The 57,671-nt window shown below is 46.0% G+C and carries 55 protein-coding genes and 1 pseudogene (1 of these 56 running past the window's edge); 39 read left to right on the top strand and 17 right to left on the bottom strand.

The annotated features are described in order from the left end of the window. Positions 1 to 97, top strand: the end of a protein-coding gene (locus tag LQV63_RS25865) for a hypothetical protein (RefSeq protein ID WP_233698829.1). 236 nt of this gene lie to the left of the window's left edge; the window shows 97 of its 333 coding nt (coding positions 237-333); its start codon lies off the left edge, out of view; its stop codon occupies positions 95 to 97. A gap of 82 nt (positions 98 to 179) precedes the next feature. Next, positions 180 to 404, top strand: a complete 225-nt coding sequence (locus tag LQV63_RS25860) for an alpha/beta hydrolase family protein (protein WP_233698828.1) — start codon at positions 180 to 182, stop codon at positions 402 to 404. 150 nt (positions 405 to 554) lie between these two features. Here the strand turns inward: LQV63_RS25860 and LQV63_RS25855 are convergent, their stop codons facing one another. Continuing rightward, a complete protein-coding gene (locus LQV63_RS25855; RefSeq protein ID WP_233698827.1) occupies positions 555 to 1,760 on the bottom strand; it encodes an MFS transporter in 1,206 nt (401 codons plus the stop codon). A gap of 253 nt (positions 1,761 to 2,013) precedes the next feature. Here LQV63_RS25855 and LQV63_RS25850 point away from each other — a divergent pair, with 253 nt between their 5' ends. The 4 genes from LQV63_RS25850 (at position 2,014) to LQV63_RS25835 (ending at position 5,817) form a co-directional block, all read left to right on the top strand. Further along, positions 2,014 to 2,595, top strand: coding sequence for a TetR/AcrR family transcriptional regulator (locus LQV63_RS25850; RefSeq protein WP_233698826.1), 582 nt, complete (start codon positions 2,014 to 2,016; stop codon positions 2,593 to 2,595). A gap of 79 nt (positions 2,596 to 2,674) precedes the next feature. Next, positions 2,675 to 3,223, top strand: coding sequence for an RNA 2'-phosphotransferase (locus LQV63_RS25845; protein ID WP_019419911.1), 549 nt, complete (start codon positions 2,675 to 2,677; stop codon positions 3,221 to 3,223). A 192-nt stretch (positions 3,224 to 3,415) separates the two neighbouring features. Further along, on the top strand, positions 3,416 to 4,243 hold the full coding sequence (locus LQV63_RS25840) for an AraC family transcriptional regulator (RefSeq protein WP_233698825.1): 828 nt from the start codon (positions 3,416 to 3,418) through the stop codon (positions 4,241 to 4,243). A gap of 269 nt (positions 4,244 to 4,512) precedes the next feature. Then, positions 4,513 to 5,817, top strand: coding sequence for an NtaA/DmoA family FMN-dependent monooxygenase (locus LQV63_RS25835; protein ID WP_233698824.1), 1,305 nt, complete (start codon positions 4,513 to 4,515; stop codon positions 5,815 to 5,817). An 849-nt stretch (positions 5,818 to 6,666) separates the two neighbouring features. On the opposite strand, the gene LQV63_RS25830 is transcribed toward LQV63_RS25835, so the two are convergent. The 3 genes from LQV63_RS25830 to LQV63_RS25820 all read right to left on the bottom strand — a co-directional run bounded on the left by LQV63_RS25830 (position 6,667) and on the right by LQV63_RS25820 (position 8,597). Next, positions 6,667 to 7,680, bottom strand: a complete 1,014-nt coding sequence (locus LQV63_RS25830) for a phosphotransferase enzyme family protein (protein WP_233698823.1) — start codon at positions 7,678 to 7,680, stop codon at positions 6,667 to 6,669. 154 nt (positions 7,681 to 7,834) lie between these two features. Further along, positions 7,835 to 8,350 carry a GyrI-like domain-containing protein gene (locus LQV63_RS25825; RefSeq protein ID WP_233698822.1) on the bottom strand — a complete coding sequence of 172 codons (516 nt, stop codon included), beginning with the start codon at positions 8,348 to 8,350 and terminating at the stop codon, positions 7,835 to 7,837. Beyond that, positions 8,277 to 8,597: a helix-turn-helix domain-containing protein gene (locus tag LQV63_RS25820; protein ID WP_233698821.1), complete on the bottom strand. Its 321-nt coding sequence runs from the start codon at positions 8,595 to 8,597 to the stop codon at positions 8,277 to 8,279. The genes LQV63_RS25825 and LQV63_RS25820 overlap by 74 nt, the downstream gene beginning before the upstream one ends. A gap of 772 nt (positions 8,598 to 9,369) precedes the next feature. Here LQV63_RS25820 and LQV63_RS25815 point away from each other — a divergent pair. Together LQV63_RS25815 and LQV63_RS25810 are read left to right on the top strand one after the other, a co-directional pair. Next, positions 9,370 to 9,891 carry a TetR/AcrR family transcriptional regulator gene (locus LQV63_RS25815; RefSeq protein WP_019418936.1) on the top strand — a complete coding sequence of 174 codons (522 nt, stop codon included), beginning with the start codon at positions 9,370 to 9,372 and terminating at the stop codon, positions 9,889 to 9,891. Positions 9,892 to 9,996: 105 nt separating this feature from the next. Next, the gene (locus tag LQV63_RS25810) at positions 9,997 to 11,169 is read left to right on the top strand and encodes a YhgE/Pip domain-containing protein (protein ID WP_233698820.1); all 1,173 of its coding nucleotides are present in this window, start codon (positions 9,997 to 9,999) and stop codon (positions 11,167 to 11,169) included. Positions 11,170 to 12,416: 1,247 nt separating this feature from the next. On the opposite strand, the gene LQV63_RS25805 is transcribed toward LQV63_RS25810, so the two are convergent. Beyond that, positions 12,417 to 12,827: a VOC family protein gene (locus tag LQV63_RS25805; RefSeq protein ID WP_019418919.1), complete on the bottom strand. Its 411-nt coding sequence runs from the start codon at positions 12,825 to 12,827 to the stop codon at positions 12,417 to 12,419. 379 nt (positions 12,828 to 13,206) lie between these two features. Here LQV63_RS25805 and LQV63_RS25800 point away from each other — a divergent pair, with 379 nt between their 5' ends. The 10 genes and pseudogenes from LQV63_RS25800 (at position 13,207) to LQV63_RS25755 (ending at position 22,554) form a co-directional block, all read left to right on the top strand. Next, entirely contained in the window at positions 13,207 to 13,815 is a 609-nt protein-coding gene (locus tag LQV63_RS25800; protein WP_233698819.1) for a hypothetical protein, read from the top strand. After that, on the top strand, positions 13,808 to 14,008 hold the full coding sequence (locus LQV63_RS25795) for a hypothetical protein (RefSeq protein WP_233698818.1): 201 nt from the start codon (positions 13,808 to 13,810) through the stop codon (positions 14,006 to 14,008). Before LQV63_RS25800 ends, LQV63_RS25795 begins: the two co-directional genes overlap by 8 nt. Before the next feature lie 14 nt (positions 14,009 to 14,022). Further along, positions 14,023 to 14,583, top strand: coding sequence for a hypothetical protein (locus tag LQV63_RS25790; protein WP_233698817.1), 561 nt, complete (start codon positions 14,023 to 14,025; stop codon positions 14,581 to 14,583). 75 nt (positions 14,584 to 14,658) lie between these two features. After that, positions 14,659 to 14,877, top strand: a pseudogene (locus tag LQV63_RS25785) (SMI1/KNR4 family protein); the annotation flags it as partial. 114 nt (positions 14,878 to 14,991) lie between these two features. After that, complete coding sequence (locus tag LQV63_RS25780) at positions 14,992 to 15,474, top strand: helix-turn-helix transcriptional regulator (RefSeq protein ID WP_233698816.1); 483 nt, start codon at positions 14,992 to 14,994, stop codon at positions 15,472 to 15,474. 490 nt (positions 15,475 to 15,964) lie between these two features. Then, complete coding sequence (locus LQV63_RS25775) at positions 15,965 to 18,403, top strand: penicillin acylase family protein (protein ID WP_233698815.1); 2,439 nt, start codon at positions 15,965 to 15,967, stop codon at positions 18,401 to 18,403. A gap of 304 nt (positions 18,404 to 18,707) precedes the next feature. Further along, positions 18,708 to 19,013 carry a hypothetical protein gene (locus LQV63_RS25770; RefSeq protein ID WP_233698814.1) on the top strand — a complete coding sequence of 102 codons (306 nt, stop codon included), beginning with the start codon at positions 18,708 to 18,710 and terminating at the stop codon, positions 19,011 to 19,013. After that, complete coding sequence (locus LQV63_RS25765) at positions 19,013 to 20,098, top strand: FecCD family ABC transporter permease (protein WP_233698813.1); 1,086 nt, start codon at positions 19,013 to 19,015, stop codon at positions 20,096 to 20,098. Before LQV63_RS25770 ends, LQV63_RS25765 begins: the two co-directional genes overlap by 1 nt. Position 20,099: 1 nt before the next feature. After that, positions 20,100 to 20,972, top strand: coding sequence for an ABC transporter ATP-binding protein (locus LQV63_RS25760; protein WP_233698812.1), 873 nt, complete (start codon positions 20,100 to 20,102; stop codon positions 20,970 to 20,972). Between the two features lie 112 nt (positions 20,973 to 21,084). Beyond that, complete coding sequence (locus tag LQV63_RS25755) at positions 21,085 to 22,554, top strand: MFS transporter (RefSeq protein ID WP_233698811.1); 1,470 nt, start codon at positions 21,085 to 21,087, stop codon at positions 22,552 to 22,554. 230 nt (positions 22,555 to 22,784) lie between these two features. Here LQV63_RS25755 and LQV63_RS25750 read toward each other — a convergent pair whose 3' ends face one another. Continuing rightward, positions 22,785 to 24,002, bottom strand: a complete 1,218-nt coding sequence (locus tag LQV63_RS25750; protein WP_233698810.1) for a cytochrome P450 family protein — start codon at positions 24,000 to 24,002, stop codon at positions 22,785 to 22,787. A gap of 148 nt (positions 24,003 to 24,150) precedes the next feature. Between LQV63_RS25750 and LQV63_RS25745 the strand changes: the two genes are divergently transcribed. From LQV63_RS25745 to LQV63_RS25730, 4 genes are all read left to right on the top strand, one after another. Further along, complete coding sequence (locus LQV63_RS25745) at positions 24,151 to 24,366, top strand: hypothetical protein (RefSeq protein WP_233698809.1); 216 nt, start codon at positions 24,151 to 24,153, stop codon at positions 24,364 to 24,366. Continuing rightward, entirely contained in the window at positions 24,363 to 24,869 is a 507-nt protein-coding gene (locus LQV63_RS25740) for a hypothetical protein (RefSeq protein WP_233698808.1), read from the top strand. Before LQV63_RS25745 ends, LQV63_RS25740 begins: the two co-directional genes overlap by 4 nt. A 432-nt stretch (positions 24,870 to 25,301) precedes the next feature. Continuing rightward, entirely contained in the window at positions 25,302 to 25,883 is a 582-nt protein-coding gene (locus LQV63_RS25735; RefSeq protein ID WP_233698807.1) for a hypothetical protein, read from the top strand. A 39-nt stretch (positions 25,884 to 25,922) separates the two neighbouring features. After that, complete coding sequence (locus tag LQV63_RS25730; protein WP_233698806.1) at positions 25,923 to 26,537, top strand: hypothetical protein; 615 nt, start codon at positions 25,923 to 25,925, stop codon at positions 26,535 to 26,537. Between the two features lie 93 nt (positions 26,538 to 26,630). Here LQV63_RS25730 and LQV63_RS25725 read toward each other — a convergent pair whose 3' ends face one another. Both LQV63_RS25725 and LQV63_RS25720 read right to left on the bottom strand, forming a co-directional pair. Then, positions 26,631 to 27,215 (bottom strand): RNA polymerase sigma factor, encoded by a 585-nt coding sequence (locus LQV63_RS25725; RefSeq protein ID WP_233698805.1) that lies wholly within the window; start codon positions 27,213 to 27,215, stop codon positions 26,631 to 26,633. A 484-nt stretch (positions 27,216 to 27,699) separates the two neighbouring features. Further along, entirely contained in the window at positions 27,700 to 28,062 is a 363-nt protein-coding gene (locus tag LQV63_RS25720) for a hypothetical protein (RefSeq protein WP_233698804.1), read from the bottom strand. 241 nt (positions 28,063 to 28,303) lie between these two features. On the opposite strand from LQV63_RS25720, the gene LQV63_RS25715 reads away from it, so the two are divergent. After that, a complete protein-coding gene (locus LQV63_RS25715; protein ID WP_019419859.1) occupies positions 28,304 to 29,278 on the top strand; it encodes a sugar phosphate nucleotidyltransferase in 975 nt (324 codons plus the stop codon). Next, positions 29,275 to 30,567, top strand: coding sequence for a UDP-glucose dehydrogenase family protein (locus LQV63_RS25710; protein WP_233698803.1), 1,293 nt, complete (start codon positions 29,275 to 29,277; stop codon positions 30,565 to 30,567). The genes LQV63_RS25715 and LQV63_RS25710 overlap by 4 nt, the downstream gene beginning before the upstream one ends. Positions 30,568 to 30,809: 242 nt before the next feature. Here LQV63_RS25710 and LQV63_RS25705 read toward each other — a convergent pair whose 3' ends face one another. Beyond that, complete coding sequence (locus LQV63_RS25705; RefSeq protein ID WP_233698802.1) at positions 30,810 to 31,946, bottom strand: glycosyltransferase family 4 protein; 1,137 nt, start codon at positions 31,944 to 31,946, stop codon at positions 30,810 to 30,812. Positions 31,947 to 31,967: 21 nt separating this feature from the next. Beyond that, positions 31,968 to 33,911, bottom strand: a complete 1,944-nt coding sequence (locus LQV63_RS25700) for a CotS family spore coat protein (RefSeq protein WP_233698801.1) — start codon at positions 33,909 to 33,911, stop codon at positions 31,968 to 31,970. A 694-nt stretch (positions 33,912 to 34,605) separates the two neighbouring features. Between LQV63_RS25700 and LQV63_RS25695 the strand changes: the two genes are divergently transcribed. The 6 genes from LQV63_RS25695 (at position 34,606) to LQV63_RS25670 (ending at position 40,245) form a co-directional block, all read left to right on the top strand. Then, positions 34,606 to 35,208 (top strand): nitroreductase family protein, encoded by a 603-nt coding sequence (locus LQV63_RS25695; RefSeq protein WP_233698800.1) that lies wholly within the window; start codon positions 34,606 to 34,608, stop codon positions 35,206 to 35,208. 41 nt (positions 35,209 to 35,249) lie between these two features. Continuing rightward, on the top strand, positions 35,250 to 35,654 hold the full coding sequence (locus tag LQV63_RS25690; RefSeq protein ID WP_233698799.1) for a nuclear transport factor 2 family protein: 405 nt from the start codon (positions 35,250 to 35,252) through the stop codon (positions 35,652 to 35,654). A 247-nt stretch (positions 35,655 to 35,901) separates the two neighbouring features. Further along, positions 35,902 to 36,321: a GNAT family N-acetyltransferase gene (locus LQV63_RS25685; RefSeq protein ID WP_233698798.1), complete on the top strand. Its 420-nt coding sequence runs from the start codon at positions 35,902 to 35,904 to the stop codon at positions 36,319 to 36,321. A gap of 571 nt (positions 36,322 to 36,892) precedes the next feature. Further along, positions 36,893 to 37,342 carry a hypothetical protein gene (locus LQV63_RS25680; RefSeq protein WP_233698797.1) on the top strand — a complete coding sequence of 150 codons (450 nt, stop codon included), beginning with the start codon at positions 36,893 to 36,895 and terminating at the stop codon, positions 37,340 to 37,342. After that, positions 37,342 to 38,364, top strand: a complete 1,023-nt coding sequence (locus LQV63_RS25675; RefSeq protein WP_233698796.1) for an alpha/beta hydrolase family protein — start codon at positions 37,342 to 37,344, stop codon at positions 38,362 to 38,364. Before LQV63_RS25680 ends, LQV63_RS25675 begins: the two co-directional genes overlap by 1 nt. A gap of 426 nt (positions 38,365 to 38,790) precedes the next feature. Then, positions 38,791 to 40,245 (top strand): alpha/beta hydrolase family protein, encoded by a 1,455-nt coding sequence (locus tag LQV63_RS25670; RefSeq protein ID WP_233698795.1) that lies wholly within the window; start codon positions 38,791 to 38,793, stop codon positions 40,243 to 40,245. Between the two features lie 68 nt (positions 40,246 to 40,313). On the opposite strand, the gene LQV63_RS25665 is transcribed toward LQV63_RS25670, so the two are convergent. Further along, entirely contained in the window at positions 40,314 to 41,315 is a 1,002-nt protein-coding gene (locus LQV63_RS25665) for a MerR family transcriptional regulator (protein WP_233698794.1), read from the bottom strand. 313 nt (positions 41,316 to 41,628) lie between these two features. On the opposite strand from LQV63_RS25665, the gene LQV63_RS25660 reads away from it, so the two are divergent. Continuing rightward, on the top strand, positions 41,629 to 43,875 hold the full coding sequence (locus tag LQV63_RS25660) for an alpha/beta hydrolase (RefSeq protein WP_233698793.1): 2,247 nt from the start codon (positions 41,629 to 41,631) through the stop codon (positions 43,873 to 43,875). Positions 43,876 to 43,950: 75 nt separating this feature from the next. Here LQV63_RS25660 and LQV63_RS25655 read toward each other — a convergent pair whose 3' ends face one another. Together LQV63_RS25655 and LQV63_RS25650 are read right to left on the bottom strand one after the other, a co-directional pair. Next, the gene (locus LQV63_RS25655) at positions 43,951 to 45,351 is read right to left on the bottom strand and encodes a sensor histidine kinase (protein ID WP_233698792.1); all 1,401 of its coding nucleotides are present in this window, start codon (positions 45,349 to 45,351) and stop codon (positions 43,951 to 43,953) included. Continuing rightward, complete coding sequence (locus LQV63_RS25650) at positions 45,341 to 46,057, bottom strand: response regulator transcription factor (RefSeq protein WP_019419841.1); 717 nt, start codon at positions 46,055 to 46,057, stop codon at positions 45,341 to 45,343. Before LQV63_RS25650 ends, LQV63_RS25655 begins: the two co-directional genes overlap by 11 nt. A gap of 175 nt (positions 46,058 to 46,232) precedes the next feature. Between LQV63_RS25650 and LQV63_RS25645 the strand changes: the two genes are divergently transcribed. Beyond that, positions 46,233 to 48,266, top strand: a complete 2,034-nt coding sequence (locus LQV63_RS25645; protein WP_233698791.1) for a serine hydrolase — start codon at positions 46,233 to 46,235, stop codon at positions 48,264 to 48,266. 36 nt (positions 48,267 to 48,302) lie between these two features. Further along, on the top strand, positions 48,303 to 48,767 hold the full coding sequence (locus LQV63_RS25640) for a hypothetical protein (protein WP_233698790.1): 465 nt from the start codon (positions 48,303 to 48,305) through the stop codon (positions 48,765 to 48,767). Positions 48,768 to 48,937: 170 nt separating this feature from the next. Here the strand turns inward: LQV63_RS25640 and LQV63_RS25635 are convergent, their stop codons facing one another. Both LQV63_RS25635 and trhO read right to left on the bottom strand, forming a co-directional pair. Beyond that, positions 48,938 to 49,579 carry a helix-turn-helix transcriptional regulator gene (locus LQV63_RS25635; protein WP_233698789.1) on the bottom strand — a complete coding sequence of 214 codons (642 nt, stop codon included), beginning with the start codon at positions 49,577 to 49,579 and terminating at the stop codon, positions 48,938 to 48,940. Between the two features lie 45 nt (positions 49,580 to 49,624). Next, entirely contained in the window at positions 49,625 to 50,509 is an 885-nt protein-coding gene (gene trhO, locus LQV63_RS25630; RefSeq protein WP_233698788.1) for an oxygen-dependent tRNA uridine(34) hydroxylase TrhO, read from the bottom strand. A 107-nt stretch (positions 50,510 to 50,616) separates the two neighbouring features. Here trhO and LQV63_RS25625 point away from each other — a divergent pair, with 107 nt between their 5' ends. The 5 genes from LQV63_RS25625 (at position 50,617) to LQV63_RS25605 (ending at position 54,917) form a co-directional block, all read left to right on the top strand. Continuing rightward, positions 50,617 to 50,931 carry a HesB/IscA family protein gene (locus tag LQV63_RS25625; RefSeq protein WP_233698787.1) on the top strand — a complete coding sequence of 105 codons (315 nt, stop codon included), beginning with the start codon at positions 50,617 to 50,619 and terminating at the stop codon, positions 50,929 to 50,931. Positions 50,932 to 51,421: 490 nt separating this feature from the next. Beyond that, positions 51,422 to 52,192, top strand: coding sequence for a 5-oxoprolinase subunit PxpB (gene pxpB / locus LQV63_RS25620; RefSeq protein WP_233698786.1), 771 nt, complete (start codon positions 51,422 to 51,424; stop codon positions 52,190 to 52,192). Further along, positions 52,189 to 53,208, top strand: coding sequence for a 5-oxoprolinase subunit C family protein (locus LQV63_RS25615; protein ID WP_325175923.1), 1,020 nt, complete (start codon positions 52,189 to 52,191; stop codon positions 53,206 to 53,208). The genes pxpB and LQV63_RS25615 overlap by 4 nt, the downstream gene beginning before the upstream one ends. Next, entirely contained in the window at positions 53,209 to 53,994 is a 786-nt protein-coding gene (locus LQV63_RS25610) for a LamB/YcsF family protein (protein ID WP_019419832.1), read from the top strand. A 32-nt stretch (positions 53,995 to 54,026) separates the two neighbouring features. Next, on the top strand, positions 54,027 to 54,917 hold the full coding sequence (locus tag LQV63_RS25605) for an RNA polymerase sigma-70 factor (RefSeq protein ID WP_233698785.1): 891 nt from the start codon (positions 54,027 to 54,029) through the stop codon (positions 54,915 to 54,917). Here the strand turns inward: LQV63_RS25605 and map are convergent. Both map and LQV63_RS25595 read right to left on the bottom strand, forming a co-directional pair. Continuing rightward, positions 54,904 to 55,650 carry a type I methionyl aminopeptidase gene (map, locus tag LQV63_RS25600; RefSeq protein WP_233698784.1) on the bottom strand — a complete coding sequence of 249 codons (747 nt, stop codon included), beginning with the start codon at positions 55,648 to 55,650 and terminating at the stop codon, positions 54,904 to 54,906. The genes LQV63_RS25605 and map overlap by 14 nt on opposite strands. Beyond that, on the bottom strand, positions 55,647 to 56,183 hold the full coding sequence (locus tag LQV63_RS25595; RefSeq protein ID WP_233698783.1) for a hypothetical protein: 537 nt from the start codon (positions 56,181 to 56,183) through the stop codon (positions 55,647 to 55,649). Before LQV63_RS25595 ends, map begins: the two co-directional genes overlap by 4 nt. 533 nt (positions 56,184 to 56,716) lie before the next feature. Here LQV63_RS25595 and LQV63_RS25590 point away from each other — a divergent pair. Further along, on the top strand, positions 56,717 to 57,160 hold the full coding sequence (locus tag LQV63_RS25590) for a carboxymuconolactone decarboxylase family protein (RefSeq protein WP_019419828.1): 444 nt from the start codon (positions 56,717 to 56,719) through the stop codon (positions 57,158 to 57,160). Positions 57,161 to 57,671 lie beyond the last annotated feature (511 nt).

The following is a 57,671-nucleotide window of genomic DNA, read 5'->3' as shown; positions in this document are numbered from 1 at the left end:
GGCCGATACCCCTTCCGGGGAACAAGGAAAAAAGAAGGCCTTGGATATTCTCGTCCATTCCATTGCCGGTTACATGGCGGGAGGAGCAAAGCAATGAGAGATCGCAATTATTCGGTACACTCAGGGACGTGAGATGCTTTTTCCGCACTGGAATTGCCAGCGAAGGTCAGCGTCAAATTATGGAATTTCTGATGGAATCGTTCGATCTGCCATCACTGGGCACAGAATATGAAATACCTGTATTTTATATCCAGGGTGAACGAGACTGGCAAACACCCTATCCATTAGCAAAACAATTTTTTCCGAAAATAGCAGCGCCGCTCAAGCTATTTTATTCGATTCCAGATGCGGGACACATTCCGATGATAGATTCAGAAGGAGAGATTCAACGAGACGTTATTTGATATTTTGGAGCAGATAAATAATTAGGTTAACTTCAAACCATATTCGTAGTCTGCTCTGTATCGTATGGAAAAGGAAGCGCCCTAGATAATTCTGTCTCTAGGGTGCTTCATTGGTTCACATTACAATATGTGTTACCTATGGACCTTGATTTATTTCGATGTTGAAGACGGCAGCCAGCGGGTTAATGCCCAGAACAGGAGCGCGAAGGCACTGACCGCGGCACCCAACAGGCACACTCCGCTCCAGCCGGCAAATGCGTACATGTTGGTCGATGCGATCGAGCCGGCGGCACTGCCGATGGAATAGAAGATCATGTAACCTGCGGTAAGGCGGCTCTGTGCCTCAGGCCGTACCGCATAGATCATACTCTGGTTAGTCACATGCACAGCTTGCACTGCTAGGTCAAGGATAATGACACCAATAATCAAAGCGGATAGCGATTGTTCGGTATAACCGATGAGCAGCCATGATGCCAGCAGCAGCGTCAGGGCAACGCCGGTGGTCCGCTGTCCTAATCCTCGATCGGCGAGGCGGCCTGCCCGGGCCGCCGCCAATGCTCCGGCAACGCCTGCGAGACCAAACGCTCCGATCTCGGTATGCGATAGCGATAGCGGCGGCGAGCTGAGAGGCAGCACCAGCGAAGTCCACAATATGCTGAATGCGGTAAAAATCAGCAGAGCGAGCACGGCGCGGATGCGCAGGATTCGCTCTTGCGCAAATAGCATAAGAACTGAGCGCAGCAGTTGTGGATAGGACAGAGACGTTCGATCAGGTTCATGATGCGGAAGCACACGGAACAACGCGCTGGCCATTATAAGAGTCAACACCGCAGAGACGAGATAGACCGAACGCCAACCCGCGAGATCGGTCAATATGCCGGCAACGGTTCGCGCCAGCAGGATGCCGATTACCACTCCGCTTGTCACCACCCCGACTATCCGCCCCCGCTCGGCCGGAGCCGCTAAAGATGCCGCGAACGCTACAAGCGTCTGCGTCACTACTGCAAGCAGTCCGACCGCAGCCATGCCTATGAGCAGCATCGTGCTGTTGGCGGCGGTGCCAACCACAATAAGAGCCAACACAGACAGCAGCATTTGACCGGCGATGAGCCGCCGCCGATTCAGAAGATCGCCGAGCGGCACCAGCAGCAGCAGTCCCAGCGCATAACATATCTGCGTGATGGTAATGACAATGCCAACGGATGAATGGCCGATACCGAACTCACTTGCTAAAGTGTCGAGCAGCGGTTGCGCGAAGTAGATGTTGGCGACAGCCAGCCCGCAGGCGGTTGCAAACAACAGTGCCACATAACGCGGCATTGAAGAGACGGTTGCCTTTTCTTCAAGCTTCCCCATTTTTACACACTCCCCCCTATCAATTCGTTATTTATATACCGATAAGTATAATATACTGAACGGTACATAATGTTTGTAGGTAAATTTAACTTGAAAAACCGGTCATGTCAAGAAGTTATTTGCAAGTCAGTATAGGGAAATACCGTTTTCTATAAGAGGATTAATAAACGAAAAGGAATACCCATAAGTTGACAACTCATCCTTTAAAGAATAAAATCATAACATACTGAACGATATGAAAAGAGGGGTTGTCATGGTTCGGCCAAGGGAATTTGATGAGGAAAAGGCATTAGACGCAGCTATGCAAATTTTTTGGAAGAAGGGGTTCGATGCGACTTCACTAACCGATCTGACGACCGCAATGGGCATTCAGCGGCCAAGCATTTATTCAGCCTTCGGAGACAAAAAAGAATTATTCGAAGCCGCGCTGCGAAAATATACGCGCTTCCACGCTTCTTATGTTCGAGCTAAACTTCAAACCAGTCCATCTGTAAAAGAATCATTCCGCGCTTTTTTTGAAGGTATGGTGTCAGAGCAATATGAAGTAGGTTGCAACCGGGGATGCTTTTGCCTCAATACGATGGTGGAGCTTGCACCCCATGATGAGAAATTTGAAATCCTTACAAGGGAACATCAGATGTATCTTGCGGCCATATTTCAAGAGACGATTGAAAGAGGTATCCGATCAGGTGAGCTTGAAGAGGGGAAGAATGCAAAAACGTTAGCGCAGACACTAGTCGTGTCATTAATCGGACTTACCGTGATGATGAAATCCCGTCCAGAACGATCATTTGTCGATAATTCTGTGGCGGTCATACTTACATTGCTTGAGTAGTCATCACCATTAAGTATACTGAGGGGTACGATGGTTTATAAGTGTGTCCGAGAAGTTAAACCTTAAAGGTGGGGATTTTATGCTGTCAAGAAAAGAAGAACAGAGCCTAAGCAAGTTTATGAGTAAAATACTTCGTCACACCCCTCACGAATTCGGCTTATCCTTAGATCATCACGGATATTGCAGGATTGAAGATTTGCTCCATGCGATCCGAAGTGAACAGAGATGGATCAGCGTGGAACAAGAGGATATTAAATTAGTCGTGAACCATTGCGATAAACAACGTTACGAGATTATGGGCGAACATATTCGCGCTAAATACGGTCATAGCTCTGAGCGTTTGAACTATAAAGCTTTGCAGCCTCCCGAAGTTTTATATCATGGGACGAATAGTAAAGCAGCGGACCGTATATTTACCGAAGGGATCAAACCTATGGGCAGAAAGTATGTTCATTTATCAGAAAAGCTGGACTTCGCTATCATTGCCGGTAAAAGAAGAGGCGAGTTAGTGATCATTCAGGTTGATACGAGCAAGGCGTTGTTGGATGGAGTCGAATTTTATTTTGCTGAAAATGGGGTGTGGTTAGCTGATTATGTAGCGCCCCAATATTTGGCGTTATATGAGTAGTTTTTCACTTCACTCCATTCTCCCTATCATTCAGAATGGGAGGGTGAGCGGAAACGCCGACAGATTTCAGCCTTTGATGTTCAAGAAAAATGAAGAATTAGACTGAGATAGCGGCGAGACTGACACCCCGAGGAGTAGATGTATCGTTTGGCATTATTGAAAGTAACCCAGATAGGAAGCAGGTGTAGTACAATGATAGATTTGGATAAATTAGCCGAGATATTTGCTAGTGGTTCCTGTGATATAGAAGGTACCTACCGTTTAGTCATCCAGCCGAAAAGTATATTGCGTGACTTTAGGACCGTAAAGCATGGATTTCTTTTTATCATTCGTGGAGAAGCTAAAATGTGTGTGAACGGAACTGCCTACGAATTACTTCCAGGATCAGTATTTCATGCGGCTCCAGGCATGCAAATGGACTCCCAAGTTATAGGACAATCAGAGTTCGAGTACTATTCACTTTTTTATCGATTGGACAAGTTAGGTGATGAAAATAGAGGTCATGAATGCGACTCTCATTTCAAGCTTGAACCGGGAGCAAATCCGAGAGTGATAGAATTACTGATCATGCTCCATCAGAATGCCCATACACTTGGAGGGATTGGGAAACTTCGCGTCAAGGAATTATTCTTAAGCATCGTGCATCAAGTTCTGGTGGGTTGCAGGTATCGGGAGAGTGGCAGTTTTCCAAGTAAAAGGGTGATAGAGGAGGCCATTGCATACATTAACGGGCATTATATGAATCCGTTGACACTCGACGAGTTAGCTGAGTTGCATGCAATGAGTCCCAAACGCTTCTCATACTTCTTTCACAAATATACGGGGTTCCGTCCCATCGACTATGTCATTAATTATCGTATGGAAAGAGCGAGTGAATTACTTAAAGCAGGCCATTTTCCCATCCGCGATATTGCTGTCAGTGTCGGTTATGCCAATCAGCTATATTTCAGTAGAGTATTTAAAAAGAAATTCGGTGTGTCTCCCTCCGCATACACACATAAAATAGATAATCATAAATAACCACACAGCAAGCCTGGATTAGATAATCATACATATAGCATTCGCGATTTGTGTATTTTCATTTTTTTTAGTCCTTGCTACACTTATATTGATAATGAGAATCATTACTAATATTTCTGGGGTCGCATTATGATCACTGGGGCGTTTGATGCCGTGGAGAGGCGTGAGTCTTTGATGACCAATCGGTCTGTTTCGTCTTTTTGAACATGCACGGATCGGAGTATCTCCTAGGCGCAAAATTATTATTATATATAGAAAGGTTGATAGAATTGACTACAAATAGACAATTATGTATTGGATTATCCTTATCCGCAACTTGGATGAAAGGAGTCGGCTGGCGGCACCCAGACAGCAATGTGGAAAAAATGGAGTCAATTGACTATTACATTGATTTGGCAAAAATGGCGGAGAAGGCAAAGCTCGATTTTCTTTTCAAGGCGGATTATCTTTATGTTAGCCCGCAGATGCTGGGCGATTCCGCTAATTTTGGCAGCCCAGACCCTACAATGATGTTTGCGGCGATTGCTCGTGAAACCGAGCGGATTGGACTGGTTACAACTGTTTCCACTACTTTTAATCCACCGTATGTTGTTGCAAGGCAGCTTCAGTCGTTGCATTGGCTCAGCAACGGACGTGCTGGCTGGAATATCGTAACTTCAATAGAAGGCGCAGAAAATTTCGGTGATTCACCTATGCCTTCACCGCAAGAAAGATATGCGAAAGCAATGGAATTTACGGATGTCGTACGCAAGCTATGGGATAGCTTCCCGAATGAAGCAATTGTGATTGACCGTGAGTCAGGTATCTTTTCTGATACGGATAAGGTTTCCTCCATTAATCATTCAGGTGAGTTTTTCAGTGTCCGGGGACCGCTTACTTTGCCTGCCCATAAATCGGGATCCATCCCGTTATTTCAAGCAGGCGCTTCAGATATAGGACGAAATTTCGCCTCTTCAGTAGCGGATGCTATTTTTGCAGCGATGCCGGACCTTGAGTCGGGAGTGGAATTACGAAATGATCTGAGAAGAAGGGCCAAGGAACATGGACGCAATCCGGACGCAATCAGAGTTTTGCCTGGATTATATTTTTTCTTGGCTGAAACTCGCGAGGAAGCGCATGAATTACATAAGGCTGCACACGCACATTTGAGTGTGGAGCGCAGACATGCATCGCTCCAATCAGTGCTGGGCCTTGATATAAGCAGCTTTGCTTTGGATCATCGCGTAACTGCCGATATGCTCCCCGATCCGAATCAGCCAGTCCGCAGTCGGACACATGCTGAGCTGTTGCGCCGATATATTACAAACTATCAGCCTACAGTAGAAGAGGTATTGGCAAGGCCGGAGGTCGTCGGATCTGCTCACTGGGTTTCTGTTGGAACGGTTGAGGACGTGTCGAACGATATTATTGAGCGATTTGAGGCTGGAGCGATTGACGGATTTATAGCTCTTCCAGGCGGCTCAGAACAATCGATGGAAATATTTTTTGAAAAACTGATGCCGCAGCTGGTTGAAAGAGGCTTGTTCAGAAGCGAATATGCAGGCTCGACTTTGAGTGCACATTTGGGTATTTAACATCTGATACTTATTAAAACATAGGACAGCCCTTCTAAGCTGAAAGCTTGGAGGGGCTGCCCAGTTTGTTTAAATAGGAAGCCGATGTTATCACCATAAAATTGTTGATTCGATGATGCCGCAATTAGATATTATACATATAGTATTCGTGATTTGTGTATTTGCATTTGTTTCAGTCCTTGCCACCCTATATAATGCCAAGTTAATCGATTATGGGGTAGGTCAGAGGCTCTGGTATGTTGTACTACCGTCGTCAGCCGACGCTCCATACGAGATTGAGGCAATTAACGGCGAAGGGGCGAAAGTTGCCAGCAGATCGTTTGATGATTCGCGCGATCTTGCCAGTGTTCTCATGTCTAAGTAGTAGGGCGGCATTAAACGAGTTCAATAAAACAGCGGTAGTCTAGGACTTTATTTTCCCATCCAAGGCTGCCGCTGTTTCTATTATTGTGGTTAGTCTAATACTTGTTTTACGAAGTCTGACGGTTTTGTAATTCGAAAAGCCGTGTAGGATCAACATAGCTAGTCTAATGTAGTGTAGTGCTTAGAAAATTTAATTTAGCCCATCACTGTAAATTGGAGGCTTCTTTATTTCCAATTTACAGTGTAATGGGCTATTTATGTTTTATTTAAGGCAGAAGACATCATCATCAGCTAACTCATCTGCCTGGCGTTCGTAATCCTCTAAATTAGCCGGGATCTTTAATCTTACTTTATCGCCATCAAGGATTACTCCCATTTTGCGGATTACTCATATTAATATAAGCTATAGAATGAATTACGTCATTATTACTGGTTACTAATTCTTCTCCTTTGGGTATGCTTATTTAGTAAAAAGTATAGTAAAGACTAAATATTTCGTTCCTCATACTCAAAGGGTTCTTCACAAGAGTAAATCTCATGGAAAAATCCCATATACGGGATATCGTCTTCCATGCACTTGATGAGATACGACAGCTCCTCATCACACTCAGGCTCTTCACCATTATCACGCATATCCTTGAATCGCTCTACAATATTTTCCATGAGGGTTACTTTGATAAATAGAGACAACTTATCCAACATCGAATCTTCGATCTTGGTCTCGGATCTGTATCCCTCGAGGACTATTTTAAAATAATCATCCATAAACTTTTTACGTTTGCCGGCATCTGGTTCAAATTGTATCCAGCCCACTGCGCCTCTCCAGAGATCTGCCAGGTCATACATATACCAACCGAAACATGAATTATCGAAATCATATACCGTTATTTGCCCGGTATCAAAATCTATCGAATAATTCCCATCGTTGTAATCAAAATGGATCATACCGAAAGTCTCCTGGTTCCTGTCCAATCCTTCTAAGGTATTCAGGAGCTCTACCAGCTTCTCCTTAAGCAGAGATAAGGAGTCGGGTAACAGTTTATCGATATATTCGGTATTGAATTTGTCAAAAAAATGATGCCGGCGATGGACAGGCATATACCCTTTCGATATTTGGTGCAGTTTCCCCAGGACTTTACCGCAATTATAATAATATTCGGTAATTGGAGCTCCTTCCCGGTACCGATAATTATTTTCTACAAGCATTTTTCCCTTAGCCTTTTCAAACAGGCAGACAAAAAAGGTGTGGTTATTGTGGGTGATCTCCTCCAGCAGATTCCCCTTCCTGGAGCTGAATACATCCGAGACACTTCCTCCATGCTCGAATAAATACCTGATATACTCAACTTCTCCCAGAAAATCTTCCCGGCTCCTGTCAGGTAAGAAAGCGATTCTGAGTATTTTGGCGTCTTCGCCCTCTTTCTCACAGGTATAAACGACATTCCGCCCTCCCTCATGTGCCGGAATCAGCTGGATTTCATAGCCTTCTAATTCGAACAACTCCGATACTGCTTTAAGTTAATAGGTATCGCCGATTGAAACAACTTCGTTATAATTCATATTTACCCCTTTTCGTACAAACCTTTATTTTTTGTTACTCTACAATAAGAACATACCTCAATAGCGTCACGTTCAATGAACTTTTTTGATCATTTTAAGTGTAATTCACTCTGATTGGCGCAAACCACTCCATTTGACAATACATTCCATTGTATGCATCCGTATCGATTTTTTCGAAAAATAATTCGCTGTCCAGAAGCTCATATCTCCCTTTGTGTTCCTGTGCAAGCCTATCGATGGCAGTATATAGCACCTCTGCGCGCAGTTCGTCAATCTCCTCGTAATGATGGTTCCCAATATATCGAAAACCGGCGCACAAGGAAGTAGGGAAGGTGTCGCCTGTAAAGCCGTCAGGAATATCGTTTAGATCCATTACACGCATAGACGGTAGATAGTACGTCCAACTAAGCGATGGATCAGGTGCCCTCGTTAGACCGTAATAGATATTGGGTTCTACTGGATTAGGCACTTCATGCCGATTGTTCCACCAAAACTGCTTAGCAACTTCGGGTGCTTTTGTCAGCGCTTCAGCGATCTCAATTTGATGCATTCGCCCGATTAAATGAAAGGATGGAATCATGACCATATGCGGCCATGTAGGTTTGCTCATGTTCATAACCGCATTCGATTGCAATGTCGAGGACCCGTTTCTCGGTTAGCATCAAATTCTCCAAGCTGGCGGCCAGCTTTCGAGAGCGGATATAGCTTTGTAGCGGCACGCCGAAAGCGAACTTGAAGAGTCGACGTAAATGAACAATGGAGATCGGGAGATCGGCCAGATATTCTGTCTCCCTAGTACCAGAAACATTTTCTTCTATTCGTGATACGAGCTCAGATAGAAGCTTGTATGGTTCCATAACCCATGTCACACTCCTAGAATATTTTTGTTCCTTATAATAAGCATAATAGCAAGCTCTGTGGGTTACGCAATTAACACATGATGGAGATTTACGGTCAAATTGCGCTTAGGTTTCGCGTTCAATAGCTATGAAAGCATCCTCCACGCCTACTAGTATCCCGCCTAAGTTTATTGAAACATATCGTGTTTCCTCGTCCCCGAACGTTCGTCTTCTGTACCTATTTCGACTTACGTCCTATACATAATGTCTTTTATCAAATCTTGATGGAACAAAATTGATACTAGTGAAATCATACCATGGGATGGAAAACATTGTCGTTTCTTGCATATATAAAAAAGCCCCTAAGTCACTTTAAGGGCTAGAATATCTTATAAATTATCGAACTTACAGGCCTCAGGCCCTCTTACACGCCAGTTTTTCGCAGTTACTTATGGTACGGTTCAGCTTAACGGGGCTACGGCGAAAAATAAGAGCACCCCTGTGGGTACCCAGTCCTTAATCAAAAGATATTACCTATCTTCTTCTAAACAACTTTCTGCCGATACCGTAAAGACCACCAATGTGAGCAATTGGCGGATAAATGAGCTGGAATACCGTTGTATCGCAATAGAGCTATGTCGTCTTATGCAATGTGTGAGGGCGATCCATGAGGGGGATGAAACTACATGGATCTGCCCTTTTTGTTATATTCGCTTGACAATTCGCACGAGAAGTAATAATTTATTAATTAATAAATAAATAATTCATCCAAGTAAGGTGTTGAACCGACATGTCATCAAAAAAAGCTTCTCCATCTCGCAAGGATCAAATTATCGATGCCGCTGTCTCATCCTTTGCCGAGCATGGTTTTTACAAAACCACAACCGCCAATGTAGCCAAAGCGGCTGGCGTAACGCAGCCCTATGTGTTTCACTTTTTCAAATCCAAGGAAGAATTGTTCATTGCTGTTCTCGAACGCGCCAAGGGGAAAATTGAAGAAGCCTTCTCCAGCGTGGATGCACCCCCTGAACAGTTAGTGGAGACGATGGGACGCGCCTTCGGCAAGCTCATCGAGACGCATCGCGATGAGATGCTAGTGACGATGCAGGCATTTACGACTTCGGAGTCAGCGGTGCGCGATACGGTGCGCGATCATTTCACTTCGATTCATCAGACCATCATTCGACGCTTCGAACAAGCCGGAATTCCGAATGCCCAGTTCGCTGCCAGCATGTTCATCGGCTCCGGTCTGATTATTACGATGTCAGAAGTGCTTGAAGCGCCTAATTTATCACCGTGGCCCAAAAAATAAAATGTATGGAAGCCCTGCTACGCTGCGCCTCTACGAGGTCGCACTTTTTTCGGAATCAAATTTATTGATTAATAAATAAATTATAGGTATGAGGTGTATGTATTGATGAACAAAATGTCTGTAAAATCAGCCTATCTTCACCTGTTGAAGTCGCCGACAGTCATGATCGGCATGATAACTGCGCTTATTTTTCAAGTGCTGTTCAGCCTGATCTGGCTGACGGGATATGATCATCTAACTGACAATGTGAATCGGTTTGTCATTGCGGTTGTGAATGAGGATCAAGCGATCGGCAAGCAAGCCGTGCAAGGAATGATGGAGAAGCTGCCTTTTCAAATCAAGGAGGAAGCTAGTCTGGAACAGGCAATGACACAACTTGACGAGCGCAAGCTGCAAATGGTTGTTCATATTCCAGAGAACTTCTCTAAACAGCTGATGGATCCGACTCAAAAGGCAGTCGTTACCTACTCCGTGAACGAATCCAACCCAAGCATGATGAAAAGTGTGATGCAATCGGTCGCTAGTCAACTTACTACCTCGCTCAATGAACAAGCGGTTCGTACTGGCATGATCAATGTACTAGAGAAGGTACAAATTCCACAGCTGCAAGCTAACAGCCTATCAGAGTCGATGGCTGCGCGTGTCGTGGCCGATATGGACAACATTCATCCCATCTCTAATTTTTCATGGACGATGGTACCTATGATGCTGCTGCTTGCTTCTTTTGTCGGCTGCATGCTGTTCGCCATGGAAATGAATAAGGCCGCCAAAACCATAAAGCAGACATGCGGCCGCTGGACATTGCTTACGGCTCGCTCATTGCTCAATATTACAGCCTCACTTGTGATAACAACTGTGGGCACGGGAATGGTTACGCTGATGGGCGTTCATTCCGAGCAAGGCTTCGCCGTCATGTGGCTGTTCCAGCTTGCCTATGTCATCACGTTCTTATTTGTCGCTCAGCTGTCATTTTATATCTTTAGCGATGCAGGCGCATGGGTCAATATTGCTCTGCTGTCGATTCAATTAATCACATCTGGAGCCATGCTACCGCGCGAGCTGCTGCCAACCTTCTACCGGACGATTAGTGATTACTCTCCTGCCACCTATGCGGTCAATGGGATTATGAATCTGGTGAACGGCGGTCCGGCCATATCAAATTCAATCAATTCGCTCTTGTTCATCTTGGCGACGGTCATACTGATGACAGCTGCTATTGTGGGAGGCGTGCAACTGCTGCAGCGCAAGTCGAAAGAACCGGCTCAAATGGTTTCTTAAAAAAAGACTTGTCGTGATGCGTAAGACACAACCTGATATCGCGCAATAAAATCACAACGAAGCGCCGTCCGTCGCATATCCGAACAGATGGCATATTGAAAAGCACTTTTCTAATGAAGTTAAAGATAGAAGGAATAGTATATACCAAAAGAACATGGAAAATGACTTTAATGCAATAGAAGGAGAATTTGACAAGATACTTTATGAAATACCATATCTACGCTATAGTCTTCGCCCTTGGTTCGCAAAAAGACACAGGCAGCGAAGCAGAATCAGCTCACATCCTATAAGGCCAAGTCCTTCAAACCCGACGAGTAGTTTCTCAAGCTGCTTAACTCTCTGTACTTTTACGCCTGCAGCACACAACCTCACCACACCAGCCATTATCTATTCATTCATAAACAGCAGCAACAGGCCACCTGAGCCACAATCTTACCCTCAGGTGGCCTCACCCCAATCCCGTCCTCGCGGAAGCCACTTTCCTTGCCCCGCAAGCGGGTAATTCGAAAAATTTCGCCTCATTTATGATACGGTTCAGCGCGATTGATCTTCAACAATCCTGCCCTTTAGTTCAATAAAAAGGACGCTCCCACACCTTCGCTTGGGCTACGTCCTCCTCATTATATTTACTAATTAAAGAACGTACGCGGGTAGCATGCAATGCTTAAAAAGGAGCCCTATATTAATCTAAGCACTAAGAAAATACTTTATTTTATTTCTACATTTGATAAGACTTGCTGCTGGATGATTTCCAGGTAAGGGGCCTGCGAACTGCAAATGTGCAGTTGCACTTTTCAGGTTGTTGAGAAACCCCGCATGAAACAAAAAAGGGTGGAGGGTGTCCGCTGGAGAGACCTGGCGATCGCCTTTGAATCCGAGTCATCCCCGCACCGTCTCATCCCTAATGACTTGGATTCAACAGCGACGGAAGCGGATACCCCCACCATACCTGTTTATTCTTACATTAATGGGTTTCTAAACAAGCTGACTTTTGCAGTTCAGCGTGACGAAAGACGCAAAAGGGGAAGTATCAAATGTATAATTGCAGTTGGAGCCACTCCCACTCATTCAAAAAGATACAGCCCGTAGGGGCGAGGTTAGAGCAAGCTCCAGATGGCAACCAATTTGTCAAAGCTCAAAATTCCGGGAATTAGGGTTCATAAAGAAATGTTCCTGCTTCAGCAAAAAAGCCAACGGAAACGCCAACCGTTGGCTGCGGATTTTTGATCATGATTACGTGCTGACCGTCAGCCCTTCGCTAGGCTCAATTGCCATGTCACCCCGAATTTATCTGCAACCCAGCCAAACTTCTCACTAAATGGATAAGCGCCCAAAGGCATCAATACAGAGCCATCTTGAGACAGCTTCCCAAATACCCTGTCAATCTCTTCTTCCGTATCGCATGTTACATACAATGAGATTGCCGGAGTAAATGTGAAGTCATGCTTGACGCTGCTATCGATGCACATGAACACTTGTCCATGCAATGAAAATGCGGCATGCAGCACGCTCCCCTCGGCACCGGGTTCGTTCGCTCCATAACGCTGAATGCTGATGATCTCCGATTGGTCGAATAAAGAAACGTAAAAATTCATTGCCTCCTCAGCCTGTCCATCGAACATCAAAAACGTAGTGATTTTTTGATCTATAGTACCCATTTCACACCAGCTCCTTTTATTAGAATGCAGACGGGGTTAACGACGAAACATATGTTCTTGTTCGAATTATCTGTGAGCGGAAACGGATTGTCAACGGTTATTATTTTCTCTTTATACATAAAAATATTCCATTTGATGTGCAAAAGGAGCAAACAATCATACAAAATGAATGAGCACTCGTGGCAATGAATCATAGATGTAACCCGATTGTTTTGCGATAGGGGCTCCATTTATGAATAATGCGGCGAAAAAGGGCGCCTGAATTGGGGGAAAGGCCTATTATATTATATGTCGGCGCTTCTATTGTTTTATTACCGGGGCTTAAATATACTTTTGTTAGTGATACATAAGGTTACCGTTCCGGAGGAGGAGACACAGCATGGGACGTTTCGAAGATGAACCGGGATACAAATACGCATTCAGCTCCGTTCTTTATCGCAGAGAGCAGGTCGCAGTGAAATGCGCAAGGTGCGGCGGACTGGCCTATATCTTTAAGGGAGAGCATGCGAACGAGGTGAAGTGCACCACATGCTTTTACCACGAGAAGGAGCCTGAATCCTACCGATATTCGGCCAGCGGAGTGTGCGAAGCCTGCGAGAGATGGTTTAACGAGGACATGACGGACAAGAAGCAGCTTACGCAAAAGGTCATCCATATCCGTTGTCCCCATTGCTCTGCCATGAATCAGGTTCCGTTGCGCAGAACCTTGAAATATGCGGGTTGTTACAGCGATATCCGGCACGAACGCGACCCCGTATTTAACTTGGAGCTTTACTATCTCGATTACTTCCGGGGAAAACCGGTGTGGGCCGTGAACCGGGCTCATCTGAATTATCTTATCGCCTACATATCGGCGGATCTGCGCGAGAAGCCGGGAAACGGCATGAAGCGAACGGCTTCGCATACGCTGCCTAGATATATGAAGGAAGCCAAAAACAGAGAAGCGATGGTCAAGACGCTGTGCAGGCTGCAGCTTAAGGATGAATGACTGCCGGACCTTCGGCTTATTTCAAGATGAGGTCGTGTTAACCAAGTACGCGCTCGCTTTTGGAAGCGGCGGCGGTGATGTAAGTGACCGCTACATAAACATTACGAGATTATTTAAGGACAAGTTAGGCATCAGCGTGAAGCTGGATGTGGACCAGAACGAAAAAATCGTTACAATTTCCATGGAGAGATGAAAGGAAGGACTCATATGACCAATCAAAATCAACTTAGACCAGGACCTGCTTTCCTTGAAGGGATAGCCGTGCCGGAGAAACCGGAAGCATGGACGGAGGGGGAATGGACGGGCAAGCTGCAGACCAAGGAAGGCCATGCGAAATTTTATGTTTTTTATTACGGTGAATTGATGGACGATCTGATTGCTATGACCGAGTTCGCACCTCAGCTGATTGTTGCAGAGGATGCTGTCACAGGCAAACGCTACGTTTTGTTCGACGGCTGTAAGCACGGGTACGATGCCATGCTGTGCGATACCTATTCAGATGAACAACAGAACAACCGGACGCCGCTGCTGCCGTATGTTGATGCTGATGGTGAAGATACGTTCGAGATTCGCTTAACCGTGTTTTATAATGTCGATTGGGATGAGGAATTTTCATCCGATGTGGACGAGCAGGGACAGATTGAATTGATTAGCGGGGAACGCTGTGATTTTGAGGAAGCAAAACGAAACGGTTTTGATGCGCTGAGCATTACCGTTGTGAATACACGGGGGCTGGAGACGGAAATAGCCCAAGAAGAACTGGCCTGATGGATATGCAGCGGAACAGTCAAGGCAAACGGAAGGAAAGCTTGTCATCACGTTTGCTGAAGAGAGGCTTGAATATTACTAGAAATCAGTAACTTCGGTTGTGGCGTTTCGATCCATCTGGTAGTGCATGGAGAATCTTATGGCGAAATCTGGGTTGATGATCGCGCTAACGATGGCGGCATATACCCGGACGAGTACTTCGGAAATACGAATCGGCTGCATTTTCTGGACTGGTATGAATTGTGGCTCGACTTATCGTTGAAGGAACTAGCCGAGTCAGCACCTTCGGGATAGGGACTCTAGTTTTGACAGTCATGTTGACAGCGGTGTTCGTTTTATCTACCGTAACAATATGAGTTTTAATGATAATAATTCTCAATTGGATGGGCGGATGATGGATGAGAGACAGTGGATCTGGAGATTTTGCGTTGCAAGTATACAGGCAAGCTGAAACAGATGTACCTGGAAGCTAAAGTATTGGAAATGATTGTGGTGTGTCTGCATGAGCTGGAGAGCGTCAAATCCGGTCCTTTGCCGCGGCATGGACGCGAAAGCGATCTGGAGAGTCTGCAGCGGGCGAAGGCTATATTGGATAACAATATAGCCGCTCCTCCAACGCTTTCCCTGTTGGCTCAATGCGTTCATATGAATGAGCATAAGCTTAAGCAGGGGTTCAAGCAGTTATTCGGTATGCCCGTATATGCGTATGTGCTGGACAGAAGAATGACGAAGGCCAAATATTTGCTCGAGATGGAGCAATTGCGGGTGGGCGAGGTTGCGGAGCATATCGGATACTCCAGCAACCAGCATTTCACAAGGGCTTTTTATAAGAAATTTGTCTGCAATCCAAGTGATTGCCTTAAGCGAAGGGACGTCGTGGAGCTGCAATAATTCGGATCGGGTACATTTAACTCCGGACTGGGTATGGGAATGCCCGCTCAATCCAACTAAAATATCAACTAGTGATAATGGTTCTCACTGGTTGATATTTTTATTTTTTGGGAAAGAGGTCATTTTCGATGAAAGACACTTCATTGCGCTCCATGCTCTTCATATTGCTTGTCGTTATGTTCACCCTGAATGCATGCGGCAGCACTCCATCAAGCTCTAATCAGAACGTATCTTCCAGTTCGGGGCAAGGAGCGGAACCCCCAAGGATACTTTGTATACAGTGATAAGACGGTAAGCACGTACTACGCCGATTTGGGCTTTGCGACAAACCCGGAAGTAATCTCGATCAGGAGGTAAGCCTGGAGGGATTGAGCAAGATTGACGCTGATTTTATTTTCTTGGGCGAGGATCCGCTCGCATAAACCTTGATAAGGTTAATATGTATAAATATACTAATTAAACGTCATGCAAATCCATTATAAGGAGGGTTATGATGAGTGCGACAGGCATGAACCCGGCCATAGATCCGGTGTCAAAGAAGAAAAGAGGCGGATGGCGCGTCGTATGGATAACGGCGCTTATTCTCGCGCTATTGCTCGGCAGCGTAAGCGGTATAGCCTATTGGATTGCGCGGAACAGTCTTCCGCTCATTCAAGGAAAGCTGGAGTTGGAGGGACTGCAGCAGCCGGTTTCGGTCTGGCGCGATGTGAACGGCGTGCCGCACATTGAGGCCAGGAATGAGCATGATTTGTATTTGGCGCAAGGGTATGTGACAGCCCAAGACCGGCTGTTTCAAATGGATATGATGAGACGTTTAGGTTCGGGACAGCTTAGTGAGATCATGGGGGAACAAACTTTGGAACGCGATAAGATTTTCCGGGCGTTCGGTCTGCGGCGGGCTGCAGAAGCTTCGCTGGCGGTTTATTCCGCCGATGCAAAGAATGTGCTGGAATGGTATGCCCAAGGCGTCAATCAGTACATTCGCCAAGCGCAGGCTTCGGGAGCGCTTCCGGTCGAGTTTCGCCTGTTGGGCTACAAGCCAGCCGATTGGGAGCCGGTTGATTCGCTGGTGATTGGCAAAAATATGGCCTATGATCTGGGAGGACATTGGACAGGGCAGGCATTCCGTTACCAGCTTGCCCAGCGGGTCTCGCCGGAGATGGCGTTAGAGTTGTTCCCCTCGTACCCCGAAGGGGGAGCGTTGATCATTCAGGCGCTGAAGGATCATCCCATAGACCTCAAAGCGATGCTTGCGGCAGCCGTAATCCCTGATCCGCTCAACGGCAGCAATAACTGGGTTGTTTCCGGAAAAAAATCAGTCTCTGGAAAGCCCATGCTCGCAAACGATCCTCATCTGCAACTGGGCACGCCGTCCATTTGGTATGAAACGCATCTTCAAGCGGCAGAGCTGAATGTAAGCGGCGTTGTTTTCGCAGGCATTCCGGGCATTATTCTCGGGTACAATCAGCATCTGGCTTGGGGCGTCACGAATTTGAACCCGGATGTGCAGGATCTGTACATCGAGAAGCGAAACCCGGATAATCCGAATGAGTTTGAATATATGGGCAAGTGGGAGCCAGCGAAGCTCTATGACGAAGAAATAAAGGTAAAGGGCAAGCCTGCGGTTACTTATCAGGTAGCCGTAACAAGGCATGGTCCGATCATTTCCGAATTTGCTCAGGACAATCAACAAGATCTGGCGCTTGCGTTGCGATGGACCGCGTTGGAGCCTACCAAGGAGCTCGAAGCGTTTCAGCGGTTTGGCAAAACACGCAATTGGGAGGAATTTAAAGAAGCGCTCACTTATTTTGATGCCCCTGCGCAAAACTTTGTCTTTGCCTCGAATGACGGGACCATTGCTTACCGGGCGAACGGCAACATCCCCATCCGCAAGAAAGGGAGCAGCCAGGTCCCCGTTCCGGGGTGGACTGACGAATATGAGTGGACCGGATACATTCCATGGGAAGAACTGCCGACCACCGTTAATCCGCCTACAGGATATATCGCGACCGCCAATAACAAGGTTGTTGATGACAGCTATCCTTATCACATCACGAACACCTGGTCGGAGCCGTACCGGGAAGCCCGTATTCAGCAGGTGCTGGAAACCAAGGAGCTCTTGCAGGCGGAAGATCTCCAGAAGCTTCAATTCGACCGTCACAATCTGATGGCGGAGGAATTCCTGGAAGGACTGTTAGCAGAGCTTCGGAATAATGCATCCCTCCGTTCGATTGACCAAGAAGCCGCGGAGCTGCTTCAGGCTTGGAACAAGGAGGATGATGCGGAGCAGGGAGCGCCGCTGGTTTTTGCTTTCTGGATGAGACAGCTTGAAGAAGTCATATTTAAACCTGAAGTGACCGATGATTTGATGAAATTATTTGAAAACAGGGAGAGTGTACGGGATGCCCTGCTTCGCAAGGCGCTTGCCGGAACTCCGACGCTGTGGATTGATGGAAAAGGCGGCATCGAAAAGATAGCGCTTGGCTCTTTCCAACTTGCCGTGGATCAAGCGGTTTCCCTGCAAGGTAAAGATCCGGCAAAGTGGCAATGGGGCCGCTTTCACCAAGTTAAATTCGCCCATCCGCTAGGCGCAATTAAGCCGCTTGACCTTTTGTTCAATGCGAAGGCTGTCGGCATGGGAGGCAGCAAAGTCACGGTCGGCATGGCGGGGTGGGATGCGAACACGGGGGACATGAATCTAGGAGGCGCTTGGCGTACCGTTATCGATCTCGCCGAGCCGCTAAAGTCGTTCAATGTCGTAGGGCCCGGACAATCGGGGCAACTGCTGAGCCCCTGGTATCACGACCAAGTTGACGCTTGGACAACAGGCAAGTATCACGAGACTAGCATGGATCCGGGCGCTTACCGGGCAGCGGGACATCACTTGGAACTGGTTCCAGCCGCGGCAACCATTGAAAATACAAGATGAGCATCGCCTTCTGCCGCATCACCTATAAGGGGACGATGAAAAGATTATGTATGGTAAGCAAAGTTGGGATTGGTCAACTGGATATGAAAACTATGGCGCAAGACGATTGTCAATAATGCGGAAACCCTTCGAACATGTGAAATGTTTGGAGGGTTGTTTTTATTTCCGCTCCTTCCATAGGGAAAAAAACTTCCTCAACAGGTAGCACGAAACTTCGTTGTGAATGATAATCATTATTAATGAAATCCGCAACCAGACTAAAAATCAGGCAATGCGGAACCAACGCTATGTGAGGAGTTTATTCATGAAAAAGCATGCTGTAAAAACTTTTCTATTATCCGCAATCATGACGCCTTTGCTACCCTCAGCTTGCGCACAATCGGCCCAAGCAGAGGGGACAGAACCAATCGACTCAGCAGCAGCTGCTGACCATGTATGGAAGACAGAAGCTGAACCAGAAAAGGTTATAGCCGTTGGTCAAACAACGGCAGAACTTCTCGTAGAATTCGGTTTGGAGGATAAAGTGGTTGGAGTCGGCTATCTGGAACAGGTATTTTCAAAATATGCCGCTGCTTTTATTCACCCGGAATTGTACGGAGGAAATGAATAATGCCCCCAACCCATTTCGATTCCATATTAAAAAAACGATCGGTTTTTACCATGATCATTCTAATATTAAGTGCTGCCGTTGTATGTTCTGTCATCCTTGCTGTATCGATCGGGCAAGTATCCATACCTTTTATGGAATCATACCGGATATTGGTCTACCAACTCACCGGAATACCCATTGGCGATATCGGTGAACTAGCATCTGGAAGCCAGGTGGATATCATTTGGCACATTCGCTTACCCCGAGTGCTGCTGGCCATGATTGCCGGCTCCGGACTTGCTTTGTGCGGAACGGTTATGCAAGCCTCCGTGCAAAATCCGTTGGCTGATCCATATATATTGGGGATCTCATCCGGCGCCTCCTTAGGCGCAACGTTCTCCATCATGATCGGTTTTGGCGCTGCTGGTATCATAGGCGGAATGGGAATTGCTTTTTGGGCCTTCATCGGCGCTTTGGGGGCTGCCGCTTTGGTATTAGTCCTCGCCAGCATTGGCGGTAAAACGTCTTCCGTCAAGCTGGTTCTAGCCGGTACGGTCATCAATGCCTTATGCAGCGCATTTTCCAATTTCATTGTTTATTTCGCCAAGGATGCGGAAGGAATCCGTTCCGTAACCTTCTGGACAATGGGGAGCCTTGCTTCTGCGAAATGGGATAAGCTGCCGTTGATTGCTATTGTAATGCTTATCGCCGTTCTCTTCCTTTTGTTCCAATCCAGAATCATGAATACGATGCTGATGGGCGATGAAACGGCGGTTACGTTAGGAGTTAACCTTCATTTTTACAGAAGATTGTATATGATTATTTCTTCTATGATAACAGGCGTAATTGTGGCGACATGCGGCATTATCGGTTTCGTTGGTTTAATTGTTCCTCATCTCGTCAGAAGCGTTGTCGGTTCCGACCACAAGCGCCTCTTGCCGGTGGCTGTCCTTGCCAGTGCCATTTTTCTGATTTGGACAGATGTGCTGGCGAGAACCGTCATACCAAATGGCGAATTGCCTATTGGCATTGTCACAGCCCTATTCGGCGCGCCTATGTTCATGTACATGTTAATGAAGAAGAGCTACGGGTTTGGAGGAAAATAGATTGAGATTAGAAGTCGAACATTTATATGTTACGCTTGCGGGCACTGATATAGTAAAGGACATTTCTCTTCAGGTCGATAACGGACAATTTGTTGGTATTATCGGCCCTAACGGATGCGGGAAGTCGACACTTCTAAAGAGCATCTACAAAGTTATTAAACCTAAACAGGGCTCTGTATTTTTAGAGGAGAGGGATGTCTTGAAATCCAACCCCAAATCGATCTCCAAAAAAATGGGCGTGGTTGGACAATTCAATGACTTGAGCTTTGATTTCACGGTACATGAGATGGTGATGATGGGCAGAACGCCCCATAAACATGCTATGGAATCAGATAACAAAGAAGATTATGAAATTGTGCATACCGCTCTTGAAAAAGTAGATTTGCTTTCTTATGCAGACAGGAGCTACTTAACCCTGTCCGGCGGCGAAAAACAAAGAGTCATACTGGCACGGGCAATTGCGCAGCAGCCCAAATTTTTAATTTTAGATGAGCCAACCAATCACTTGGATATTAAATATCAGCTGCAAATTTTGTCCATTGTCAAAGCTTTAAAAGTGGGCACTCTGGCTGCGCTGCATGATCTATCCCTAGCCGCAACGTATTGCGATATTTTATATGTTGTCAAAGACGGAAAGGTGGTGGCAAGCGGAATTCCCAATGAAGTGTTGACGAAAGAGCTTATCAAGCGAGTCTACGAGATTGATTGCGAGATCTATGCAAACCCTGTAACTGGCGGAATGGCAATCGCCTATATCCCGACGGATACAGCAGTGCGTCAGTCAAATGAGCGTTCAAAAAGATCCACTTTTCAGCACCGAGAAGGTTGCAAGAACTCGAAGAAGGAGGAGCGGAGTGTAGGCGAGACTACATGAGCACCGGACTTCGAGAGTGAATGCAAGACTCAATGTCGAATGACATCTTGGGATGCTTCGTGATTAAAAGGGGGCTTTTTGAACAACTTCTATATGTAAAGGAGGAAATGCTATGTCCGAACAACCATCAGCTGCACTATCGACCGACGGAATGGCGGAACAACAGGTTGATCCGCGCCGTTGGTATGCGCTTGCGGTTATTCTGCTCCCGACATTACTTATTTCATTGAACACCTATATGATTCAGGTCGCGCTTCCGACTATGCAGAACAGCCTGCACGCCAGCTTCTCCGAAGCGCAGCTTATGGTCACCGGCTTTTCACTCGGTCTGGCCGTGGCGCTTATTGTGAGCGGGAAGCTTGGGGATATATACGGAAGAAAACGGATGCTGCTTATCGGGGTGAGCGGGTTTACGGTCATGGCTGCGTTGGGCGGCTTGACTTCGGATCCGACACTTCTGATTGCCATTCGCATCGTGCAAGGTCTGGCCGCGGCGCTTATCCAACCTCAGGTGCTGTCCACGATGCAGGTCAGCTTTCTGCCGCGGGAGAAGGCGCTTGCTTTCGGCTTTTACGGCGCAATGATCGGGTTTGGATTCGCCTTTGGCCTCATCCTCGGAGGAATTCTCGTCAATTGGAATCCGTTCGATCTCGGTTGGCGGACCGTATTCTTTTTCAATGTGCCGTTCGGCATTCTTGTTCTGCTGTTATTGCCGATTATACCCGAGTCGCGCGGAGGACGGGCGCAAAGTATCGATTGGGCCGGGACTGTCTTACTGATGAGCGGATTGTTTCTGCTTGTTTATCCGCTATCGGAGGGGCAAAAACAAGGATGGCCGATTTGGACCTGGAGCTGTCTGTTACTAGCTCTTCCGGTTCTGTTTGCTTTTATCGCGGTAGAAATTCGGAAACGGAAGCGGGATGCTTCTCCGCTAGTCGACCTGACTATTTTCAAACATCGTTCTTTTGGCGTAGGCATGGCAACAGTTGTGCTGATTTATCTCAGCATGTTCTCCTTCTTCTTCATTTTGAGTTATTATTTACAATTCGGTTTGCATTATAATGTTCAATACACGAGTCTGATTTTTCTGCCTCTAGGGATAGGTTTTTTCCTGACTTCCTTGGTATCGTCTCGAATCGTCAGGAGATGGGGGATGGCTGTGCTGAAAATAGGCGCTCTGGTAATGGGTGGCTGCATCCTATTACTCATTGGGTCGCTATATGTTGATGCGATGGATCTGCTGCATGTCCGAAATATATTGATATTATTGATATATGGTCTCGGTCTCGGTATGGTCACTACGCCGCTTGTCAACGTCGTTCTCAGCGCAGTGCCTATAAAGGATGCCGGGACGGGTTCGGGCTTGTTCACTACATTTATGTATTTGGCAAATTCGTTAGGGGTGGCCTTGATCGGTATTTTGTTCTCGGCCTCGCTGGGGCAATCTCTTATCGAAGCGGAGCTGCCGGATTATGTAAGGGCGTTTTCCACCTCTTTAATAGCAAGCGGAGGACTGGCTTTGGCAGCATTCGTATGCCTCTGTTTCTTGACCGACCGCAATAAGCGAATGGTTGAAGAATGATCATGAGAAGGTGGAATTCATGTGGATGCTTGGTTTTATTTAGATAACGCCTTTTGAATTTCATTGCGGATTCTCCTGCGGCGAGTGGGGCATGAAGGCGGTCCCGAACCAGTATTAAGCTCTGGTTCAACAATGTCTGGAGGAATACAGCGGGACCGCAAGCAGCGTAGAGTTGAATCAGCCTAAATTAATCGACCTTTGCCGACTATATGCAATTAATAGGTAGGCGTTCACCCAAATTGAACGGGCAGAGCAGTAAATCCCCTCATAATGTAAGTGGGCTGCCATTCAAGGCGATCGGGCGCGACAGCAAGCTTCATGTTCGGCAATCGTCCGAGCAGCGTGCCAATGGCAATCCGTCCTTCCATGCGGGCGAGGGGCGCTCCCAAGCAATGATGGATTCCCGATCCGAACGCAATATGGTGGTTGTTGCCGCGCGTGATATCCAATCGCTCCGGATGCTCGAAACATTCGGGATCGCGATTGGCTGACGCAAGCGCGATCAGCACGACATCGCCTTTGGCGAGTGTCTTGCCGCTCCATTCATAGTCTTCTCCAGTCCAGCGGTTGGTCGCAAATTCGACAGGGCCCATGAAGCGGAGCAATTCTTCGATTGCCGAGTCAATCAGCGCAGGCGTGTCTCGAAGCGCTTCCAGCTGGTCCCGGTGCTGCATCAACGCGTACATGCCGTTGCCAATCAGATTTACGGTCGTTTCATGCCCGGCTACGATCAACAGAAAGATCATCGATACGAGTTCTTGTTCGGACAGTGTGCTGCCTTCGGATTCCGCTTGCGTGAGCAAAGATAACAAATCTTCCTGCGGATCCAAGCGGCATTTCTTGATCAATGCCTTGATATAAGAGGTGAATTGATCGATTTCTGATGTGATTTGTTGATATCTCTCCGGATAATTGAAGGCTGAGACCATGGCGTGAGACCATGTGCGGAACTGATCGCGCTCTTCATTGGGCAGCCCCAACATGTCGCATATGACGATGATAGGGAGAGGATACGCATAATCTCGAATGAGTTCCATGGACTCTTGAGCTTCTACCTTGTCAATGAGCCAATGTGAGATTTCCTGAATACGCGCGCGCATTTTTTCAATCATGCGGGGAGTAAATGCCTTTTGCACCAAGGAACGCAGGCGGGTGTGATCCGGTGGGTCAGAGTTGAGCATGTGACGTAATAGCAGATCCATTCTGCTCGCAGGGACGCCTACTTCTTCGGGCCTTACGAACTGAAACAGATTTTTTTTGAAACGTTCGTTTTTCAGAGCGGCTGCGGCATCTTCGTACCGCGACACGATCCAGGCCGTGTTGCCGTTGGGCATGACCGTTTTGTGAATCGGATCATGGATCCGAAGCTGTTCATACAAGGAGTATGCCTTATCTTTAAAATCAGATGAAAAAGGGTTGACGGAGAGAAACGTGGAATTTTTCGTCATCTGTGCGCCTCCTATTACTCATAGTAAAAGACGATGTAATTATATACCTGATATGTAATGATTATTATAGCATGAGAAAACATAGAACTTAGCGCTTCGCCTCCTGAGGTGGAAATGCTTCACAACTTCTCGGCATGAGGCGTTCAGTATGATGGACAATGAGGTATTGCTCGAACAGAAGCTGACCCTCTACTTCCAAGCGTTGTTTGCCAGCCTGCATAAGCAGCAAGATTTGATCGTCATGTGTTTCGGCGAAGCTCAACGCAACCCAGCCGTTCGCACGCGGATTGAGGAGATGATCCGGGAGAATATTTCCTTAGGATCTGACTTATACTCGCTGCAAAAGCGGATGATAGAGGAGTGATGCTTCAACCAGGTGGACTGCCGGGGTTCCGACAGAAGGACGACAGCTGGCTGGATAAGGCCAAGTTTGTCACTTTCGGACATAAGGTCAAATCGATCACCGTCAAGCCTTATGTTCGGACTGATAGTACGCAGGATAAAGGCAAGCCGGAAGGAGTTCAGGCTGTTATCAAGGTGACTCCGACTCCGGACAAGCCGTTCGTACTCGAACAGAAGGGGATTGGCCGTATCACGATTACGGATATGGAGTTGCAGCAGGACAAGATCATTGTTCATTTCCAGGCAAAAGACAGGGAGCCAAGAGACTTTTATATAACAGATGATCAAGGAACATACTACGAGACGAATACGATAAAGAGCGATAATTTGAAAGAGAACAGATGTATTAGCGAGTTCGTCAATTATGAGGAGAAATCCCCTATCGGGCGGAAGCTGACTGTGAACATGGATAAGCATCATAGACAGTATATCAAGGAGCTGGAGATGAAGATCCAGGTTCAATAAGCGGATGGAAAAAGTAAAGGAATAGCAAAGAGAAAAAGAGTTATCCCCTCGTCATCGTTGATGGCGGCAGGGATAGCTTTTTTCATATATGTTGAATTCTCCAAGTTCTAGCTATAATTAACCTCATTGTTTATAACCTAGTAAATGCGAATGAACGAAAAAAAACGTCAGATTTTGGAGGCTGCATACGTTATATATAGCAAGAAGAGCCGCTTCCTAATAGAGATATTGCGGGCATCTATTAGAATCGGCTCTTTTCGCTCCTTCTTTTACAAAGGTAAACGGCAGCCATGTAACATGGCAACTCCCCATCTTCTTTGTAAAGCAAAGGGAAGCTTACAAAAAAGGAGGTATCAATAGGAGAGAGATTAGGAAGCAAGTAAGCTGCAAATCTGCAATGATATGAATATTCGTTAAGGTGGTGTAAACATAGTGAAGCGAGTTTCTGTGAAGAAAAATGCGTTAATTGCGTCGGTTGCCGCTTTGCCTATCGCTGCAATGGTATTATCTTCTGTCGTCTCGGCCGCTTATTTCAGCGGCGGGAGAGCCGCGGGGTCGTTCTCTGCCTACTATCATTCGTCCGTCTCTTCTAATGGATATGACAATCATTACGAGACGGCGCGCACCAACTGGAATGGAATTTCTTCGAAGGTAAAGGTGTCCAAAACGACAACAACCAGCGGCGACCCCGATCGATATTATGTAGGAACTACGGGCACGAGCACGCTGCTTGGTCAGATCGTCCCTTATAAACTTTCCGGAGGCACTTATGTAGAGGCGTCGCCAAACGACAAATGGGCGTATTCCACGGCTACCATCTATGATAATACGATGAAAAGTTACAAGATGACCCACAGCCAGATCGTGTCCAATGCAACCCATGAAATTGGCCATACGGTAAGCCTCGCCCATAGTCCAAGTTCATCGGGCCCTTCGGTCATGAAACAAGGCATTCAAGACATCGGCCCTCAAACCTATGATAAAAACGAATTAAAAGCAAAGTGGGGCAATTAATACGCTATTCTAATAGTATGAAGGGAGATTGGCGAAATAATGCGACGGAAAATAAACACAGGTTTGTTTGTTGCCGCAGCCGCACTGCTTCTGGTGATGGTATGGGGTAATATAAGCGGCTCAATGCTTGAAGCGACATCAGATTCAGACCCATCCAAAACGATCTCGATTCATGCCAACTTTGTCAATTTTGAGAACGCTGATCAGTTGGATTCCTTTGCGGACTTGATCGTAATTGGTACGGCGGTGCAGCGTTTCGAAGAGCGGAATCCGGTGTCTACTCATTTTGATGACGGCACATTGCAGGATTTCTACACATTAACGGATATCAGCATCGACAAAGTGCTCAAAGGTCCGGAACAAATATTGCAAGAGGATGCGCCATTAACTATTATCGAACCATTGGCCTATTTGGATATCGAAAATGAGAAGACGAAATTGACGCGCGAGAATTACATTGAATTGTACGAAGGCGACAAGAGCGTTATTTTTCTGAAAAAGAACACGTTCGGTCAGTATGCTATCATCAATCAAAACTTGGGCAAGTTCAGTTTGAACGAAACCCCCGAATTTCAAGTGACGGCCGACAATGAAGAGGCAGCGGAGTATGCTATTTTGCGGAAAGACGTGTTTGAAAAATACGGATTGAATTAAAGAATGATTTATTGGCGGCGTATTCAAAGCTTCGTTATCCGGGTTTGAATACGTCTATTTTTTTATCCAAACGAAGGGATTTCCCTCCTCTGATCATCTTTTCTTGCTTCGTCGGCCGTGCTCACCCCATTTTCTTGAAAAATGTTGAAGCAGCTTCTTGCGTGCTCTCGCCAATCGTTGGGTGATAACTTGTTCGGTTACGTGCAGCTCCCGGCTGATTTCCTTATAAGTCATTTCTTCCAAATAATACATGGTGAGCAGCGTGCGATATTCCGGCTTCAGTTCGTGGAGGGCTTGATGCAGTAACGCGTCGCGTTCTTTGAGCTCGACTTCTTCCGCGACATTCGTGTAGGCGCAATGTGTCCATTCCATCGGATGAGGGGAGCAAAACGCAAACAAGCGGCGGTCTTTTTTATTTTTTCGCAGCCAATCGAAGGCGGTATTGCGCGCCACTCGCATGATCCAGCTTTTAAGGTTGGTGGAATATTTGGTGGTTGGACCGTATGTAATGATCTTCATGAAAGATTCCTGGATAATGTCTTCGGTCAATGGATGATCGCGGACCAGCAAATAAATATCCTTATATACGAACCGGTGATAGGAACGATAGAGTCTTTGTTGTAATTCACTATCCAGGTCATCAATTCGGCTGCGCAGCAGCCAGAACCATTGCTCCATAATACAACCTCTCTTTTCGAAAAAATAAAATCCTAACCTTCATGCATCAAAATATGTATAAAAAGGAAATTACAATAATTATACACTAAATTTAGTTTTTTGGATAAAAAATAGGTGATATAAATTTGAAGAGCGTTTGGAATATTCCGCAAGGATGGAGCTTGGTGGCTCAAATGCCATATGGTGAACCTAACGAGCAACCGGGCGAGAGAACATTTTTGTCTTTTGAGGATGTAGTGAAGTTTTATTCATATCGATATGGAAGCATGGAGTGGAAAAATGAATCAACGAACGAATCGTGAAATTCAAACAATATGTAGAGAGACTATATGCTGAAGAAGCAGAGCATTTCCGTCAGTCAATGGCCGGGAATGCTCTGTTTGTTTTTGGCATTGCGAAGAAGGGGAGAATTAGAGAGCTTTAAAACAAAGAGCCGCTCGTTCCCATAAAGGATTAGGCCGGCCTCTATTCATGCAGTCGGAACTTAGTAGTTATCCCTATTGTCGTCATAGTATTCTTCTTCATATTCATCCATTTCATCGTTGGAATAGGACTCGTCATCCTCGTCCTCTTCATCGTCATAGTCTCCATCTTCTTGTTCTTCAAGGCTGATCTGATATTTCTGACCGTTAATCAGTTCCAATTTCAGTTCTTCAACTTCGTCCCAATTTACAGTGGAAATCCATTCATTGTAGGAAGATTCATTTTCGACCTCTTCACCGCTCTCGAGCAAATCCGCGTAGTTGTACTTGGAAGTGGTGCCATTTTCGTATTCGACATCGATCTCGTCAATTTCATCTAATCCGTACTTGGAGAGCTCGGCCTTGAATCTGTTTAATTTTGACAATTTAATCAGTCCCTCTCTGTAAGAAAATAGAAACTATGCAAGTTTCATTCTATAGTATGCTTGCCGTCTTTATATGTTTGGGTGAATGAACGACGTTAATCGTGGATGTTGCAGCAGTTAAGAACGGCAGGGGATGAAGTACAGAAGTATATTTTCCCTATTATCTCATACTCGCCCTTACTAATAGTTAAGAATAATCATATTTTAATGCAACTCGACGAAAGACAAGGAGCGAACCTATATGAAGGGATTGATTCTTTGTGCAGGCAATGGCACCAGGCTCCAACCTTTTTCGAATACAACCTCCAAAGTTCTACTACCAGTAGCTAATAAGCCGCTTTTATTCTATAACATTGAGAAGCTTCTTGACCTGGGTATCAAGGAGATTGGTATCGTTATCCAAGCGGCGCATGATCCTTTGTTCCGTGAAAGTGTAGGGAATGGAGAGCAGTGGGGGGCATCTATAACCTACCTTTATCAGGCAAGGGCGCTTGGAATAGCAGATGCGGTCAAGCAAGCAGAAGCATTTATTGGTTCTGATAGCTTTATTCTACTGCTTGGTGACAACTTGATTGGCCAGACGTTGGAAGGCTTGCGGGATTCGATTCTGCTAGAACGACAAGATGGAGCATTGTTGTTAGGAGAGGTTGAGAAGCCGCAGGATTACGGAGTTGCAGAGATAAAGGAACATCGCATCATAGGGTTAGAGGAGAAGCCAGCCCAGCCGAAATCCAATCTCGCCATTATGGGAGCATATGCATTTACTTCTAAAATCTTTGAAGCTGTACACGCGATCTCTCCGTCGAAAAGGGGAGAATACGAGATAACGGACGCCATTCAATGGTTAATTGAAGCGAAGTACGCTATATCCTATGATATTACCTATCAACCTCATACGGATGTAGGCACGATAGAACGATGGCTAGAAGCTAATCGATGGATGCTTCAGCAATTAGCCGATGAAGGAACCCTCGCAATGGAGACGACAAGCAGTACCAATAAGTTCAGTTCTTCGGTTATGGTGGGTAACACGAGCCAGTTGGTGACATGCGAGATTGGACCTTATACCACGATAGGCCCCCGCGTGAACTTGGAAGACTGCCGGATTGAAGATAGTATTATTCTTGAAGGCGTATCCCTTAAGAACATGAGCTTGAAAGGCGCGATCGTCAGTCGAGATTATATGGTACAACCCGCTCGGGAGGCGAACCTATGAAAACGTTAGTTGCGGGTGTTGGTTATGTAGGGACGACTACCGCACTATTATTAGCCGAATTAGGATGGAAGGTACTTGGTTTTGATACAGATAACTCCAAGATTTCAGCCCTGTCGAATGGGACCTTGCCATTTTATGAGCCTGGCTTGGACACGCTGCTTCGTACCCATTTAAGTAATGCAAATATTTGTTTTCTAGTCGATCCGGTGCAGGCGATTCGTGAGTCGCAAGTCGTCTTTATCTGTGTAGGCACTCCATCTCTGGAAGATGGAAGCTCGGATATGCGATATATCCGCAGTGTAGCCGAGATGATCGGAAATCATATGCAGGAATATAAGCTGATCGTGATGAAAAGCACCGTTCCGGTCGGGACGCAGAAACAGGTTGTACAGTGGATCTCAGAAGCGCAGATAAGTTCTATTCCGTTTGATGTCGTATCCAACCCGGAATTTCTTAGGGAAGGCAGCGCAGTATATGATGCGTTTCATCCTGATCGGATCGTGATTGGCAGCGACTCTGATGCAGCCGCACAACAAGTGAAGATGATATATCGGGATATCGATAGTCCCTATGTGGTGACGAAGCCTGCGACCGCTGAAATGATCAAGTATGCGGCAAACGCTTTCTTGGCAGCCAAAATATCGTATATGAACGAATTAGCCAGATTATGCGATCAGATCGATGTATCTATTTCCGACATTGCGGTAGGTATTGGGTATGATCCGCGTATTGGCAAGTCGTTCCTGCAAGCAGGCATCGGATACGGAGGCTCCTGTTTCCCTAAGGATGTGAAGTCGCTCTTGCATATCGCGAAGGAGCATGACACGAACTTAAGTCTGCTGCAGCAGGTCGTGCATATTAATGAGACCCAGTATCAATATTTCATCGAACAGATGGTGCGACGTCTTGGAGGGCTTGACGGTAAAATAATTGCGGTGCTTGGATTGTCATTTAAGCCGGGAACGGACGATTTGAGAGAGGCTCCTTCGCTGAAGATGATCTCACACTTGCTGCAGTCAGAGGCGGCAATCCAGGTTCATGATCCGGTGGCGGCATTGCCGGAACAGCTGTTACACAAAAATATCGTACAGTTCGAGTCAATTATGGACACTGTACGGCAGGCTGATGCGGTTGTCATCTGTACTGAATGGCCGGAGTACGCTTCTGCGAGTTGGTCTGACTTGATTCAATTGATGAGAAATGCGGCGGTGTTCGATGGCAGAAATGTGCTTGACGGTGAGCAGATGAAGGCATGGGGCTATGATTATTATGGAATCGGGAACGGGTGAAGGGAGCTGCCGCAAGGACTTATAACGGTAATGTATGACGCAAGATGCCCGGGGGAATCCACGGGCATTTCTTAATTGATTCTTATTGCCTAATTAGCTAGGGAAAATATTAAGCCCTTAAGCAGTTCCAGATTGGAGTCGGAAGGGCTTAATTACGATCAAAACTTTATAACTTTATTGTTCCGATGCTTCACGTGATCTGAAGCTTTATCATACTGGTCCATGATCCTACTTTCTTAGATTTACCCCCACACGGACAATATCTCCTGAGCTACCCGGTCCCAGTTGAAGCGTTGTTCTGTTAACCGTCTGCCGCGAAGGCCCATCTGCCGGGCATTATCCATATTCGACAGCAATTGGTTCAGCTTCTCGGCATACTCCAGAGGATTGTCAGGGTCTGTGATCAGCAGGCCGTTATCGTTCATGATAACTTCCGGATTGCCTCCTCGGGCAGTTGTAATGAAGGGCAGTCCTGCGGCCATCGCTTCGTAATGTACCCGTGCTAGCGGTTCATCCCATATCGAGGTGCATACGAATACGTCCGCGGCGCAGAACCAACGGTGCACATCATGCGCTTCAACGTATCCGGTGGTGACAACTGGCAAGGATGCCCTTTCAGCCAGAGCCCGCACATAAGCAATATAGTCGCTGACTCGATTATCGCTGTACCATGCGCCTCCGACGACGACAAGCACAGCATCGGAATGCTTCAGTTGAGACATGGCTCGCACTAAGACGTGAGGTCCTTTGTTCCGAGACAGGCGGCCTACGAACAAAATTACTTTCTTGGATTCCAACTGATGCTGTGCGCGTAATGTCTGCCGCTCTTGGTGAGCTGATTGCGATTCCATCCATGGGGCGAAGCGATTGAGATCAACGCCGGAATAGATCGTTCTGAGCTTTGGTTCGGCTTGCGGATAATAGCGGAGAATCTCACGGCCGATGAAATTGCTGATCGTAACAATTCGTTCGACGTTTGCAATGACCGCATGCGCTTCCTCATGATGAATTTTAGCTGGGTGAAACATATCATTGTGCATGCTGAGCACGATTCGGGAATGGGGGGAAGAGTTACGGACGGGAAGAACCATGCGTGGTCGATTAAAGATATGGATCAGGTCGTAATGTTCAGTTCTCTGATTCAAAAATTGAATGACGCCTTCGGCATATTTATCGAACAGTCCATCTGAGGGCACTCTGACGTATCGAATGCCGTTCACAATCTCGTCTCCCAGCAGTTCAGGATCTGACCGGCCGAGTATCGTCAAGCGGTGATGGCTGCTGATCTGCTGTGCGACGCCGCCAATATAAGTCTGGATTGCACCGCCTCTTATATTGGGAACCGGGAGCTTTTCGGTGCATATGATGAGTACGTTCATACTTGCAGTCTCCTCCTCTCGTTAAGCGGTCTTCCTTGAGACCCGTCTTGTCTTCTGCTTCGGAGCCAATTGGGGAGAGGTAGGGCGTTTGGATAGAATACGCTTGCTTGGCCTATTAGCTTTGGTTGTTCTGCTCTTGGCAGAGGTTATTTTCTTGACGGTTCGCTGCTTGTTGTTAACGCCCACAGCTGTCTTTCTCTTAGATACGCCGCTCCTCTTCGATGACTTTAAACGGCGGCGTGATGCGGTGATAGTACGACGAGCTGTTCTGCGTCGTTTCCTCTTCGCATTTGAACTTGATCTAGAAGGACGGAGAGATACAGGCTGCTGAGGGGTTAATGTGGTTGCATGAACAGGAAGTGCTGCAACCCCCTGGGAAACTATTGGTTCTGCTGGAGCGGCAGGAGGGGCGGGCTCCAAAGATAGAGACTGAGCTGCTGCTGCTGGCTCGTTATATGGGATCAACTCAGCAGGCAATGGGTCCGATGCGCCAGATTGTTGACTTTGAGAAGTGAATGCAGGAACAGGAACTGTATAATCGAAGAATGCTGCTGGCTCGTTATAAGGAATCAACTCAGCAGGCAATGGGTTCGATGCGCCAGATTGTTGACTTTGAGATGTGAATGCAGGAACAGGAACTGTATAATCGAAGAATGCTGCTGGCTCGTTATAAGGAATCAACTCAGCAGGCAATGGGTCCGATGCGCCAGATTGTTGACTTTGAGATGTGAATGCAGGAACAGGAACTGTATAATCGAAGAATGGAGCTGGGGCGGAGAGAACAAAGCATCTATCCAGTTCTGGAACCGCAAGATTCCATTGCTCGGGAACATATTGCTGCTCGTAAGTGCCGACAGGGTATTTCTCCTTGTCTGCGTACAGTTCTTGGAGAACTTGCCACTTTGTGGTTTCTGTCGCAAGAATACGCTGTAGAATTGGCGCTAATTCAAGGTTAAGGAAGTTGACAGGATCGAATACCATTTCTTTGACGTGCTTATAGAATTCATTCGGAAATGCCATGTCGATCCATAGGATTTCGAACATTTGCTGATCGATCGGGTTGCCGCGATTATAAGCTTCGATCATGCCGCGAATCCAAGTAATGTCCCAAGCGCCCATGTCATCCATCGTACTCGTCATAATCTTGCGAAGATCGCGGAACGGCAGATCGTAGGATACGCCGTCCAAATCAATAACCCATATCCCTCCGGGTCCCATCTGACCGTTAGACCAGCCATAATCTTGGTGGGCAAGTCCCCAATGAGGTTCTCCCATAGCGACCATGTTCGCATACTCCGATGCGTTTAAGCGGTCTAAGGCTTCCCGTGCTTGACGTTCGAATTCGTCTGCCACCTGCAGCAAGGGCTGGCTGCCGGCTGTTTCCTTGTAAGCTTCTGCAATATCCCGGAACCAGCCGATCTTGGCGATAATCTTCTGATAGTATTTCACCCAACCATGAAGCCGCGAGGATTTGGCCGCACCTTGAGGAGGGCGATACCCTTTGGTCCACAGGTGGAACTCCCCTAGACCTTGGCAAAGCTGAGAAGCACCCTCAAGATCGATCTTGGATACAGGCGCAAGTGTATCGATCCAGTCGGTTACAATCCAGCTCTTCCCGCCGGCCTCCACGTACAAGCGATTATCTATGGTTGGAATAAGAGCGGGGACTCTGGCTCCCTGCTGCACCAGATATTCTTGAGCACCTATACTGAATAAGCTCCTCTGAGGATGACGGTGGAGAACCTTGATGCTTCGCGGTCCCTTGTCTGTGTCTATTCTCCAGATCGCGCCTCCTTTGTCCGGCTTGGATGTGATGAGAACCATATTGGACACCTTCATGTCATACCGTTCCATTACTTGCCGTCCCAATGCTTCAAGCTCTGGGGGAACATACTGCTCTAGCACCGTGCCGGGTGAGACGGTATCGATCAGGTGATCCCAAGGTCCGATTTGATACTGTTCCAAAATTATTCCCTCCTATCCTGCGTTTCTAACCGTAATCAGCTTTCTTTCAGCTTAGCGTTAATAACTTCACGATAGACCTTCACTAGCTTGCTGTATCGAAGATATGATATCGGTCGATCACATGCTTTCTTCCCAACGCGTGAGAAGACGCCTGTTTGGTTTTGGCCTTAGCTGGTTGCTTCTGTTGAGGCATGCGTTCACAACCTTTCCACAGGCGTAAATCTTTATTTATATACATATGTCATAAGGAAATGGATGAAATGTACATTCGTGGATATCACTGAAAAAGATATATTTCCATGTTTGTCCGATGGAGTGTAGACGGGGGCGGTATATACTGCATCACCCAAAATTTTTATTATGAAGTGGTTGACTTCTAATTCAGTTGTAACTATAATGGTTACAGCAGGGCACGAATTTGAAAATGGAGGAAAGTGTAAATACAATCCAGTGATATTTTAATTCCATGAGCAGCCCAATCCTGATTGTACAATACGAGCAGACATACGCTTCGCAGTATGTGTGTAAGTATTCAGGTGCAAATCTCTATAGTAGAGCATGCATATTTTTTTGCCTACGTTGTAATCTCTGTTGTTACAACTGGAGGGGGGATAAGAGGAAAGGCGAGGTAGTGTATACAAGGAATTAGCAAATATATCATTTATAAATAAAACATATATTGGAGGAACCAAAAATGTCAGTAGCCACAACAAACCTAAAAGATGCAATCATCAATCGCCGTTCAATCCGCAAGGTGAAAAAGAATGAATGGATTACGAAAGAAAGAATCAATGAAGTTCTAAAAACGGCTTTACATGCGCCATCTTCTTTTAATATGCAAAGTGGACGCATGGTTGTATTAATGAACGCCGAGCATGAAAAGTTTTGGGATATCGTAAAAGAAACGCTTCGTGCTCGCGTTCCAGCAGAAAATTTTGAAGCAACGGTGGAAAGATTACAAGGATTTCGGGATGGAGCAGGGACGATTTTATTCTTTGAAAACCAAGAGACCGTCCAACAAATGCAAGAAAAAGCTCCACTCTATAAAGAACAATTTCCTTATTGGTCTCATCAAGGAAGTGCAATGCTGCAGTATGCAGTATGGATGTCTCTAGCAGCAGAAGGCATTGGGGCATCTTTACAGCACTATAATCCAATTGTTGACGAAGAAGTGAAGAACACATGGAATATTTCTCCACAATGGAGCTTAGTAGCGCAAATGCCATTTGGCGAGCCAAATGAACAAGCAGGTGAAAGAACATTCTTGCCATTTGAGGATGTTGTTAAATTTTATTAAAACGAACGAATATCGATATAGAAAATGGAGCAACGAAAATAATGAGTCAACTTACCAATTTAGAAATTGTTCGCAGCACATATGAAGGTCCGTCCTCTTCAAACGCTCAGCGTTTGCTTGAAGCTCTTTCAGAGCATGTAGAATGGACCGAAGCGGCAGGTTTTCCATATGGCGGAACATACATCGGTCCAGAAGCTGTCATGGAAAATGTATTTAGCCGCCTGGCATCCGAATGGAATGATTATAAAGCAAGTGTGCATACGTATCATGAAGTAGAAGGTAAGGATATTATTATTGCGGAAGGTGCCTATTCGGGAACGTATAAAAAGACGGGAAAAGCATTTCAAGCAGATTTTGTACACGTCTGGGAACTCGAAAACGGAAAAATCGTGAAGTTCAAACAATATGTAGATAGTCATGTTGTTCAGAAGGCAATGACAGTCTAAAAAGATATATACTCTCTTGTTTTACTATATAACTGAAGCAACGATGTAGAAGCAGCAGAGCATTTCCACCAGTCAATGGCCGGGAATGCTCTGCTGTTTGTTTCCTGTTTCTGCGATGCATCGCAGGAAAATTGATGCCATTGAAGAATATATATCATATAAAACCACTACACGAGGGGAAAGTTTTCTTCGTTTTGCAAATTGCAGCCTGCGAAGAATTCACGCTCACAAGAAAGGAATATATTTTATGATTATTGAAAAGGCGACAAGTCTTGATCTAGAAGGCATCTGCCAAATCGATAGTAGCGTTATCGGGAATGACAGCAGGAAAGAGTATCTATCGGAATCCATAGAAAAAGAAACGTGCATTATCGCGAGAATGGATGGTAAACCAGTTGGCTTTGCCGTGTTTGATACTTCGTTCTATGATAATTGCTTCATTTGGTTAGTAATCGTACTTCCTCAATTCAGAAGGAAGGGTGCTGCAAGCGGGCTTATTCAGTATGTCGAAAAAAACTGCCCAACATCCAAATTATTCACATCAACGAATGAATCCAATGTAACGATGCAGAAGGTCTGTGAATCACTTGGGTTTGTCAGGAGCGGCGTGATCGAGAACCTTGATGAAGGCGATCCGGAATGGGTGTATTTCAAACCAATAAGTTAATATGATTCGATTATGTGAGAATAAAGACATTTATGCCATTCATCAGTTGCCAGAAGTTAGCGGTAGTCAAGCTAAACCTAGCGACAGCATTGCGGCAGAGTTAATTAAGGAGAAAATGAAATAAACACCTACATAAGTTGAACTATTGAATTTCAGTAACAACGATTCCCGCATGTCTCAGGTGCTAGGCGGTATGATCTAATGGTGTTGTTGCAGCATCGTCTGAGAAGCAATGGTACTAGAGACATGTGCAACAAAGTTAACCTCACCCTGCGGAGGGATGCCCGTTCTGAACGAGAGGGAGAATGGATAGAAGTACTTGGCCGCGTATCGAGGAAATGAAGTACGTTTACTTATCTAAAAACAGAATCTGTTGATACGATTATAGCGGCCAAGCTTTTCATTGGTTTGATCCGAAGCCTCATTACATCATAAAGCCTGAAACTATCGCCAGATTCTGCTCCACCAGAGTATTGAACCTCCTGTAACAGGAGGTTTTATACTTATTTTTAGTTCCAAGAGGCAGGGGAACTAGAAGGCATCAAGATAGTGAACAGGGAGGTTTTTTCAGATGAGGACTTTTGAAATGTTATTAATCACCGTCAATGTCCTATTGCTCGGTTGGTTGATATTTGCTCGGAACAAGTCGCAGCGAGGGCTGCTCGTTGGTTTTGGCATCTCCATCTTATTTATGGTTACACATGGGCTCGTCGAAGGCCTGCGTTGGCGTATGACTCCGATCTATCTGATGACGTTATTTCCAGTGTTCAGCGTTGCGCTAAGGCACATTTTCAAACCGAAAGGACAGAAACAGAATGCACCGCGCCGGATATGGATTATTCTGGTTACGACACTCGCAGTGCTCTATTCTACTGTAGCAGTGGCCCTGCCGCTCCTGTTTCCCATCTTCTCATTCGAGAAGCCGACAGGTCCATACAAAATAGGAACCGTATCATACCATTGGGTAGATAACACGCGAGAGGAACACTTTACTAAGGCACCCGACGATAACGTGAACTGATGGTACAGATTTGGTATCCGGCTAGTTCAACTGCAAAGGGAAAGACGGCGCCATATATTGCTGATGCGGCTCCTTACGCAGAAGGATTCAATAAAGTAATGAAGTTGCCTAAGAAAATATATACAGGCCTTGATCTCGTCAAGACTCATGCGATTGAGAATGCCAAGCTAGCTGATACGGATTCCAAGTATCCGGTGCTCGTGTTTTCACATGGATTCACTGGATACAAAAATCAAAACACCTTTCAAGTCGAACAATTAGCAAGTCACGGTTATATTGTCGTAGGGATCGATCACACTTACAGCAGCGTTGCATCCGTCTTCCCTGATGGGCGTGTTGCAAATTTTGACTCGGGAGGCGTACAGGGATTTGAACAGATGAAGTACTCATTTATGGACAAGAGGAATGAAGTATGGGTAGAAGATGCTAAATTTGTAGTCGATCAAATCGAAAAGCTGTCCAGTAACGACCCAGACGGTCTTTTTACAGGCCGAATGGATCTTGAGCACCTTGGCATGTTCGGTCATTCCTTCGGTGGAGCTACAACGGTTCAAATGCTACTGGAAGATTCCAGAATTAAAGCGGGAATCAATATGGACGGCGTACTATATGGCAAACTGCGAATCCCGGCAGACGGACTGAAGAAGCCATTTCTGATGATGAGTGCCGATGATACGGTGAAAGGTGTAGCGAACACGAGCGACGCGGACATTGCTGCCCTGGGTACGAATAGAGAAGAGGTTGCAAAGTATTACGATGAAATGTTTGCACGATATGAGCCAGTAACAGCAGGAGGAAATTACTGGATGACGCTTAAACACAATAAACATATGAGCTTTTCCGATATGTATCTGATCACCCCCTTGTTCGAATGGATGGAAGGGTTGGATGTACGTAGTGCACATCGATTGATTAACGATTATTCGCTCGATTTCTTTGACCATTATTTAAAACAAGAACCAATTAAACGATTAGACCAAAATATTGGAGACCATCCAGATTTCACGCTAAAAAAGGGCTGAGAGCGAAGTGAATTTCTGACATTGTAATCGAACCGTTGAGGCGACTAACCCTCAACGGTTCGTCTTGCTGTAGATTGAGCCATTAGCGAATGTTTACCCTTCATCCAAATGTTCAAGTTTCCACTGCATTCTTTGCAGCCAGTCAAGCGCCTTGGCAACCTGTATTTCTCCAGACATCATTTTGCGTATGCCATCAAATCCAAAATCCAGATAACGAAGAGTAGTAATGAGCTCTCAGCGCCAAATATCTTCCGTCGTATAGAGATTCCTCTGTATCAATAACCCATTCTGAGAATGGGTTATTTTATTTCATCATGCTCGATTCTAACAATGGCATGAAAAATAAGTGTTGATTGTCCAGCCGCAGGAGGTTGTATACTTTGGCTAGCGGGCAGCTAGAACAGTAAACGAGGAGGATTTATTCTTATGAGGTCTTTTGAAATGTTGTCTACCATTTTTAATATCCTATTGCTCGGTTGGTTCATATTTGCTCGGAACAAGTCGCAGCGAGGGCTGCTCGTTGGGTTCGGCATTTCCGCCATAGTAGTGCTGATTCACGGGCTCATCGAAGGCATGCGTTGGCAGATGATTCCGGTCTATGTGATGACGTTAATCCCAATCGTTATCTTTGCTTACAGGTACATGTTCAAATCGAAGGAAGTGAAAAAGAAGGCATCCCGAATACGGGTCATTCTTATTACGATATTGGCAGTGCTTTATTCTTTCATAGCCGTGGCTCTGCCTCTCCTGCTTCCGGTATTCACATTTGAGCAGCCGACAGGCCCATACAAAATAGGAACCGTGTCCTATGATTGGAAAGATGATCGACGAGAGGAGACAAATACTTCCGAACCCGGCGATAAGCGTGAATTGATGGTACAGATTTGGTATCCGGCTAGTTCAACCACAAAGGGAAAGACAGCACCCTATGTTTCTCACCCTGATATTTTTGCAAATGGATACAGCAAAGCCTTGAATATGCCTAAACTGTTATTTACAAGCATCGGCTTCGTCAAAACTCATGCTATTGAAGAAGCAGAGCTATCCGATAAGGAATCCACCTATCCGGTGCTCCTATTTTCGCATGGATTAAACGGGGTTAAAAATCAAAACACATTTGAGGTCGAACAATTAGCAAGTCATGGTTATATTGTTGTAGGAATTGATCATACTTACCATAGCACTACATCGGTTTTCCCTGATGGCCGTGTTGTACATTTTGTTCCCCAAGAAAGTAATACGATCGACTATTTAGATAAATTAAACGAAAAATGGGTGGAAGACGCTACGTTTGTGCTCGATCAAGTCGAGAAGCTTGCCAAGAACGATCCAGACCATCGTTTTACAGGTCGAATGGATCTGGAGCACATTGGCATGTTCGGTCATTCCTTCGGTGGAGCAACAACCGCTCAAATGCTGATGACAGATTCCAGAATTAAAGCAGCGATCAATATGGACGGTGGACTATATGGCAAACTCCGGATTCCGGCAGACGGACTGAAGAAGCCATTTCTGCTGATGAGCGCAGATGACACGCTAACGGGTACAGAGAATATGAGCGATGAGAATATCGCTTCCCAGGGTACGACAAGAGAGGAGTTAACCAAGTTTTTTAGTGACACTTTTGCACGGCAAGAGTCTGTAACAGTGGGTGGTAATTATTGGATGAAAATTAAACATATGAAACATATGGGCTTCTCCGACATGTATCTGATTTCACCTGTGTTCGAAAGGATGGAAGGGGTGGATGTACGAAGCGTACATCGGCTTATTAACGAATACTCGCTTGATTTCTTTGACCACTATTTGAAGCAACAGCCGTTTCATTTATTGGAACAGAATATCGGTGACCATCCGGAGTTCACACTGCAGAGAGGTTGAGACCGAATTTCTGAATTTATATACGAATAGTTGAGGGCGGCTAGCCCTCGGCTGTTCGGTATTGCTGTTTACATATGTTCGAGCTTCCACTGTATTCCTTGTAGCAGTAAAGTGTTTCCTTTAGAAAATGAGCGGAATTTAGGGCTTAAGATGGAACATAGCGTATTGAAACGTTCGATCCGTTCTGTTCTGGGATTTTGTGCATATTCGGCAAAGTAGCGAAAAAACTCTTCTTTGTTGATAGACTGATCTGAGTTCGCATACAGCATGGCAGTATCCTCGACAATGGTCTGTACGAAAGGACTATCGGCAGAACATTTCTGCTTCAATGCAGTATCTAGTCGGATATGGATGTCCTCAAGCTTCTTGACCCAGGTGGCAGCATCGAATCGAGGCTGATGCACCATGTTAAAAAAAAGAAACTCATCGTGCCTAAGATCCGATAAAAACTGAGAATCGTTTACGAGCTCCTGCAATTCATTCCAAGCGACGGTTTGTTTAGCCGATACTTTTACTTGATTGATAATATATTTGTTAAAGAAATAAAAAAGTGAACCTCTCCATTCTTCAGAAATGCCATCTAAAAATTTGGATTTTTCCACTTTTTCTGTTATGAATTGATTTCGTTTTTCGGGATTTATTACCCGTGTGTTTACCAGATCATAGATATAACGCAACGAATCCCCTTCGTGTTCCTTCGCTTGACGAAAAATCGATATCATATTCATAAGCGTACTAACCTGTGTCTCTAAGGATTCGATCTGCCAGTCGAGCGCTTTGGCAACCGGTATTTCTCCAGATATCATCTTGCTTATTTCATCAATTCCAAAATCTAGATAACGCAGGGTTGTAATCAGCTCTAAGCGCCATATATCTTCCGTCGTGTATAATCGATGCCCTCCCTCGGTATAGCTTGTGGGCTTTACTAATCCGATTTCATCGTAGTAACGGACGGTTTTTACGGTGGATCCGATCATTTTAGCTGCTTCCCCAATCGAATAGGTTCCGTCTTGTGTTGTGGAATCAGAAACATGCTGTATCTTGTTGTCAATCTTGCTCTTTGAATGCAAAGCATTACACCTCCTGTTCGAATTATACCACCTCCTGTAGCTGGAGAATCAATCATACTGTTTTAATCAAGGCAGCGTATTGTTTTATTTTTTTCTGTTGGGTGGGGATCGTTACAGGGCAAGCGAGAGTATTCGCTATTGATCAACTCTCGTATGGGTAACAGGACAAGATGAAATGCCTCTTTAAGGTGTGTCAAGCAGCCGTAATTTGTAAGATTAATGAAAGAATAGTGAAAGTGAAGAGAAAGAGAAATCCTGTAACATGAACTTTAGTTGGGAAGTTAACTATACATGTCAACAGGAGGATTCGGAAATGGAGACGATCAAAGAGAGAGCCAATCATATCATCCGCAAATTAAAAGTGAATCGTAAACATATAAAACCCTTATCTGCGGGATGGAAGGGAGCATCCTTCGTCTTAGCTGCAGCAACCTTGATTCTTGTCATCATGCAAGCGAACTATTTATTGGGGGCGCGTGGATTTATTGAATTTGCTGTAGGTACGGTTATATCCATCGTCGTTGTCTTGATCATAAGCGGATTGCTTGCGATCATCGTACATGGGATTAAGCAAATTCCAAGCCGTTATCTCTGGTTGTTCTTCAGTTCCTTTATCTTATTATTCATTTGTTTTATGGGGCCGATGGAAGTTTCGAGCATCTTTGTCCTCTTGGTCATCGCTATTCTCTCCCTATGGGGCGCTATCCTGTATAAGCTTGTGACGGGCAGCTACAAGCATGCGAAACGATCGAAGAAGCTGACAGCTGTCGTATTATCCGTTACGACAACTGTGGCTATCGGGATAGGCGGGTACTGGGTTGTCAATGATGGCGATGAGGGAATCCGTGGAGTGACTTTGCAAGAGTTGAAAACATCAGCGCGTTACACAAATCATGTTCTTAACAACCCCGCGGAGGAAGGTCCTTATCCAGTCAAAACGTTAACGTACGGCAGTGAAAACAGCTATCGCAAAGAGTTCAATCGAAGCGATTCTCTCACGACGAAAACGGTGGATGGGTCAGCTTACGTGGAGAAATGGTCCTCCTTGAGAACGAAGACTGTAGGCTTGGGGCCAGATGCGATGCCTGTGAACGGATTGGTCTGGTATCCAGAAGGAGAAGGTCCATTTCCATTGGTGATTATCGCGCATGGGAATCATATGATGACAGATTATTCTGATCCAGGCTACGATTATCTAGGTGAACTTCTTGCAAGTCGCGGCTATATCTTTGTTTCCATCGATGAGAACTTTTTAAATGTATCTCCCTACGATGATATGTTCGTGGTCAGTGCTTTAGAGAAGGAAAATCCAGCAAGAGGGCTATTAATGCTCGAGCATATTAAGGCTTGGAAGGAATGGAATAGCAGCAGTAGCAACCCGTTCTATCAAAAAGTGGATATGGGCCAAATTGCGCTTATCGGTCATTCCAGAGGTGCAGAAGCGATTACGATTGCAGCTGCTTTCAATAAACTAAGCACGCACCCGGATAATGGAAATATCAAATTTGATTATAACTTTCATATCCGTTCCCTTATATCGATTGCAGGCACAGACCAACAATATCGCCCTTCCGGAAAACTGATGCCTCTTCAAAATGTGAATTATTTAGCTTTACATGGAGCTCAGGATATGGATGTCAATACCTTCCGCGGTTCGAGCCAATATAATCGGATAAGCTTTACCGATAAGGAAGACTTCATGAAAGCTTCCGTATATATCTATGGGGCCAATCACGGCCAGTTCAATCGCGTGTGGAGCAGAGGCGACGGCTTAGGAACGGCGAATCAACTGTTTAACCTGAAGCAGCTTATGGCCCGAGACGAGCAAGAAACGATAGCGAAGGTATTCATTTCTTCCTTTCTGGATGCGACGCTGAAGAATAAGCATGAGTACACAGAAGTATTCAAAGATATTGGTTACGCCAAGGAATGGCTTCCCGATACGATGTATATCAGCAACTATGATGATTCACAGACCACTTTAATCGCTTCATTCAATGAGGATATTGATTTACAGAGCACGACGATTCCCGGAGGCAGGCTCATTGGAGAGAATTTGCAGGAATGGAAGGAAGAAAAGGTTAAAATGAAATTTGGAGAGGATCAGCACAGCGCCGTTCGTTTAGGATGGGATCGCAGCAAACAATCCAAGGCTGCTTCCTATTCTGTCGTCATGCCTGATGAAGGCTTGGATGTCGGAGACAATAGTTCAGTTGTATTCTCGATGGCGGATTATAGTGAGAGAAAAAACATGTCGTATGAAGAAGGTTTGATCGATTTAACTGTAAAAGTCGAAGACAAGAACGGCAACCAAGCAAGTCTTCCGCTAAGTCATATTTCAAAATTATTACCTAGCATAGAAGGGAAATTGCTAAAAAGGCCATTTGCAAATTTCGGGCAAACGAAAGAACCTGTATTTCAAAACTTTAGTTTTCAGTTCAATGACTTTAAACAGGTTAACCCTCGCTTTAATCCACAGCAAGTACGGACGGTAGGGTTTGAATTCGACAAAACAGAGAAAGGCACCGTCTTAATCAACAACATCGGAATCAGAAAATAGCATGTAACATGCACATGCAACAACAAAAAAAGGCTGCTGGCTTATGCAACATGTCAGCAGCCTTTCAGTTTTGAATCACTTAGGCAACGTGATCTGGAACATGGTGTTTCCTTGGCTTGTGTCTAAACGAATCTGACCGCCATGTTTCTCAATGATATTTTTAGAGATGGTCAATCCAAGACCCGTACCCCCGTCGCTTTTTCTCGACTGATCTCCTCTAACAAAAGCATCAAATACTTTTTCTTTGTAGGTATCAGAAATCCCAATTCCATCGTCGATGATATGAATATGGACATGTTTGGGGTCATCGAGCAACTTTAGGAGAACTTCAGTCCCCTGTGAATTATAGGTTAAAGCGTTGGACAGGATGTTGGAAACAGCACGATATAACAGTTTATAGTTAAAAGGAACGGTTATTTCATGTGCGGGAATATCAAACTGAAAGTTGAACTGTTTCTCCTCGAATGGAACATAGAATTCCACCGCAATTTCACGGATAAATTCTGCGATATCTAATAAGTCTGTTGAAAATGGGTAATCAGGGCTTTCAAGCTTGGACAGTTCGAATACATCTTCAATTAATGCCGTAACTAGTTTCGCTTTCGTGTAAATGAGATCGAGCGTGCTTTGTCTCTTCGCTTCATCCTGGATAAGTCCCCTCTGCAATGCTTCAACGTAGCCTTGGATCGTGGTGATTGGCGTTTTCAGATCATGGGAGATATCGACCAGCATGCGCTGCTTACTTTCCTCCAATTGTTTCTTCTCTCTTTCGGTTTTCTCCAGCTTTTCAGCCATAGCGTTGAAATGTTTCTGGATTTGTTGTAATTCATAGTTTGCTCTAAAATCAAGCCTTTTGTAATAATGACCGTTGGATACATGTTTGATGCCCTCCGCAATGTAACGCAGCGGGTTGGTTATTTTGGCTGCTGTCCATCGGCTGTAGATATACACATTGATGCCATATAAAATGAGAAAGAGAATGAACGACTGCATCATTAACTTCCAAAAAATTGCATTATGGCCTTCAGAACCGCTTGTTATCGTAAAGTTGCGCGAAACATATTCTTTGGGGATTTTAACAAGACAGTAGAATGTTCGACCGTCTTCCGTCTCAAAGGGTGCTAGGGTAGCATGATATAAGCGCTCTTCTTGATCGTAAAATAAGCGGTTTAATTCCTTTTCCGAATAGGAAGAGGAATGATCTAGTTTTTTTCCTTTGATATAAACAATTTGTAGATGATCATCGAGAATTTCTACCCATCCTTTCAGCAATTCAATCCCTTCGGAAGGCATTTCAACATAATTTTGGCGTACAACCTCACTTGCTTTCAATTTCGAAAATGCAGTACCTCCAAACTCGTGAATCAGACGATAATTAGCTACGACCAGTAGTATGAATACGATGATTCCTACAGTGAAAGAAAAGAAAACATAATTTTTGATGAGGGTGCTCGATAACTTTTTTTTAGTTCTCATCGAGTTCATCCTTTTTCGCGAATCGGTATCCCAGTCCACGAATCGTTTTGATATACATAGGATTTCTCGGTTGATCCTCAATTTTGTCCCGAAGTCTGCTGATTTGAACCATAATGGTGTTGTCATCAGCAAAATATTGATCCGACCATGCCTTCTCAAAAATCTGTTTCTTAGTGTAGATGCGTCCGGGAGCATCCATGAAAAGCTTTAACAGCTTATATTCTATGGAACTAAGCGAGATTGGCTGTCCTCGCTTATACAACATACACGAATGGTGGTCGAGTGCCATGTCGCCTACACATGTCTGTGAATCGAGTGCAACGGGATCTGCCTCATTGAACTCGTAGGTTCTTCGCAGCTGAGCCTGTACGCGGGCGAGCACCTCCATGGAACTAAACGGTTTAGATATAAAATCATCTGCCCCGATACCGAGACCTAGAATTTTATCCGTTTCCTGATTTTTGGCAGATAAAATGATAATGGGCAGCTTATATTCTTTTCGAATTAACTTTATCAATTGATAACCGTCGAGCTCAGGCATCATGATATCTATGACAGCCAGATCGATGCTAATGTTTTGTATATACGCTAAAGCCTCTTTACCATTGCTCGCTTCGACCACTGAATATCCTTCTACTTCTAAAAATAGTCTTAGCAATGCTACAATTTCCGGTTCATCATCAGCGATGAGGATCGTTTTGCCCATGAGTTGTCCCTCCTTATCTGTCATTATGTAATTCAAGCTAGTCCAGCAATCTCCTCTATGTAAGAATGAATGTAAGATTAATGTAAGAAAAGTGAAAGTGAGGGGACAGATTCGCTCTGTACAATAACGTTATCTGACTCAAGAATAAACATATGGTAACGGAGGGGAAATGATCATGATTCATTCTCGTATACGAAAAAAGGCAGTGATCATACTTGCCAGTCTGTTAATGGTCTCATCAGCCGTGCCTTCGGTTTATGCCTCTTCGGCAGAAGCGGGTTCATACGCGAACAAGTCGTTGGGTCCTGTAAGCTCTAAGGAGGTCGAGGCGTTTGCCGACGAGTTTTTTGAACGGCAGGACGTTAAAGACATGGGGATTCCAGGAGCCGTCTTTGTGGTGGTCAAAGATGGAAAGGTGCTGTTGCAGAAAGGATACGGTTATGCGGATGTAGACAAGAAAACGCCGGCTGACCCGGAAAAGACGGTGTTCCGCATTGCATCGGTTTCCAAAGTCTTTACTGCAACCGCCGTCATGCAGCTTGTAGAGCAAGGTGAAATTGATGTGAATCATGATGTTCAGGAGTATATGGGGGATATCAAGATCAAAAATAATACGGACTTCCCCGTTACAGTGGAGCATTTATTAACACATACGACGGGATTTGATATCGTTGACCCTCCACAGGGCGACTCCATTTCATATGACTTGTCCAAAGTGTATCCGCTTAAGGAGTATGTGAAAGAATGGATGCCTACCGTTATTCGAAAACCAGGTGATGTGTTCAAATACGATAATATTGCCTCTATGCTGCAGGGATATATCGTTCAGAACATGTCGGGCTTGCCATTTAACCAATACGTAAACGAGAACATATTTAAACCGTTAGGAATGAATAACAGCGGCTTTTTGATGACGCCCGAGCTTCGCGAGAAATTGGCTGCCGGCTATAATGAACATAACAAAACCTCTCCAATCTACCATTTTGCTCCGAACGATATGCCTCATGGAGGCATGCTGACTACGGGCAGTGACATGGCCAAGTTCATGATTGCCTTCTTAAATCAGGGGAAGTTGGATGGCAACCGGATCTTGAAGGAAGAAACGGTCAAAGAAATGAGTAAAGTGCACATGGGAATTCACCCCAAAGTGCCAAATATGGCTTACGGATTCGAATACGCTTATCAGGATTACTATAACGGACAGAATGTCATTGGCAAAAGTGGGGCGGCTCCGGGTGGTTTTTCCTCCTGGATGTGGCTGTTGCCGGAACAAAATGTAGGCGCGTTTATCGTTTACAATAAATCGGGGAAGCTGCAGGAAAAAATATTCAAAGCCTTTATGGACCGTTACTATCCCAAGCCAGAACCAGCGCCAAAAAAATACCTGACTCCAACAAAAGAACAGCTGAGACGCTTTGAAGGCGTGTATCGCGATCTGCGAGTGAGCTACGTGCTTACCCGTATACATGCCGCTGCAGACGGAAGGCTGGAGCTGGAAAATCTTACAGGCAAGCAAGTCGTTCGGCAGGTGGATCCCCTTCTGTTCGAAGACGAGAATGGAAGCCAGGTCGCTTTTAAAGAAAACCCGGATGGCACGATCGGATATATGTTTTCCAAAACGAATCGGGTAAGTTGGGTAGAAAAGCTCCCTCAGCCCGAGCGGTTTCAAGATGTCCCCGACAATCATCCTTACGCGGAATACATTGAAGGCTTGCATCAGCTCGGCATTGTTGGGAGCAAGCCGGATGGAACATTCGGTCCGAACGAACCGCTAACGCGTGCGGAATTTGTAGTGCAGCTGATAAACTGGACAGGCATCCCTGCGTCAAAAGCTCCATTAATATTCGAAGATACTCACGATATGCCGGAAGCCGGAAAAATCCAAACGGCCTTGGAATATAACTTTATCAAGGGAACAAGCGAGCGGTTGTTCGAACCGAATCGGCCGATTGTCCGGCAAGAGGCGGCCGCGATCATGTCGAGAGTGATGTCGGGCTTTGGCGCCAAGCCGTCAGAAGGCGCCATTGTCGGTGATACAGAGCCATGGGCAGAAAGCGCGGTGAAGTTCATTGCAGGCAAGCAATATTACGGACCAGAGGTTTCCATTTCTCCTGATGGAGCAGTGGATTATCGCTCAAAGAAGATGATGACACGTCAGGAAGCTGCGGCACTCATTTATTTAGCGAGTAAATGGAGCGTTTCTTCTTAAAGCAGTCTGAGTCGCAACATGATAGGGGGGGAATGAGTGTTGGAGACCCGATGCAGAGAAAAATTATTGAAGCTCCAAGCGGAAATGATAAAAACCAACATTAACGATTTTTATATTTATCAATTTGATAGCGGCTGGAAACTTGTTTTAGCGGGAAGTTTCGATTTCAATTTTTGTTATTACCATGATATCGAAATCGAATTCATCGAAGTATCCTTTATTTCATGTCCCGTATCATTGTTTAAAATAGATACGATTCGATTGGCAACGGAGGAAGAGCGTAAATCGATTTCCCAACTCTCGCGTGGATATAATGAAGGCATTGCGTTTTGTCTTGAACATGTTGCATTCAACAATACATTTTATATTGTCGCTAAAGGAATAGATTATAAGCTGCAGAGAGTATATTATCTGCCTAAACGAACAAAGCCGCCCTGGAGCTCGGCTGCTCATTCACGAAGTCCAGCGACATCGCTTAGTACCTGCGAAAGTTCTGAATGATTATATTGCATACAAAGAAGCTGCAAATTGAACCATATACGGTCAATTGCAGCTTCTAGCAATAAATATATAGAATGCCAGATGCGGGATAGACGATGGTTTGTACATTTTGGAAAACGTTTATTATCTCGATCAGGATGATCCGACGTACAACTTTGTTAAGCCCTAATTTAGGATTGGCGGTTGCGTCTCCGAATCGTATACACGCATTTTCTATCCCCTTTTGACAAGCACTCCGGACGAGAAATATCCGCGTCCAACAAAGACTCAAATAACTTCAGTTCACATGTGCAGGCATGGTTGTACTTGTTGGCAATTTGGGAGATCGGACAATTATGCTCCGTAAAAACGAACTCGTCATCGCTGTTTTTTTTCAACTCCACCATATAGCCATTTTCGTTTTGAATATTAGCAAGTAAAGCTATTTTCTCTTGAAAGCTTTTATCTTCCATTGATTCAGCATGCTTTTTGTATAATGCATCTTTGCGGCGTTCAAACAATCGCTCTACCATATTTTCTCCCGATTCCTGCACCAATTCATGAAGGAGATCGAGGGCTACGGCGTGATACTTATTTGGAAATAGTATACTAGCACGCTCTGTTAGATAGTACATGGCAGACGGTCTCCCCATTGGTTGCCGTACAGTTCTCGAATCAATAAAACCATCGCGTTCTAGAGCGTCGATATGGCGGCGGACCGCCATGGAAGTAATGTTGAGCCGTTCCGTAAGTTCTTTGGCGCTAAGCTCATCATTCGTTTTTAACAGATATAAAATCGTCTCCCGGGTCGACATATCGTCTTGTGGTTGCAAATGCAGTTCACCGCCTTGTTATTAACTTCATTTAGCAGGCTGCCTTTACAGCGGGGCACATTGCTCAGAGCAATAACCATTATAAATGCTATCGCATTCTTCACAACAAATATGCTGCTGATGGCAAGCATCATTTGCACAATTAATGTATCGATCAGTAGGTTTACTGCAATGATGGCAACGTCCCACGACGATATCTTCATCCGTATGGTTAATCGGCACAGAAATCCGTTCATCAAATACGTAGCATTTGCCATCGAAAAGTCTTCCTTTTATGTCAGGATCTTTTCCGTAAGATACGATGCCGCCATCCAATTGGTATACTTCTTGAAATCCTTCCTTCAGCAAAAAGCCGCTCAATTTCTCACAGCGGATTCCTCCTGTACAGTAGGTCAGAATAGGCTTGTCTTTATGTTCGCTCATATACTCCCGAATCCATTCCGGGAATTCCCGAAAGCTCTCCACATCCGGTCGAATGGAATTGCGGAAATGGCCGATATCATATTCGTAACCGGTCCGGCCATCCAGCACGATAACGTCGTCACGCTGAAGATGTTCATAAAATTGTTTGGGATTAAGCTTTTTACCGCTCAGGATATTGGGATCAAGCTCCTCATCATCAACACGAAAGGTAACCAGCTCTTTTTTATAACGCACAAACATTTTTTTGAAGGTGTGTCCATCTGCTTCGTCTATTTTAAACACGATATCGGCAAAGAGAGGGTTCTGACGCAAATCATGCATGTATTGCTCTGTTTGTTCAACGGTACCGGACAGCGTTCCGTTGATTCCTTCATCGGCAATCAAAATCCGGCCTTTGATGCCAAGATTCTTGCAATAGTCCAAATGCTCCTTCGCAAATTGCTCGGCATCGGGAATGTTTACGTATTTATAAAATAGAAGCACTGAGTATACAGATTCTTGGTTCATTACATTCCACCTGGTTCATTATATTTTATGGAAAATATCAGACAAAGTAAAATTTTATCTATAAAAAGTATTGTAACACAACATGGCAGGTTGACAAGTGGGAGTTCATGCTAAAGGACATTGGCGCTGAACCGTATTTTCTGCGTCTAGGAGTTAGCGATGGGGGGTGCAGCGGTTTATCCTATAGCATCCTCTTTGACGATTCACGGCAAGAAGACGACCGAGTAATAGAATGGAAAGGATTTGAGGTTGTCATTGGCAATGCCAGTGAGGAGTACTTTGAAGGTGTACATATTGATTATATGGAAACCGGAATGACGGGTGGCTTCACGATAGACAACCCCAATGCTAAATTCACATGCGGTTGCGGAGCCAGCTTTCGAACGGCTGCCTATCGGGGGAAAGCCAAAAAATGCGACTGATCGTCGAGGAAAGGAAGGTTTCATATGAGCTTTGTGAGACTGGGAATACCGCAAGGGTGACTTTATCCGTATTTATGTCCGATATAGCGGCGGGGGAGAAGATGCATTCGCTTTTGGCATCACGAAAGATGAACCGCAGTATCCCGTGAACACGTATGTCGGTGACGGAATTACATTCTTTATGGAAGAAAATGATGCATGGTATTTGGACGGCCGTAATTTAACGATCGATTGTCTCCACGGTGATATTGTGTTTGCCCGTGGCTAAAGTTCAAAAGCAAGACAGCGGCAGAAATGAGACTATTTCTGCCGCTGTCGCATTTCAGGGCGACTATTTTTTGCAGGGCTTCAAGAGCTTCTTTTCAAGAGATTGGGATTGACGTATAGATGTACCGGTCGCGCAGCGGGGACTTGAAATGAAGGAGAATATAGTGGCATGATCAAGAAGACAGACAACAAGACCGCTGACTCAATAGCAAGGGGGAGACACATGTCAGGCTTATATGAAACGGATGAGAGTGATGTTCTCGTGCTGCCGCTCGGAGATCGTGCGATTGTCGTTGATTGGGGCGGCAGTATCCACCCGGACACCCATGGCAAAATACGCGCCTTGTGTTCGCAAATGGAGCGGAACCCTGTTCCGGGCATCGTGGAAGTTGTGCCAGCGTATACGACAGTCACCGTGTTCTACGAGCCGCTGAAATTGCGGGATCCGGTCACGGGTGACCAATGGTCTCGCAGTGGTGGCAAGGACGACCGATCCCCTTTTGAGATCATCAAGAGGATCGTCAGCAGGATGGTGATGGGTCTGGAATCAGTGGAAGCTGGCAGTTCCAGAATCGTGGAAATACCGGTGTGCTACGGAGGTGAGTTTGGGCCTGATTTACATGATGTTGCGGTGCACACCGGGCTGAGTGCGGAGGAAGTCATTAAGATTCACGCGAGTCAGGACTACTTGGTGTATATGATCGGATTCGCGCCGGGCTTTCCTTATCTCGGCGGCATGCCGGAACGGATCGCTGTCCCTAGACGCAGCTCTCCGAGACCAACCATTGACCCGGGTTCAGTCGGAATAGGAGGCAAGCAGACCGGAGTCTATCCGATTGCCACGCCCGGGGGGTGGCAGTTGATCGGAAGAACCCCATTGAAGCTGTTCCGTCCCGATCATGCTGCGCCGAGCTTGCTGCAAATGGGTGACATCGTCCGCTTCCGGCCGATCGCCCCCGAACAATATGCCGCGTGGAAAGAGGATGACATATGAGTCTGTATATTATAAAATCAGGACTTCTAACTACGATTCAAGATCAAGGAAGGTTCGGGTATCAGCAGCAGGGGGTCATTGTCAGCGGAGCAATGGATTCGTTCGCCCTTCGCGCAGCGAATGTGCTGGTGGGCAATGACCAGGGGGACGAGGCTTTGGAAATTACGCTGCGAGGACCGTCCATCCGCTTTGATGCCGAAGCGCTTATCGCCATATGCGGAGGCAATCTTTCGCCGAGTATCGGCGGGCAGAAGGTTCCGTTATGGAGACCGGTCATCATCAGAGCGGGAGAGGTGCTCGAATTCGGTCCCTGCATATGGGGGGCTCGCGCTTATCTAGCCGTTGCGGGAGGAATCGATGTGCCGCTGGTGTTGCAAAGCCGCAGCACCTATTTGCGTGCGGGGCTCGGAGGGCTCGAAGGAAGAGCACTGAGGACCGGGGATGTGCTCCGCTGTGGTGCTGTTTCCGACTGTGCGGCGAAATATACGAGGAATGGTCTGGCAGCGCTAGAGTCAAAGCCTTTTGCGGCTGCGCCTTGGTTTATCGGTTTCCCGTCCCGCCCTGCGTATGCGCAAGAGCCGGTGATCCGCTTTATTCAAGGCCGTGACTTCAGGCATTTTACCGAAGAGAGCAAGGCGGCTTTTGTCAGCCGGCCATTCTATGTCACACCTCAATCGGACCGGATGGGGTATCGCTTAGAGGGACAGGCTATCCGATTGATGCAACCTTTTGAACCGATCTCCGAAGCGGTGTCGTTCGGAACGGTGCAAGTCCCACCGGAAGGGAACCCGATCATATTAATGGCGGACCGCCAGACGATAGGAGGCTATCCGAAAATCGCGCAAGTGGCGAGTGTCGATCTTCCTGTGCTGGCCCAAGTGAAGCCTGGGGAAAGCATACGCTTGGCCGAAATATCGTTGGAACACGCGGAAGAGCTGTATATGGATGCAGAGCAGTCATTTGCTCTGACGGAAAAAGCGATCGGGCTTTATCTCACGAAAGAAAGGGGCGTTTGAATGTATACCGTCGATCTGAACTGTGATATGGGGGAGAGCTTTGGCGCCTATACGTTGGGAAACGATGAGGCGATTCTTGATAAGGTGACGTCTATTAACATTGCTTGCGGTTTTCATGCGGGTGATCCGCAGACCATGAGAAAAACGGTAAATATGGCTCTGGAGAAGCAAGTGGCTATCGGTGCTCATCCCGGACTGCCGGATCTGGCGGGCTTCGGCCGACGTAACATGAATATTACGCCACAAGAAGCGTATGACATGACCGTGTATCAGATCGGCGCCTTAGAGGGGTTCGTTCGAGCCGAAGGCGGCAGAATGCAGCACGTCAAGCCGCACGGAGCTCTATATAACATGGCGGCTCAGAATGACAAGCTGGCTCAAGCGATTGCCGAAGCCGTCTATAAGGTGAATCCCGAGCTGGTCTTGTATGGTCTCTCGGGCAGCGAAATAATTCGTGCCGGAACCCGAACAGGGCTGAAGACGGCCAGCGAAGTGTTCGCTGATCGGACCTACTGCCGAGATGGAAGCCTCACCCCGAGAAGCGAGCCAGATGCGCTAATCAGCGACCCCTCGCAGGCTGCCGCCCAGATTATCCAGATGGTGAAAGAGGGCACCGTCCGCTCGCGAGAGAATATGGAGATTAAGCTTACGGCAGAGACCATATGCATACACGGAGATGGGACACATGCGCTGCACTTTGCCGCTCGAATCCGGGACATGCTTCTATCTGAGGGAATCCAGCTTCAAGCTGTGCGCGATCGTAAACCTGACGGGAATTTCCAATGATATCATTAGATATACAGATCGGAGAGAATGCCATGGAATGGGAAACAGTCTACGAGAACAATCTGACGATGCTCACTGCGATTGCGTACCGTATGCTCGGTTCCTTGGCCGACGCGGAAGATATCGTGCAGGATCTGTTCATCGAGGTGCAGCAGCTCGACATGGTACATGTCCGCAATATGAAAGCATACTTAACTAAAGCGGTAACCAATCGTTGCATCAGCTTCATGACATCGGCCCGTAAACGGAGGGAAGTGTATGTTGGTCCGTGGCTGCCTGAGCCTCTGATCAATCTGACAGAACAGGATCCGATGGAGCTGGCGGTGAAGGATGAATCCATTTCGTACGCGGTTCTCGTCCTGCTCGAACAATTGAACGCCGTGGAAAGGGCCGTGTTCATTTTAAGGGAAACGCTTGCTTATAGTTACAGTGAAATCGCCCGGATATTGGATAAGTCAGAAGAGAATTGCCGTAAAATTTACAGCCGCGTCAACAAGAAGCTGCGTCAAGAGCTGCCTGCGGCTTCTCCCCATACGGAAAAAGAAGAAGCGCTCGTCCAAGCCTTCATACTTGCATCCAAAACAGGCAACTTCGATGACGTGATTCGCATGGTCGCCGATGACGCCCTGCTCATTATGGATGGCGGCGGCAAAGTACGCTGCGCATTACGTCCGATCATAGGCAGACAGCGAATAATGGCGCTATTGAACGGAATTGTGCCGAGAGGGTATTTCGAAGGGGAGATCCTCCCTGTCGAAGTTAACGGCCAGAGAGGAATGGTGCTTGTCAGAAATGGCAGTCCGGTTCTCGCGATATGCTTTGGCTGGGGCGCGAAGCCGGGAGAGCAGAAGCGTCTCGTACGCATCTTTTTCATATCGAATCCTAACAAGCTCGAACGCATTCAACCTCTTAAAGCTTTGTAAGAATTTCAGGCCCATTGTCGGTAATGGCAACGGTATGTTCATATTGGACACAAATCGAGTGGTCAATCGTTCGTGCCGTCCAGCCATCACTTTCGACATAGGCGCGCCAGTCTCCAAGCGTGAACATCGGTTCGATGGCGAGCACCAAGCCATTTTTTAATCGGGGCCCCATCCCTTGTCTGCCGTAGTGGGGAACAGGCGGCTCTTCCCACAGATCCTTGCCGAGCCCATGGCCCGTAAATTCTCTGACATTGCCGTACCCGTGGCGCGTCGCAAACGTGTCGATCGCAAATCCGATATCTCCAATACGGTTTCCGACGACAGCCTGATCAATGCCAAGCAGCAAGCTTTGATGACAGGCATCCATAAGCTGAGCGATTTCCGTGGAGACGGTACCGACCGCATAGGTCCAGCCGGAATCTCCATGGTAACCGTTGAAGAACGCCCCGACATCAAGGGTAACGACGTCCCCATCCTGCAATGGCGCATCATCTGGAAATCCATGACAAATAACATCGTTCTTCGCCACGCAGATGGAGGCTGTGAAGCCGTGATGTCCTTTGAAGCTGGGTACCGCTCCTCTTGCGCGAATATGCTTTTCTACCATTTGATCGATGGCAAGTGTCGTTATGCCGGGCTTAATCGTGTCTGCAATTAACGCATGGCACTCAGCTACGATACGGCCTGCTTCCCTCATGATTCCAATCTCTTGATCGGATTTCAAGATCATCATCGTGTTTCCTCCAGCTTCATCAAATTCTTTTTTTGCAGGTAGTTGTAACGATTGCGGCATTTCGCGCTACAAAACTTATTTACTTTAGCCCGCTGATAGGGAATGAACCAGCTATGACACTGGATGCAACGCTGCAGCTCCAGTTGCTCTTTCTCCATAGCCTCAAGCAGACTTAGGATGGCTTCCATATAGATTCGCTTCAACTGATTCGGAGGGTCTACGAACTCGGTATGAAGCAGCAACGAAGGAGCACTGACCTTGTCAGAAAGGCAGCTTGATGCAGGCACAGGAATATTTGCAGGCGTGGCAATGCTTAATTTTAGACGGATAGCATGATAATGTTGAAAAGCGTCATTGATTCGCTGCACGGAATCGGCAGTTAATGCCTGTTTGGCTTGGACGGACTTCGCCAGCAGCAGCAATAGACTTTGCAGCTCTTGTTCCAGACTGCCTGTCTCCATCTGGTTGTCATGCTCTTTCATCTGATTGAGTACGCTGAGAAAAAAATTCGGACGAGATAGGACGGGACTCAATACTAGCATCTCCTCACGATTTCATCTTTTTCAATGGATTGATGTGGTTAATCCATTTATAACAGAACGTGATCATGAAGTCAAACTTCAATAAAGGTATGCCGGTTTCGTCTCTTGCCTCATTCTCCCCTTTATTCAGAATGGCAGATTTTCTTTGTCATACGAACCAATTGTCGGTTTTCCATGCAGTGCAGTGGTCCATATATCCATTCTCCCTTACCGTCAGGAAAGAAAATCGCGAGCATAAGGCGCATGCGGTTACGCAAATCATGGCATGACGCGGCGGATTACAATGCAGTTAACCAGCATCGTCTTGGGCACGCCGCTCACTCCTGAAGGAAGGGGAGAATGGAGCAAAGGGGCTAATGAAGCGAATTATCGTCAATCCGATCACGCTATTGCACAAAATATGATTTTGTTGATCCGAGTTGATGTCACAAATTCAGCACTCATTTTGTCAAATAGATGAAAGGTAAGCGATGAGAAGTCATCTCTTGCTTTATTCAATGCCAATACCCAAGGAGGAATTGTACATGGACACGAGATTTAAAATGGAAGAGGTAAACCCTAAAGGCTATGCGGGCATGATCGAACTAGAGAAGGCCCAAATGTCTGCTGGCATCGATAAGCGAATGAAGGAACTAATCAAAATCCGCGCTTCCCAAATCAATGGCTGTGCATTTTGCATCGACATGCATACGAAGGATGCGCGTAAGCTGGGCGAAACGGAGCAGCGCATTTATGCGCTTAACGCATGGCGTGAAACGCCCTTCTTCACTCCGGAAGAGCGAGCCGTGCTGGCTTTGACGGAAGCAGTCACCTTAGTGACCGAAGGTCATGTGCCTGATGAGGTATACAAGGAGGCGCGCCGTTATTTCGATGAAAAGGAAACCGCAGAAATCATTATGGCTATCGCTACCATCAATGCATGGAACCGAATTGCCATCTCGTCAAGAAAAATGCCTGCCTGTGAATAGAATAACGGTGTTCTTGAAGGCAGGTCCCCTCGGGGAACTACATTAATAGAGTTATATCGTTTAAGTCCTTGGTTGAAAACCATGGACTTTTTAAGTGCGCCCGGCATGGGCGATAACTCGGCGGTGAAAGTCCGCTACAGGCTTGGCAGTAGGAACTGTTAGCCAAAGGCAAGGGTGTCCGCCGCGAGGCGGAATCTGAAGGAAGCCGGAGGCAAACCCTCGGTCTGACGAACAGAAATCACATACAAGGCATGGCGGGACGGACGAGCTTGCTTAACAAAGCAAAGTCCAATACTGCCCGAATCCCATCATGTAAATGTGGCAGATAGATGAGGGGAAGGTTATCGCTCTTACCCGGGGAGATCTCACAGACGTCAAGTAGGTTTTTAAAAAAAAATCCGAAAAACGGAGTAAAGCTTGCTGTGAGAAGTCAGCAGAAGCCATAGTACCGGGAAGTTTTTTTTTTTCGGGAAGGGCCGAACAGTCGTAAGTCTCGAATACATACAGGAAG

Source organism: Paenibacillus profundus, from assembly GCF_021369635.1.
GTDB lineage: Bacteria > Bacillota > Bacilli > Paenibacillales > Paenibacillaceae > Paenibacillus_B > Paenibacillus_B profundus.
This window is presented reverse-complemented; position numbering and strand designations above follow the sequence as displayed.

Excerpts from the sequence above, each read along its gene's own strand:
- LQV63_RS25690 (WP_233698799.1), top strand. The coding sequence starts at position 35,250 with ATGAGTCAACTTACCAATTTAGAAATTGTTCGCAGCACATATGAAGGT.
- LQV63_RS25730 (WP_233698806.1), top strand. The coding sequence starts at position 25,923 with ATGCGACGGAAAATAAACACAGGTTTGTTTGTTGCCGCAGCCGCACTG.
- LQV63_RS25820 (WP_233698821.1), bottom strand. The coding sequence starts at position 8,597 with ATGGAACCATACAAGCTTCTATCTGAGCTCGTATCACGAATAGAAGAA.
- LQV63_RS25840 (WP_233698825.1), top strand. The coding sequence starts at position 3,416 with ATGATAGATTTGGATAAATTAGCCGAGATATTTGCTAGTGGTTCCTGT.
- LQV63_RS25845 (WP_019419911.1), top strand. The coding sequence starts at position 2,675 with ATGCTGTCAAGAAAAGAAGAACAGAGCCTAAGCAAGTTTATGAGTAAA.
- LQV63_RS25745 (WP_233698809.1), top strand. The coding sequence starts at position 24,151 with ATGATGGACAATGAGGTATTGCTCGAACAGAAGCTGACCCTCTACTTC.
- LQV63_RS25755 (WP_233698811.1), top strand. The coding sequence starts at position 21,085 with ATGTCCGAACAACCATCAGCTGCACTATCGACCGACGGAATGGCGGAA.
- LQV63_RS25800 (WP_233698819.1), top strand. The coding sequence starts at position 13,207 with ATGGGACGTTTCGAAGATGAACCGGGATACAAATACGCATTCAGCTCC.
- LQV63_RS25605 (WP_233698785.1), top strand. The coding sequence starts at position 54,027 with ATGGAATGGGAAACAGTCTACGAGAACAATCTGACGATGCTCACTGCG.
- LQV63_RS25655 (WP_233698792.1), bottom strand. The coding sequence starts at position 45,351 with ATGAGAACTAAAAAAAAGTTATCGAGCACCCTCATCAAAAATTATGTT.
- LQV63_RS25625 (WP_233698787.1), top strand. The coding sequence starts at position 50,617 with ATGCTAAAGGACATTGGCGCTGAACCGTATTTTCTGCGTCTAGGAGTT.
- map (WP_233698784.1), bottom strand. The coding sequence starts at position 55,650 with ATGATGATCTTGAAATCCGATCAAGAGATTGGAATCATGAGGGAAGCA.
- LQV63_RS25795 (WP_233698818.1), top strand. The coding sequence starts at position 13,808 with ATGAATGACTGCCGGACCTTCGGCTTATTTCAAGATGAGGTCGTGTTA.
- LQV63_RS25815 (WP_019418936.1), top strand. The coding sequence starts at position 9,370 with ATGTCATCAAAAAAAGCTTCTCCATCTCGCAAGGATCAAATTATCGAT.
- LQV63_RS25660 (WP_233698793.1), top strand. The coding sequence starts at position 41,629 with ATGGAGACGATCAAAGAGAGAGCCAATCATATCATCCGCAAATTAAAA.
- LQV63_RS25765 (WP_233698813.1), top strand. The coding sequence starts at position 19,013 with ATGCCCCCAACCCATTTCGATTCCATATTAAAAAAACGATCGGTTTTT.
- LQV63_RS25855 (WP_233698827.1), bottom strand. The coding sequence starts at position 1,760 with ATGGGGAAGCTTGAAGAAAAGGCAACCGTCTCTTCAATGCCGCGTTAT.
- pxpB (WP_233698786.1), top strand. The coding sequence starts at position 51,422 with ATGTCAGGCTTATATGAAACGGATGAGAGTGATGTTCTCGTGCTGCCG.
- LQV63_RS25705 (WP_233698802.1), bottom strand. The coding sequence starts at position 31,946 with ATGAACGTACTCATCATATGCACCGAAAAGCTCCCGGTTCCCAATATA.
- LQV63_RS25860 (WP_233698828.1), top strand. The coding sequence starts at position 180 with ATGGAATTTCTGATGGAATCGTTCGATCTGCCATCACTGGGCACAGAA.
- LQV63_RS25770 (WP_233698814.1), top strand. The coding sequence starts at position 18,708 with ATGAAAAAGCATGCTGTAAAAACTTTTCTATTATCCGCAATCATGACG.
- LQV63_RS25680 (WP_233698797.1), top strand. The coding sequence starts at position 36,893 with ATGAGGACTTTTGAAATGTTATTAATCACCGTCAATGTCCTATTGCTC.
- LQV63_RS25675 (WP_233698796.1), top strand. The coding sequence starts at position 37,342 with ATGGTACAGATTTGGTATCCGGCTAGTTCAACTGCAAAGGGAAAGACG.
- LQV63_RS25805 (WP_019418919.1), bottom strand. The coding sequence starts at position 12,827 with ATGGGTACTATAGATCAAAAAATCACTACGTTTTTGATGTTCGATGGA.
- LQV63_RS25695 (WP_233698800.1), top strand. The coding sequence starts at position 34,606 with ATGTCAGTAGCCACAACAAACCTAAAAGATGCAATCATCAATCGCCGT.
- LQV63_RS25725 (WP_233698805.1), bottom strand. The coding sequence starts at position 27,215 with ATGGAGCAATGGTTCTGGCTGCTGCGCAGCCGAATTGATGACCTGGAT.
- LQV63_RS25645 (WP_233698791.1), top strand. The coding sequence starts at position 46,233 with ATGATTCATTCTCGTATACGAAAAAAGGCAGTGATCATACTTGCCAGT.
- LQV63_RS25715 (WP_019419859.1), top strand. The coding sequence starts at position 28,304 with ATGAAGGGATTGATTCTTTGTGCAGGCAATGGCACCAGGCTCCAACCT.
- LQV63_RS25810 (WP_233698820.1), top strand. The coding sequence starts at position 9,997 with ATGAACAAAATGTCTGTAAAATCAGCCTATCTTCACCTGTTGAAGTCG.
- LQV63_RS25850 (WP_233698826.1), top strand. The coding sequence starts at position 2,014 with ATGGTTCGGCCAAGGGAATTTGATGAGGAAAAGGCATTAGACGCAGCT.
- LQV63_RS25685 (WP_233698798.1), top strand. The coding sequence starts at position 35,902 with ATGATTATTGAAAAGGCGACAAGTCTTGATCTAGAAGGCATCTGCCAA.
- LQV63_RS25650 (WP_019419841.1), bottom strand. The coding sequence starts at position 46,057 with ATGGGCAAAACGATCCTCATCGCTGATGATGAACCGGAAATTGTAGCA.
- LQV63_RS25825 (WP_233698822.1), bottom strand. The coding sequence starts at position 8,350 with ATGAGCAAACCTACATGGCCGCATATGGTCATGATTCCATCCTTTCAT.
- LQV63_RS25710 (WP_233698803.1), top strand. The coding sequence starts at position 29,275 with ATGAAAACGTTAGTTGCGGGTGTTGGTTATGTAGGGACGACTACCGCA.
- LQV63_RS25790 (WP_233698817.1), top strand. The coding sequence starts at position 14,023 with ATGACCAATCAAAATCAACTTAGACCAGGACCTGCTTTCCTTGAAGGG.
- LQV63_RS25670 (WP_233698795.1), top strand. The coding sequence starts at position 38,791 with ATGAGGTCTTTTGAAATGTTGTCTACCATTTTTAATATCCTATTGCTC.
- trhO (WP_233698788.1), bottom strand. The coding sequence starts at position 50,509 with ATGAACCAAGAATCTGTATACTCAGTGCTTCTATTTTATAAATACGTA.
- LQV63_RS25615 (WP_325175923.1), top strand. The coding sequence starts at position 52,189 with ATGAGTCTGTATATTATAAAATCAGGACTTCTAACTACGATTCAAGAT.
- LQV63_RS25610 (WP_019419832.1), top strand. The coding sequence starts at position 53,209 with ATGTATACCGTCGATCTGAACTGTGATATGGGGGAGAGCTTTGGCGCC.
- LQV63_RS25775 (WP_233698815.1), top strand. The coding sequence starts at position 15,965 with ATGATGAGTGCGACAGGCATGAACCCGGCCATAGATCCGGTGTCAAAG.
- LQV63_RS25750 (WP_233698810.1), bottom strand. The coding sequence starts at position 24,002 with ATGACGAAAAATTCCACGTTTCTCTCCGTCAACCCTTTTTCATCTGAT.
- LQV63_RS25590 (WP_019419828.1), top strand. The coding sequence starts at position 56,717 with ATGGACACGAGATTTAAAATGGAAGAGGTAAACCCTAAAGGCTATGCG.